General features: G+C 43.9%; 57 protein-coding genes and 6 pseudogenes (1 of these 63 running past the window's edge). 9 read left to right on the top strand and 54 right to left on the bottom strand.

Annotation, left to right across the window (positions count from 1 at the left end; genetic code table 11):
- Nucleotides 1-117 precede the first annotated feature (117 nt).
- The 15 genes and pseudogenes from M3650_RS29185 to M3650_RS29250 all read right to left on the bottom strand — a co-directional run bounded on the left by M3650_RS29185 (nt 118) and on the right by M3650_RS29250 (nt 12,600).
- Complete coding sequence (locus tag M3650_RS29185; RefSeq protein ID WP_251579734.1) at nt 118-309, bottom strand: hypothetical protein; 192 nt, start codon at nt 307-309, stop codon at nt 118-120.
- 334 nt (nt 310-643) lie between these two features.
- Nucleotides 644-829 carry a hypothetical protein gene (locus M3650_RS29190; RefSeq protein WP_019420537.1) on the bottom strand — a complete coding sequence of 62 codons (186 nt, stop codon included), beginning with the start codon at nt 827-829 and terminating at the stop codon, nt 644-646.
- 165 nt (nt 830-994) lie between these two features.
- Nucleotides 995-2,068 (bottom strand): YecA family protein, encoded by a 1,074-nt coding sequence (locus M3650_RS29195; protein WP_251579735.1) that lies wholly within the window; start codon nt 2,066-2,068, stop codon nt 995-997.
- Nucleotides 2,069-2,227: 159 nt separating this feature from the next.
- Entirely contained in the window at nt 2,228-2,482 is a 255-nt protein-coding gene (locus tag M3650_RS29200; protein WP_019420539.1) for a hypothetical protein, read from the bottom strand.
- Nucleotides 2,483-2,794: 312 nt separating this feature from the next.
- Nucleotides 2,795-3,653 (bottom strand): annotated as a pseudogene (locus M3650_RS29205) (IS3 family transposase).
- Nucleotides 3,654-3,714: 61 nt separating this feature from the next.
- Nucleotides 3,715-4,725 carry a recombinase family protein gene (locus M3650_RS29210; RefSeq protein ID WP_285848744.1) on the bottom strand — a complete coding sequence of 337 codons (1,011 nt, stop codon included), beginning with the start codon at nt 4,723-4,725 and terminating at the stop codon, nt 3,715-3,717.
- A gap of 6 nt (nt 4,726-4,731) precedes the next feature.
- Nucleotides 4,732-4,971: pseudogene (locus M3650_RS32135) on the bottom strand (recombinase family protein); the annotation flags it as partial.
- Nucleotides 4,972-5,363: 392 nt separating this feature from the next.
- The gene (locus M3650_RS29215; protein ID WP_019419096.1) at nt 5,364-6,083 is read right to left on the bottom strand and encodes a hypothetical protein; all 720 of its coding nucleotides are present in this window, start codon (nt 6,081-6,083) and stop codon (nt 5,364-5,366) included.
- Between the two features lie 407 nt (nt 6,084-6,490).
- Nucleotides 6,491-7,162, bottom strand: coding sequence for a hypothetical protein (locus tag M3650_RS29220; RefSeq protein WP_251579737.1), 672 nt, complete (start codon nt 7,160-7,162; stop codon nt 6,491-6,493).
- A gap of 231 nt (nt 7,163-7,393) precedes the next feature.
- A complete protein-coding gene (locus M3650_RS29225) occupies nt 7,394-8,050 on the bottom strand; it encodes a hypothetical protein (RefSeq protein ID WP_019419094.1) in 657 nt (218 codons plus the stop codon).
- A 331-nt stretch (nt 8,051-8,381) separates the two neighbouring features.
- The gene (locus M3650_RS29230) at nt 8,382-8,864 is read right to left on the bottom strand and encodes a hypothetical protein (RefSeq protein ID WP_251579738.1); all 483 of its coding nucleotides are present in this window, start codon (nt 8,862-8,864) and stop codon (nt 8,382-8,384) included.
- Nucleotides 8,865-9,348: 484 nt separating this feature from the next.
- Nucleotides 9,349-10,173, bottom strand: coding sequence for a hypothetical protein (locus tag M3650_RS29235; protein ID WP_251579739.1), 825 nt, complete (start codon nt 10,171-10,173; stop codon nt 9,349-9,351).
- Nucleotides 10,174-10,543: 370 nt separating this feature from the next.
- A complete protein-coding gene (locus M3650_RS29240) occupies nt 10,544-10,705 on the bottom strand; it encodes a DUF255 domain-containing protein (protein ID WP_251579741.1) in 162 nt (53 codons plus the stop codon).
- Nucleotides 10,706-10,859: 154 nt separating this feature from the next.
- The gene (locus M3650_RS29245) at nt 10,860-11,249 is read right to left on the bottom strand and encodes a TOPRIM nucleotidyl transferase/hydrolase domain-containing protein (RefSeq protein ID WP_251579743.1); all 390 of its coding nucleotides are present in this window, start codon (nt 11,247-11,249) and stop codon (nt 10,860-10,862) included.
- Nucleotides 11,250-11,772: 523 nt separating this feature from the next.
- Complete coding sequence (locus tag M3650_RS29250) at nt 11,773-12,600, bottom strand: serine hydrolase domain-containing protein (RefSeq protein ID WP_251579745.1); 828 nt, start codon at nt 12,598-12,600, stop codon at nt 11,773-11,775.
- A 726-nt stretch (nt 12,601-13,326) separates the two neighbouring features.
- Between M3650_RS29250 and M3650_RS29255 the strand changes: the two genes are divergently transcribed.
- Nucleotides 13,327-13,959: a LysE family translocator gene (locus M3650_RS29255; RefSeq protein ID WP_251579747.1), complete on the top strand. Its 633-nt coding sequence runs from the start codon at nt 13,327-13,329 to the stop codon at nt 13,957-13,959.
- Between the two features lie 319 nt (nt 13,960-14,278).
- Here the strand turns inward: M3650_RS29255 and dhaK are convergent, their stop codons facing one another.
- Together dhaK and M3650_RS29265 are read right to left on the bottom strand one after the other, a co-directional pair.
- On the bottom strand, nt 14,279-16,039 hold the full coding sequence (dhaK, locus tag M3650_RS29260) for a dihydroxyacetone kinase subunit DhaK (protein WP_251579749.1): 1,761 nt from the start codon (nt 16,037-16,039) through the stop codon (nt 14,279-14,281).
- A gap of 2 nt (nt 16,040-16,041) precedes the next feature.
- The gene (locus M3650_RS29265; RefSeq protein WP_251579750.1) at nt 16,042-17,172 is read right to left on the bottom strand and encodes a glycerol dehydrogenase; all 1,131 of its coding nucleotides are present in this window, start codon (nt 17,170-17,172) and stop codon (nt 16,042-16,044) included.
- Between the two features lie 198 nt (nt 17,173-17,370).
- On the opposite strand from M3650_RS29265, the gene M3650_RS29270 reads away from it, so the two are divergent.
- Nucleotides 17,371-18,387: a PocR ligand-binding domain-containing protein gene (locus M3650_RS29270; RefSeq protein WP_251579751.1), complete on the top strand. Its 1,017-nt coding sequence runs from the start codon at nt 17,371-17,373 to the stop codon at nt 18,385-18,387.
- Nucleotides 18,388-18,500: 113 nt separating this feature from the next.
- On the opposite strand, the gene M3650_RS29275 is transcribed toward M3650_RS29270, so the two are convergent.
- Nucleotides 18,501-20,318 (bottom strand): APC family permease, encoded by a 1,818-nt coding sequence (locus tag M3650_RS29275; RefSeq protein ID WP_251579752.1) that lies wholly within the window; start codon nt 20,316-20,318, stop codon nt 18,501-18,503.
- Nucleotides 20,319-20,639: 321 nt separating this feature from the next.
- Complete coding sequence (locus M3650_RS29280; protein WP_251579753.1) at nt 20,640-21,884, bottom strand: DUF445 domain-containing protein; 1,245 nt, start codon at nt 21,882-21,884, stop codon at nt 20,640-20,642.
- 249 nt (nt 21,885-22,133) lie between these two features.
- Here M3650_RS29280 and M3650_RS29285 point away from each other — a divergent pair, with 249 nt between their 5' ends.
- Complete coding sequence (locus M3650_RS29285; RefSeq protein WP_251579754.1) at nt 22,134-22,232, top strand: DUF1963 domain-containing protein; 99 nt, start codon at nt 22,134-22,136, stop codon at nt 22,230-22,232.
- A 105-nt stretch (nt 22,233-22,337) separates the two neighbouring features.
- A complete protein-coding gene (locus tag M3650_RS29290) occupies nt 22,338-23,252 on the top strand; it encodes a DUF4261 domain-containing protein (protein ID WP_251579814.1) in 915 nt (304 codons plus the stop codon).
- A gap of 422 nt (nt 23,253-23,674) precedes the next feature.
- Here the strand turns inward: M3650_RS29290 and M3650_RS29295 are convergent, their stop codons facing one another.
- The 7 genes from M3650_RS29295 to M3650_RS29325 form a co-directional block, all read right to left on the bottom strand.
- Nucleotides 23,675-24,283: a class I SAM-dependent methyltransferase gene (locus M3650_RS29295; protein WP_251579755.1), complete on the bottom strand. Its 609-nt coding sequence runs from the start codon at nt 24,281-24,283 to the stop codon at nt 23,675-23,677.
- Nucleotides 24,284-24,761: 478 nt separating this feature from the next.
- The gene (locus tag M3650_RS29300; RefSeq protein WP_251579756.1) at nt 24,762-25,058 is read right to left on the bottom strand and encodes a hypothetical protein; all 297 of its coding nucleotides are present in this window, start codon (nt 25,056-25,058) and stop codon (nt 24,762-24,764) included.
- A gap of 338 nt (nt 25,059-25,396) precedes the next feature.
- Nucleotides 25,397-26,995: an ABC transporter permease gene (locus M3650_RS29305; RefSeq protein WP_251579758.1), complete on the bottom strand. Its 1,599-nt coding sequence runs from the start codon at nt 26,993-26,995 to the stop codon at nt 25,397-25,399.
- Nucleotides 26,988-27,875 carry an ABC transporter ATP-binding protein gene (locus M3650_RS29310; RefSeq protein ID WP_251579760.1) on the bottom strand — a complete coding sequence of 296 codons (888 nt, stop codon included), beginning with the start codon at nt 27,873-27,875 and terminating at the stop codon, nt 26,988-26,990. Before M3650_RS29310 ends, M3650_RS29305 begins: the two co-directional genes overlap by 8 nt.
- Nucleotides 27,876-28,217: 342 nt before the next feature.
- Nucleotides 28,218-28,976 (bottom strand): hypothetical protein, encoded by a 759-nt coding sequence (locus tag M3650_RS29315; RefSeq protein WP_251579762.1) that lies wholly within the window; start codon nt 28,974-28,976, stop codon nt 28,218-28,220.
- Entirely contained in the window at nt 28,973-29,656 is a 684-nt protein-coding gene (locus tag M3650_RS29320; protein ID WP_251579764.1) for an ABC transporter ATP-binding protein, read from the bottom strand. The genes M3650_RS29315 and M3650_RS29320 overlap by 4 nt, the downstream gene beginning before the upstream one ends.
- On the bottom strand, nt 29,653-30,033 hold the full coding sequence (locus M3650_RS29325; protein WP_233697377.1) for a GntR family transcriptional regulator: 381 nt from the start codon (nt 30,031-30,033) through the stop codon (nt 29,653-29,655). Before M3650_RS29325 ends, M3650_RS29320 begins: the two co-directional genes overlap by 4 nt.
- Before the next feature lie 294 nt (nt 30,034-30,327).
- On the opposite strand from M3650_RS29325, the pseudogene M3650_RS29330 reads away from it, so the two are divergent.
- Nucleotides 30,328-30,585, top strand: a pseudogene (locus tag M3650_RS29330) (IS5/IS1182 family transposase); the annotation flags it as partial.
- A 198-nt stretch (nt 30,586-30,783) separates the two neighbouring features.
- On the opposite strand, the gene M3650_RS29335 reads toward M3650_RS29330, so the two are convergent.
- Together M3650_RS29335 and M3650_RS29340 are read right to left on the bottom strand one after the other, a co-directional pair.
- Nucleotides 30,784-31,443, bottom strand: coding sequence for a CAP domain-containing protein (locus tag M3650_RS29335; protein WP_251579766.1), 660 nt, complete (start codon nt 31,441-31,443; stop codon nt 30,784-30,786).
- 220 nt (nt 31,444-31,663) lie between these two features.
- Nucleotides 31,664-31,831 (bottom strand): annotated as a pseudogene (locus M3650_RS29340) (DUF255 domain-containing protein); the annotation flags it as partial.
- 320 nt (nt 31,832-32,151) lie between these two features.
- Between M3650_RS29340 and pdxR the strand changes: the two are divergent.
- Nucleotides 32,152-33,588, top strand: a complete 1,437-nt coding sequence (pdxR, locus tag M3650_RS29345) for a MocR-like pyridoxine biosynthesis transcription factor PdxR (protein WP_251579768.1) — start codon at nt 32,152-32,154, stop codon at nt 33,586-33,588.
- Nucleotides 33,589-33,669: 81 nt separating this feature from the next.
- Here the strand turns inward: pdxR and M3650_RS29350 are convergent, their stop codons facing one another.
- From M3650_RS29350 to M3650_RS29425, 16 genes and pseudogenes are all read right to left on the bottom strand, one after another.
- A complete protein-coding gene (locus M3650_RS29350; RefSeq protein ID WP_251579770.1) occupies nt 33,670-34,371 on the bottom strand; it encodes a cytochrome c biogenesis CcdA family protein in 702 nt (233 codons plus the stop codon).
- Between the two features lie 28 nt (nt 34,372-34,399).
- Complete coding sequence (resA, locus tag M3650_RS29355; RefSeq protein ID WP_251579816.1) at nt 34,400-34,933, bottom strand: thiol-disulfide oxidoreductase ResA; 534 nt, start codon at nt 34,931-34,933, stop codon at nt 34,400-34,402.
- A 38-nt stretch (nt 34,934-34,971) separates the two neighbouring features.
- Complete coding sequence (locus M3650_RS29360; RefSeq protein WP_251579772.1) at nt 34,972-35,547, bottom strand: SCO family protein; 576 nt, start codon at nt 35,545-35,547, stop codon at nt 34,972-34,974.
- An 18-nt stretch (nt 35,548-35,565) separates the two neighbouring features.
- Nucleotides 35,566-35,904: a c-type cytochrome gene (locus M3650_RS29365; protein ID WP_251579774.1), complete on the bottom strand. Its 339-nt coding sequence runs from the start codon at nt 35,902-35,904 to the stop codon at nt 35,566-35,568.
- A gap of 62 nt (nt 35,905-35,966) precedes the next feature.
- Nucleotides 35,967-36,848, bottom strand: a complete 882-nt coding sequence (gene cyoE / locus M3650_RS29370) for a heme o synthase (RefSeq protein ID WP_251579776.1) — start codon at nt 36,846-36,848, stop codon at nt 35,967-35,969.
- Nucleotides 36,845-37,174 carry a cytochrome o ubiquinol oxidase subunit IV gene (cyoD, locus tag M3650_RS29375; protein WP_251579778.1) on the bottom strand — a complete coding sequence of 110 codons (330 nt, stop codon included), beginning with the start codon at nt 37,172-37,174 and terminating at the stop codon, nt 36,845-36,847. Before cyoD ends, cyoE begins: the two co-directional genes overlap by 4 nt.
- A complete protein-coding gene (gene cyoC, locus M3650_RS29380) occupies nt 37,175-37,801 on the bottom strand; it encodes a cytochrome o ubiquinol oxidase subunit III (RefSeq protein WP_251579781.1) in 627 nt (208 codons plus the stop codon).
- Between the two features lie 7 nt (nt 37,802-37,808).
- Nucleotides 37,809-39,773, bottom strand: coding sequence for a cbb3-type cytochrome c oxidase subunit I (locus M3650_RS29385; protein WP_251579782.1), 1,965 nt, complete (start codon nt 39,771-39,773; stop codon nt 37,809-37,811).
- A gap of 36 nt (nt 39,774-39,809) precedes the next feature.
- A complete protein-coding gene (gene cyoA / locus M3650_RS29390) occupies nt 39,810-40,718 on the bottom strand; it encodes a ubiquinol oxidase subunit II (protein WP_251579784.1) in 909 nt (302 codons plus the stop codon).
- Between the two features lie 208 nt (nt 40,719-40,926).
- Nucleotides 40,927-41,847 (bottom strand): COX15/CtaA family protein, encoded by a 921-nt coding sequence (locus M3650_RS29395; RefSeq protein ID WP_251579786.1) that lies wholly within the window; start codon nt 41,845-41,847, stop codon nt 40,927-40,929.
- A 28-nt stretch (nt 41,848-41,875) separates the two neighbouring features.
- Nucleotides 41,876-42,958: a bifunctional 3-deoxy-7-phosphoheptulonate synthase/chorismate mutase gene (locus M3650_RS29400; protein ID WP_251579787.1), complete on the bottom strand. Its 1,083-nt coding sequence runs from the start codon at nt 42,956-42,958 to the stop codon at nt 41,876-41,878.
- Nucleotides 42,927-43,487 (bottom strand): annotated as a pseudogene (locus M3650_RS29405) (hypothetical protein); the annotation flags it as partial. The gene M3650_RS29400 and the pseudogene M3650_RS29405, both read right to left, overlap by 32 nt.
- Before the next feature lie 360 nt (nt 43,488-43,847).
- Entirely contained in the window at nt 43,848-44,807 is a 960-nt protein-coding gene (locus M3650_RS29410) for a carbon-nitrogen hydrolase family protein (protein ID WP_251579789.1), read from the bottom strand.
- Between the two features lie 478 nt (nt 44,808-45,285).
- Nucleotides 45,286-45,942: a GAP family protein gene (locus M3650_RS29415; RefSeq protein WP_251579791.1), complete on the bottom strand. Its 657-nt coding sequence runs from the start codon at nt 45,940-45,942 to the stop codon at nt 45,286-45,288.
- Nucleotides 45,943-45,950: 8 nt separating this feature from the next.
- Nucleotides 45,951-46,070, bottom strand: a pseudogene (locus M3650_RS29420) (MerR family transcriptional regulator); the annotation flags it as partial.
- A gap of 448 nt (nt 46,071-46,518) precedes the next feature.
- Nucleotides 46,519-46,662, bottom strand: a complete 144-nt coding sequence (locus M3650_RS29425) for a hypothetical protein (protein ID WP_019424603.1) — start codon at nt 46,660-46,662, stop codon at nt 46,519-46,521.
- Between the two features lie 371 nt (nt 46,663-47,033).
- Here M3650_RS29425 and M3650_RS29430 point away from each other — a divergent pair, with 371 nt between their 5' ends.
- Nucleotides 47,034-47,705 carry a DUF4097 family beta strand repeat-containing protein gene (locus M3650_RS29430; protein WP_251579793.1) on the top strand — a complete coding sequence of 224 codons (672 nt, stop codon included), beginning with the start codon at nt 47,034-47,036 and terminating at the stop codon, nt 47,703-47,705.
- Between the two features lie 213 nt (nt 47,706-47,918).
- On the opposite strand, the gene M3650_RS29435 is transcribed toward M3650_RS29430, so the two are convergent.
- From M3650_RS29435 to M3650_RS29480, 10 genes are all read right to left on the bottom strand, one after another.
- Nucleotides 47,919-49,361, bottom strand: a complete 1,443-nt coding sequence (locus M3650_RS29435) for an ABC transporter ATP-binding protein (protein WP_251579794.1) — start codon at nt 49,359-49,361, stop codon at nt 47,919-47,921.
- Between the two features lie 17 nt (nt 49,362-49,378).
- Entirely contained in the window at nt 49,379-50,068 is a 690-nt protein-coding gene (locus M3650_RS29440) for an energy-coupling factor transporter transmembrane component T family protein (RefSeq protein WP_251579795.1), read from the bottom strand.
- An 18-nt stretch (nt 50,069-50,086) separates the two neighbouring features.
- On the bottom strand, nt 50,087-50,716 hold the full coding sequence (locus M3650_RS29445; RefSeq protein ID WP_251579796.1) for an MptD family putative ECF transporter S component: 630 nt from the start codon (nt 50,714-50,716) through the stop codon (nt 50,087-50,089).
- 222 nt (nt 50,717-50,938) lie between these two features.
- Complete coding sequence (locus M3650_RS29450) at nt 50,939-51,943, bottom strand: helix-turn-helix domain-containing protein (protein WP_251579797.1); 1,005 nt, start codon at nt 51,941-51,943, stop codon at nt 50,939-50,941.
- A 293-nt stretch (nt 51,944-52,236) separates the two neighbouring features.
- Nucleotides 52,237-53,244, bottom strand: coding sequence for a hypothetical protein (locus M3650_RS29455; protein ID WP_251579798.1), 1,008 nt, complete (start codon nt 53,242-53,244; stop codon nt 52,237-52,239).
- Nucleotides 53,220-53,750: a DUF6138 family protein gene (locus tag M3650_RS29460; RefSeq protein ID WP_251579799.1), complete on the bottom strand. Its 531-nt coding sequence runs from the start codon at nt 53,748-53,750 to the stop codon at nt 53,220-53,222. Before M3650_RS29460 ends, M3650_RS29455 begins: the two co-directional genes overlap by 25 nt.
- Nucleotides 53,751-53,810: 60 nt before the next feature.
- Nucleotides 53,811-54,479 carry an ABC transporter substrate-binding protein gene (locus tag M3650_RS29465; protein ID WP_251579800.1) on the bottom strand — a complete coding sequence of 223 codons (669 nt, stop codon included), beginning with the start codon at nt 54,477-54,479 and terminating at the stop codon, nt 53,811-53,813.
- A gap of 420 nt (nt 54,480-54,899) precedes the next feature.
- Complete coding sequence (locus tag M3650_RS29470; protein ID WP_251579801.1) at nt 54,900-55,655, bottom strand: alpha/beta hydrolase; 756 nt, start codon at nt 55,653-55,655, stop codon at nt 54,900-54,902.
- 18 nt (nt 55,656-55,673) lie between these two features.
- Nucleotides 55,674-55,967, bottom strand: coding sequence for a hypothetical protein (locus M3650_RS29475; protein WP_251579803.1), 294 nt, complete (start codon nt 55,965-55,967; stop codon nt 55,674-55,676).
- Between the two features lie 321 nt (nt 55,968-56,288).
- On the bottom strand, nt 56,289-56,459 hold the full coding sequence (locus M3650_RS29480) for a hypothetical protein (protein WP_251579804.1): 171 nt from the start codon (nt 56,457-56,459) through the stop codon (nt 56,289-56,291).
- Between the two features lie 247 nt (nt 56,460-56,706).
- Here M3650_RS29480 and M3650_RS29485 point away from each other — a divergent pair, with 247 nt between their 5' ends.
- Entirely contained in the window at nt 56,707-57,135 is a 429-nt protein-coding gene (locus M3650_RS29485; RefSeq protein ID WP_206097006.1) for a VOC family protein, read from the top strand.
- Between the two features lie 206 nt (nt 57,136-57,341).
- On the top strand, nt 57,342-57,671 hold the beginning of the coding sequence (locus tag M3650_RS29490) for a helix-turn-helix domain-containing protein (protein ID WP_251579806.1). The gene runs 450 nt beyond the window's last position; the window shows 330 of its 780 coding nt (coding positions 1-330); it begins with the start codon at nt 57,342-57,344; its stop codon lies off the right edge, out of view.

Genomic DNA, 57,671 nt, shown 5'->3' on the forward strand with positions numbered 1-57,671 from the left:
TTCAAGCTTCGTTGCGTTTTCCATGTTCTTTTCCTGCCTATCTTCTTCTATTTCCTTCTTTATTCGACATGCAGGGTTGAAATTCCTTACCATAATCCTCTAATTCTTTTGTTCAACTTATATAGCTTTAATTAAATCTGTATCACTATTTTTTAATGAATTCATAATTTCAGTCAACGTTGTTTTTCCTTGTCCATTTCTTGAAAAAATAAGATTCACTTTTTTAAACTCTTTATTCCATCTACTATCATCAAACCTTAGATTTCTAAACACACCAATATTCTTCAGTTCGATAATCTTTTTAATCATATTTCGACCATCCTCTCATAACTAACAATCAAGCCTTTTAACCTAGAAAAAGCCATGACAAAAGGAGTCAAAATCATCGAGTAGGTGGCTATTACCATAATAGTATCCAATCCAATAGTACCATATATTTGAAACAGTTTCGACATAGTATTCAGAAAAACAAAAAAGGAACGGTAGGTATAGTTCCACGTTCCTTAAGATTAATTCCAATCATTTCCACATGTCTACACACTCTATATTAAAACCAAGGTCCAGTATGACCGAAACCTCGATTTTGTCCTTCAGCACCTTGTTTTTGAAATTAACACCATCCTTCGTGAAGGTTTTAAACCCCTTAAAGTCTTGGAAACAAAGGATTTCTAAGTTCTATTCGTTGCATTCCTACTACGGCCACCACATGTGATGTCTGGCAGCGACTGTGTTCGACTGCTAGCTTCAAATGACGCTGAGTGAGCGAGAGCAGGTGTTGCTCGATGGCGGGATTGATATCGAGTTGGTACAAGTGGATGGGCTTGGACATGGGGAACGCCTCCTTGGAAGTTTGTTATATAGTAGCTTCTTTTGTCGTTATTTGAAGTTATTCTTATCGTTTTAGTTGTGATTATTGGCATAAAAAAGGCATCTGCAGCGCTGGGCTGGGCTGCAGATACCTAATTATAAAGGTTAGCAATCCCTTTAATAGCTATCATAGCGAGAACAAGTCGAATGTAGGAGTTTCTAAGCGATTGTAAGAATGTCCACTGAGTTCAGATAGCTCTGCCATCCCCCATAAAAGCATGCCAAATTCATCTTTCTTTGACTGTTCCATCCTATCCCATGATTCAGGATTTAATGCGATGTTCTCGCTTATAATCGGCAGGGTATTATTTATATAATTCTGTCTCTGCTGTTGATCTAACGCTTCTAGTTGCTGGCGATATCCAAAAAAGAGTTCATCATTATCTTTGAGCCATGAAAAAATACAATAGGTCTTATTTTCTTCAGAAAAGACAATCACAAAAGTATGCTTAGCTAACGTCCTGACATCTAGTAAATTTTGCAATTTATTTCCTTGTAAATCAGTAGTTGGTGCTTCAAAACCTGAAGCTGCAAAATTGATTGGGAACGGCATTTCCCAAACTACACTGGATAGAATATTATACTGAGCAGTAAGAAGTGATTTATCGAACAGGCTCTTAACAGGTTGGAAATCATCAATAGACATAAGCATACCACCAAACGGATCTTCATCTCCTGAAATTCCAATCAACGAAGGCTTACGTCTAAACGCATTTTTTTGCATATTAACTACTTCCATTTTCTTATGGTATTCAACAGCGAAACAACGATAAGTGTACAAGAAGATATGTAATTCACTCCCATCGAAAAGACCATCTTCAATAGGGTCGAACACCTTATTATCATGATGACCACAAAAACCGGTGAACACAGTCGCTTCTTTGCGTCCCCATTTAGTCATAACTGCAAATGGATTGTCTGGCTTAGGGCATGGCATATAAACATGTCCATTACTAGAGAGTCGTTTTAGTATTTTGTTGTTTTGAATAGAATGAGCTCCAATTATTTTTTCGGAGCATGCTGGCCTATCTGGATGTAGGCATTGCTTAATCTTCGATTCTTTTCTAAGAGTCTTGAAACTGTTTAGAAAATTAACTGGATTTGAAAATTCCTCATCGTCATGTTTACCCAGACAACATTTTTTGTACTTGATTCCGCTTCCACATGGACAGTGGTCATTTCGACCTATCTTTTTATTCAATAACATCCCTCCTGCTACCATCACTTTAACTTGAACATTTCCATGTAAGACAAAAGCACAAACATTTCATTCCTTGGGTTTGTTTAAACAACCTATTTGAATAGATACGTGCATGATAAACAATCTCTCTAATTCAAGTACATGAATGATGTTATTGACTCACAGAGACAGAAGTGTTCCTGCTGTTGCGCTGATCGCTGTAGCCCACGTGGTCTCCAAAAAAGACGCTACCAGAAGCCTGAGATTCATCAGCATCTCCTCCTTAGGTTGAACAGCAACTACTTTACGACTGAAGTATAGAACTAGCGACATGACTCCAATTAGAAGCAAGTCCACAGAATCAACGAACAGTTGCGGGAACACTTCTGGCTGGAGACATGTTGTCTCTGTCAGCCAATAACATTCCTCAAACACCTTACAATATCCTCCAATTATTTTAACAGATTGCTCAATTAATTAATACCATTTTACTAGAAAAATAGTAAAGGAGACCTTACATCAGCTAAAGGTCTCCTCCATTATAATTCTATTCAGCTTTCAGAAATCTTGAGCAGTACTGTCACATCTCATTTCGTACCATCAATATTAGGCACTTCACATGTGTAGAGCAGTTAAAAAAATAACATAAATCTTCATTTATAACAAACCGTCAGCTCTACCCTATTCCCTTCCCGATTATACACAATGGACCTCTGTCAATAGATTGGACACATAAAACCGAGAGAATTACGCAGTTTCTAGGTACATACGTTCGTACTGATTGGGTGTGTAATACTCAATGGATGAATGGATTCTTTTACCATTATAAAAACACGAGATATATTCAAAAATAGATTTCTTTGCTTGACTTCTCGTTTTGAATTTCTCGAGATAAACCAGTTCTTTCTTTAGCACGCTATGAAAGGACTCAATACAGGCATTATCGTAGCAGTTTCCTTTACGACTCATGCTGCCGATCATCTGGTATTTCTTCAGTCGTTTCTGATAGTCTGCAGATGCATACTGACTGCCACGATCCGAGTGATGTAATACTCCTGGGGCTGGTCGCTGGCTGTTGTAAGCCCGATCCAGCGCAATGATGACGAGTTCTTTGGTCATTCGTTCATCCATGTGAAACCCCACGATTTTACGCGTATAGAGATCCATCACACTGGCAAGGTACAACCATCCCTCATCCGTCGGGATATAGGTGATATCGGTCAAATAGACCTTATTTGGTGCGCTAGTGGCGAACGTTTGATTGAGCACATCTTCGCGACGCGGATCTTGAAGCGATGATCATGGATAAAAGAATAGATCAGTGCCGGTCTTTTGCGAAGTAGTGCATCGCCTTTTTTAAGATTTCATTATCCTCTCGCAGTTCGCGGAGTTCTTTCTGCAGGTCACGTAAAGCTTTGTCTTCAGGCTTTAATTGTCCACTGCCAGGAAAGGCATTCGCTCCATCCTGTTTGAACTCAGCCAGCCAGCGATACAAGGTGTTCTCGTGAAGTCCCATTTCGCGGGCTACCTGCGCTACCGTTTTTCCTTCTTCTTGAATAAGTCGTACGGTTTGGAATTTGAATTCTTTATCATACTTTTTCGTCATGTCAGACACCTCGATTATGAATGCATTTATTGTCGCACTCTCGGTTTCCGGTGTCCAGTATTTAGTCTAGCATCACAATCCGCTCCACCAACTTCTTCAACGCTCGATTCTTCTCTTCACTTGTCACCGCAGCGCTCCACAACTCCCTAAACTCACCTATCCGCTCATATATCTGCTCCACAGTTGGATAATTCCCTTCATCTACTACAATCTTTCGCAAATCCTTCAACTCTTCCACCAGCTTCTGTATCTGCCTAGACCGGATAGCTTTACGCTCCAAAAATACTTGTTTCGTTATCATGTCCTCTTCATACGATTCATGCAGCTTGTCCAGCGCCCGCTTCTGCTTCTTCAAATCCTGCTCTTTGACCTCGATGATCGTCTGCGTATCACTATAACGACTTCCATGCAGTTCAATTTCCCGTAATATATCCGGGTCTACATGGATAATCCGATCATACAGAGCATTGAAAAAATCAGCATCCATTACCTTTCCGCGCTGCTCACATTTACTGCCATCTTTATACTGGTGATAGCACAATGCACTCCAGTGCTGCCCTTGCTTCTTATTCTCTCCCACCCGGAACCTCATCCGTGAACCGCATTTTTCACAATAAAGCAAGCCTGACAAAGGAAAAATATTACGTCTTGAATTGGGATTCAACATGCGATTCTTAAGCAGCCGCTCCATAATCGCTTCATGTTCTTCCGGCGTTTTCAGCTTTTCATGTGTTCCCATGACTTTAATCCGCTCTTCTTCGGGAACCGATTCCACCTGTCCACGTTTGGAACGGGTTTTACCATAAGTGATGTAACCCAAATGGATTTCGCTTGCCAGCAACCGTTGAACCGTAATATTTGACCAGCCCTTGTTCTTTCCATCCGGCTTAATGTTGTATGGCGTGGGTATCTTGTTATCCGTCAACCAAATGGCAATATGACCAAGGTTTGTTCCATTAAGATATTTCTCTACAATCGCTCGATAAATCGGACGCTTCGTTCCATCCACCAGTACCGACCTTGTATTCTTGTCATAATAGTACGGGAAGGGTGGCTTTCCGTTTGTCCACATACCTTTCTTGGCTCCAGCCTCTTTGCCCTGCTTCATTCTTCGTTTAATCGTTTTGTACTCTATTCGGGCAAAAATAGACATGAAATCAAAGGATACATCGTCATTGTCTATTTCCAGATCGTATATCTTGTTTGGCGTGATAATGACTGTTTCTGAGTTTAAGAATGTATCTTTAATGAGTGCCCAATCCTTATTTTCTCCACGCCCTAAACGGTCAATATCCATGACCACTACTCCATCATAGAGCTGGTCTTCAAATGCCGAAGTAACTTCTGCATTTCCTTACGGGACTCTATCTTTTCACCAGAGGCCACTTCTTCATATAACCTATAGGTCCAATTTCTATTCTCGACCAAGGCCAGAAGGGTATCCCTATGCTTCGAGAGAACGTCTTCAAACTCACCATCGTCCCGTGATTTTCTTAAATAGACAGCTACGTGCTTAATTGTTAGATGTTGAAGCGAATTGGGGATTTGTATTTAAGGTATAGTCGATTGGAGCAAGTGTAACCCAGCAATTATCACGGTAAAAAAAGCATTATCAAATTTTAAAAACTCCCGTACTTTTGGTTACGGGAGTTGAGTTGATTCCTAGCTGGTATTATAGCTGTATCGGTCTTATTATGATTGAATAGGTCTTTATTTAAAATATTTAATTAGAGCATCTTCTTTAGGATAGTAAATATAAAAATCTCCATCTCCTATCTTAGCAATATTTGAGTTTTCACTTAGTACATGTCTTTCATTATCCAGCATATATAGCAAATATAAACCTTGTAAAATATCATGAGGTGTTTGAATTCGCTCAAGTTTATACCTTTTTATTTCTGGTTTATTAAAGTACCTAAGAATTGACGGATAAAATGTTATCAAGATACAATGAAAAACGACAAGAGCCAAAAAGGCAATAAACCCATAGATGTAATTCTCTTCAACTCCATTTAAGATTTTTTTTCTGTTATAACATATTAAAATTAAAGGCATCAAAAATACTAATAAATAATTTGTAACTATAGAGATAGTTAGAAATCTACCTTTTACTTGCTTAAACCATGAACATACCCAATAAATTAAAATGATAATCAGAGTTATAAAAAACAAAATAATATCAACCATCATTATAACATCAATTAACATAGAATTTATTTCAGGTATAAACATTGGAAGTAGAAACATAATTACCAGCAGCGAAGACAACAATACAAGTTCAATAAATTTGTCCCACAGATTCACGTTTCTTGGCTCTATCACCATATCTACAATTGTTTTATTGGATGTTCTAACAAATAACCTAACCCAAACTATGATCGTCCCTACAATAGTAATTAATGCAGGCAGTTTTTCAATAATTTCTTGCACTTAGGAACTCCCTTTCTTTTTGTAAATATAATTCACTTATACTAATAAGTCGTATTAATTGATTATGTACTAATTAAAGATGTTACCATATAATGTAATTTATTTAGTAGTATTATACTACTAAATAAAACAATATGACGATTTCTAATCCTATACTCTCACACAAAAAAGCCACTCCAATACCATGAGCAGGAGCTTCTTAAATAATTGATTCAAACGAATATCCCATCTTTGTTTAAGCGTTGGCAACTAAATAGTTATTTAAGTCGAACTAATGTCTAGCTATCAACCTCCAAAGTCCCCAGACTTAGCCTCGAAGGGGTCTAATTGCCAATTGCTTCATCGAAAACTCTTCTGCAAACTAAGGAACTGCTAGCCACTCAGCTAGAGTACTATGTTATACGAATTTATACTGACTCCTTTGTTTCACTCTCACTATCAATTTTATCAATAAAATATCTCAAACAGAGGTATCCAATACCGACATATGTAAGAAATGGGGTAAGGGCTAATTTAAATGATGTTCCAAATAATCCTGCAGTTATACATCCAGAGCATAATAAATAAAAAGAAATTCTTGCTTTTGCTTGTTTTATCGTAATTTTATCTTTCGAAATATGAAACATAAAATAGAATATTGTAAACAATGACATAGATAAAAAAAGTAGATTATAAAATATTGCTTGCCAGTCAAAACTTACTCCGATTATGAATTGAGAGATTGTCATCAGGAGTCCATTAAGAGTCAAAGTAAGAAAAAATGTAAATATAGTTAGTCCATATAGATATGAGGAATGATTAAAGATGCTAAGAAAACTACTTACTTCATCATTACCTTTTCGAATGAATTTAGGCGGCTTAATCCAATATGATTTAAAAGTGGTTAAGAACAAAGCAAAGAACATGAAAGCCCCAAATATTCCTGCGAATTTTTCAATAAAGTACTTATTGTCACCAACTATTAAATAAATAACGATCATACTCCCAATTACTATGTAAAATAAGTCTCCTAATCTTGTTGAAGTAAACCTTCCTTTGTAAAAAAACCAATTGTGATAGTTAAATAATTTATCAAACAAATCACTAAAAAATCGTTTCAAATTCTTTCCCTCTCATTCAGTATAATTTCGAATAACGTTTCTGTATCTACGAACTCTACAAGGTTAAGTCGCTCCGTCACTTAACCTTGTAGATATTATTGTCTGCTAAAAATGCTGCTCTGAATCACCTCTGCAGACCGAGGATCCGTAAGGATCCGAAGCGTGGATATGATGTTAGCTGAAGTTAGTTGCATCTTGATATTCAATCCTTCAATTACCTTTCTTTCCATACATCAGGATGAAATAGTCTCCTTTAAGTTCATCACTAAGTTCTTTTGTAATTTTGTTGAAGGAAACATTTAATTTAATGACTTGTCCTTGTAAATCTGCTATCTCTTTAATAGTTTTAGTAATAAATAAGTCGTCAATTTCATTAATGAAGATTTCCATCACTCTAAGATTTCCATTTTTTGATTTTTTAAATTCTTTGAAGTGAAACGATTTTTCTGCGACAGCATTTCTAACTATATTTATTCTTGAATAAATTTTTTGATTGATGTATTCCCTATGTCTCTTATCGAATACAAGAAAACTAATATTGCCATAAGACGTATCTAATTCCATATAATTAAATTCGTTCATACTTAAAACAGCATTTATTGTATTAATCGCGTCATCATTCTTTTCATATTTGCTAAAATTATTTATTACCTCTATTACCGAAGAATAGAACGCTTCAAGAGTTTTCTTTTTCTCAATTCGATATGCGACAACAGATAAAAATAAAGTAAGAAGTCCACTAGAAAAAATACCTATCAAGACATTCAACCAAAAACCGTTTGATGTTGTAGAAACCCAAAGAGCTGCTGCAAATGAAAATACACTGATTATGAAAGTGAATTTTATGTTGTCTTTTTGTATCTGCATAAGATCCTCCACTCAACTTCTATTCTTCTAACTAATTTGAGCTAACGTCTCCGCACTCAAGACGTTCCTCAGCCTTAGATAGCTCTTAATCTTAGGCTGAGGAATGTGCTTTGCTTCTTCCCAAAACAGGCAAAGCGAACTTGAGTGCATTGTTATCGGATGGATGAGGCCCCCCAAGCTTGAGTAGGACTATACGTTGGAGTCTTAAAGTTCACCTATCTACATACCTATAATCTATTTGCATAACATGGATAATACGAGCTTGAATTATCATTTTTCAAAATACCCATTGCACTAATAATCTCACTGATAAATTGGAATTTATGCAGTTTCAAATACTATTTGTTTTTATTGGTAAATATACTTGAGACATTATTTTTATATCTGGTACTTCTGAATCCTCTACCTGAGTATCTAATATCGCTCTCATTAATGCCATACAAAATTTCATTCCAACTTCTTCAGATATTATATCCTTTAAGTAAATATTTGTATTATCATATTTTTCAGGAAAATTAATACAAAAATAGGTCATTTTTTTCTTTTTTTCTTCCCATATTCTATATTTCACCGTACCTTTACCATCAATTTTCCCTTCAATACCTTTAGTTAGAAATTTATCTATTTGTCCCACTTTACTCCACGTGGCTAAGTTTTTATTTATATAAACTTCATCCCATGTATCAAAAATAGGAAAATGTAATAATAAATTTCTTATAAAACTAAACAAATCATCCGCAATTATCCCTTCAAAATGAGGTCGTCCACCTTTTTTCATCCAATTAATATATTCTTTAATCGGCTCATAACTCAATAATTCTTTATATATCGAAAATGATTCTCTTAGTTTATAAAATCTTATTTTAGCATCCTTATTAATAAAATCATCATTTACAACTTCTTCATATAAATCATAGAATCTATTATAAAATAATGATAATACTTCTTTCTCTTTTTCGTTTGGTTTTAATTCTTCTATTTTAATCCCCCCACAAATTCCAGTTTAGCTGCATTTCACAGATATTATATGGCATATTCTTTTATTATAATTCTTTCAAAATCCGCTTAGAACGTGTTGGTCTTTGCCTTATCTTTCCGATAACGTTCCTGTATTCACGACCTCAGCGGACGCTGAGGTGTCCGGCGAATGCCGGACCCAGGACGAATGTCCGCAGCGTGAATATTATGTTATACGATGGAATCGTTCTTCTTGAATTCACCCACATTATTAGTTCTTTATTTAGTAGGTATTTAAGTAGATTTCACTTTTCAATTGCGCATGCCTATGATTCACCAAATTATCCTTGAGAAAAATATTCTATCAATGTCTTAATCATTTTCCCTACACTTACATTGTTCATGTACGAATCTACTACCGTAACTGTAGCAGAAGATGTTGCAAGTACACTATTGAATACATGAGCAATATTTAATTTGAGACTATTAGGTATACTGCTATCTTGTTTTGTATTCAAATGATCTATTAACTCATTCATAACCTCAACTATTTTTTCAGACTCTGATTCCAATATGTTAGGCATAATATCCCTTACGTCTTTTTTTGTTACTGTTTCAAACCTTCCTGCATTTAAAGCTATTGTTAAATCAAATGCATCATGATAATTAGTCCTTCTATGTACACTGAAATCGCCATCATATTTTTCAAAATCAACAGCCATGCTAAAGAGTGATCTTTCAGTTGTATGAACTAATATTGAAGCCTCCCTCGTAGTTGCATTGACGTAGAAATCAAATATTCCAGGGTTTCTATGGGGGAATCCTTCCATGTACACGTTAGGCTTTGGACCAAACTTTATTAACTTAGGTAGGTAACCCTCTGGTCCTGTAACACATATAAGAAAACCATCTGGTACTCCGTAATCATCAATAAATCTGATTTTATTCTCTGAGATTCTATAACAACTTGTTTCACGTCCTTTCGGCTTTTCTTGAATTGTTACTCTCTGATCAGTAATGATTATAGGAAACATTGGATTGTTCAGCTTCTTCGAGGGGCTCCTCATTGTTTCGTATGTCCAATTAATATATTGTCCCGTTGCAAAATGTACTTTAAAATCTGCATGCTCATTTACTTTTTGTACCAATAAAAAATTTTGATACATACTGCACCTCCCACAGGGTTTTTATATATAGACCTACAATAATTTCAGGATAAAACATTCTGAGAATGCTGGATCAATATTTTATGCATGTAAATCAATCTTCTTTATACTGCTTTTAATTGATTCTATCGTATAACGTAATATTCACGAAGTTCATAAATATAAGAAATACAATTGATTAAACGAACTCATCGTGTCTAAATAGCCTTTTTGAAACATGTTTTTATTATACTATTGAATGGAAGAATATGACGATCACTAATCCTATACTTTCAAACAAAAAGCCTCCGCCAATTCCTTCAGCAGAAGCTTCTAAAAATTGATTCACGCGAACATCTCATCAATGACATGTACATATGTATCATCAACGTCAGCTGTACCCAATAGATAAGAAAATAGGCTTATTTTCTCGTCTCGCTTTGTTAAAAGCTTCCTCGCTCCACGCGTACCAGTTAACTGGATTATGGGTGTGCTGGAGCAGGTAAGGCGATTTCTCAGCGATTAATCTATTGGGTATGTGATTCGTTGTCATCGGGCATTACCTCTTTTCGTTGTGGGATTAGGGAAAAGGAATGCTTGCTTTGAGGTGTTTTACCCAATTAGGTGGAGAAACCAATTGATGAGGATTGAGCCAGCTCCCTACAACAGGTTATCGTAATATATTCAATAACTTTTGGAACTCCTCTTCAATAATTATAAAATTGTTCACATTTAGAAAGATAAATACCATATTCTTCACGAATCATATCAGGTTTAATTATATTGGCATTATAAAGTTCTCTCTTTGCACTCACTGTGCTGTTATCAATTCTAGATGTCGGTAGTATCTTTTCACCAATGTATCTATTACAACGTGAAAAGCCAAGTACACTAAACTTGCCGCCACTTGATCCACGAAGATCATTGTCAGTTTTTATGACACATGATATGCCTAGTTTTTCTAGAATACTAAAGTAATTATTAAAACCAATTCCACCTACCATCAATACATAAATCCCTTCAGCTTCATATAAATGGTTTATTACTTGTTTATTGCATAATAAACGTGCCGAACATTGCATCGTAAAAATGCTCAAGTAGAAAGCAAAAAGAGACACTTGCCAGCATCCCCTATTCCTCCTATCGTTAGGTTTGCGAGAACATAGCGAAGGAGATTGTTTCTACACCGAATCCACTTCAAATACTTCAGTCCGGAGCAAGGCCGTAGCGTGAATCCGGTATTAGGCGATGCCGCAGTGAGACACTTTCTAACTTCTTGGATCTTAGATTTTGTAGTTATACTTTATTAAATAATTTGAAATGACTTGCTTGTTTTCATGCCACCATAAAATCGGCACTTCTCCAACTTTATTAAAGCTTCCCTAAAACAAAAAGAAAACCCATGTCTGTTGGACATGAGTTTTCGATAATGAGCTTAACAGCCCACCTCTGCTATTTTGGTTACCAATCTGGCGGACTTTTGGTAGAACAATCTCATGACCTAATCGCTGCCAGTGATGCGCTCTCCCGCATTGGTTAGTTACACTGCCAAGATATTTTTCCTATTCCATAAACTAGACCCCTTAACTATGAGCATACTTTGCTAATTTACGCAGAACGTTAAAAAATATATAGTTCATGCTTTTGGATTGATAAGCGGTTTGATTGAAACTCCCCATTATATATACATCCATGTTGGGGAAGTAAAGCATGGAGGCGCCACTCGCGCCAAGATGCCCCCACCCGATATATTTTCGAGTGAAAGGAAGAAAATGAATCCTCATCACCCCATAGCCATAATCCATTCCTATCCACATTTTGTTCCATTGGTGCATGATGTCCAAGGTTTCTTTTTGAATAATCTGAAGGGGTAAATATGTAGTCATGAAGCACTTCATGAAAAGGCTTTGATGTAATCGTTTCAATGATGAGTCCTAAGAGATTGTACCCTGTATCCGTATAATGAACCCTTTTCCCGGGAGGAAAGCGGGGTTGTAAGTGCTCTTTAGACCAATATATGGTTTCTTGCGGTGTCCAAAAACGAGAGGGGTTTTCAAGTATTTCTTCCATTAACGCTTTACCCTGCCTAGGATTATCCTCAAAATAATCGGGTATACCTGATGTATTGCTTAACAAATGTTTGATCTGTATGTCGTATGTATACTCTTTTCCTTTAAATAGGTGAAGATCTTTAAGGATATCTGGAGGCAAGTAATTGGCGATAGGATCATCAAATTTGACAAGTCCTTTTTCTACTAATATAGCGAGTAATACAGAAGTAAAGGTCTTGCCCACGCTAGCCGTATGATAAGGCTGCTTAGGATTGGCGGTGAATCCGTCTGTTTCCCCCGCAGCCATAGGCCAGTGGATATCCAGCTTATCCGAATGTACTAACAAATAAACATTATGAAGCTTTAGATTAGAAGCAACTTTTCTTTCCAGTTTCATTTTTAATCTCTCTTCTTACAGCTTCTTTGTTCATTCAGTTCCCCCTCTTCGTTTCCGATTGACAGCCATCAGCCATCGCCTCACTTCGCGAAACTAAACAAATTATCAAGCAGGAGCTCATGGGCTTGGGGAGGGATCATTCCAACCGTAGTAGTGATTAGCTTCGTCGTTTTGTTTAACATCTACGATTTATCTTTTCAATTACTTGGATATTGCGCCATTTTCATTTTACCTAATATTGAATCTCAGCATATGGAGTAAAGGAAGGGTGCCCTACCAAAAGAAACAACAACCACCCCACTCATCTAATCAACGATACGGAGAACGTGCATAGCAAATTAAACATTCAGGAAGCTAAGATCACACGATCTTGGCTTCTTCATTTCTCTTACACGTATTAGCATTTGTGCCTACTTTATTGACATATGCTGAACTTTCCAATCTATATCAAGCTCATCTGTATGAGTTGGCTTCCTAACATACGCTTTAAACCTTTTTTTCACAAGCTTCAAACGCTATAAAGTTTCATTGCCCTTGCCTTAACGATACCTGATTAGCTCTATCCTCATAATCTGTTTACTTGACAGGGGTAAATTCAGAGTTCCGGCTTATCCTGAATAGTAATCGTTTATCGATATAATAAATCCAAACAAATATTGAATTTTAATGCTGAAGTGTGTATATTAATGAAGATATGGAGACATCAAATTTGAAAGAAGTGATTTTTTGAATCTATTTTTCACATATCTTCTCGCGGGTCTTGCAATTGCAATGCCTGTAGGAGCAATGACAGTTGAAATGACGAAACAAGGTCTGAAAAAGGGTTTTATGCATGGTTGGGCTGTAGGATTAGGTGGAATGACAATCGATTTATTATTAATTATTGCATTATATATGGGATTGGCTTCTGTACTTGCTATATCTTACATTCAAATACCAATGTGGCTTATTGGCGCATGTTTCTTAGCATTTTTAGGCTATGATTCCATAAAAAACTCAGATCAAGATATTACGTTAGCTGGTGATAAACCAAACGGATCATTTCTTAGCTCGTATCGTAATGGCTTACTTGTAGCTGTTTCACCAGGAAATCTCGTGTTTTGGATTTCCGTTTTTGGAGCTGTACTTTCTGATTCTTATGATACGACACAACCGACAAAATTTTTAATCGTCGGGGCGGGTATTTTAACTGGTATCCTAGTCCATGATGTTGGTCTACTTGCAATTGTTGCGGTAACAAGAAAAGTAATGAGTCAAACAATGATCAAATGGGTATCCATAATCGCTGGATTTATTTTAATAGGTTTTGCGGGATACTTCTTATATCAGTTTATAATAACAATAAAAGGAATACTATAGTTGTCATTTTAAGTTGATAGCTATGTGATGAATTAATAATACCCTCAGCTTCCTGTTCTGCCTTCACGGCAATATTTAGACTGCAAAGGTTATGCTGAATGCTAATCTGAGTAATAATCATAGTCCATTCTACAACTTTACTGGAAACTCCTTTTTGATAGGACTTAAGATCATTTGGATTTTACACGCTGCCTTATAAAGAAACCGAAGCGCTGTTTTACTTGCGCTCCGGTTTCATATACTTCAAATGTTATTTACTAACAGGCTGCATCTAGGAAGCCCGAGAAACCGACTCCCCGCTCTAAGCGATGTTATCCATTTATTCTAACACCTGAGCTAACTCCGTGAAAATAACACCTAATGCATAGGCGCCGGCGTCCGGATAACCCAGACTTCGTTCTCCAACCGTTCCCGCTCTTCCCATTCTGGCAACGATTGACTCTGTATGCTTCGCTCCTTGAACTGCTGCTTCTGCAGCTTTGGCTGATGCAGTCTTGATATCGTCGCCCTCTATTGCACATTGCTCCCATGCATCGGCGAATGGTGCCAGCGCGTCAATCAAGGTTTTATCTCCAACTACGGCTCCTCTTCCGAAAGAACGTTCGCCCGTATCCTGGATGCCTTTGACAACGGCCTTCATCATACCCGCAAATTCGGCGACAGTTAATTCAGTACTGTCTCCCGCATATTTGCTGGCCGCTCGATATGCCGATCCCCAGATCGGTCCGGAAGCGCCGCCGCAATGCTCCATAATGATGAGCGAACATGCATTTAGAAACTCGCCAATACTTCCGGTGTGGTGTTCCATAATCTCATGCCATTCTCTCTTTAACTGCTTAAAGCCCTTTGCGACACTCATGCCAAAGTCGCCGTCGCCTGCATGCGAGTCCAGTTCGCAGAAAGGAACTTCATTTTCAATAATAATCTCACTCATCTTGTCCGTCAGATAGATCAGATTGTGTAACGAGAAGGTATTCCGTTCGATCTTGGCATATTGCTGATCTGTCTCACATCGATAGGATACGGCTTGATTCTCTGGCGACTCCACTGGTGCTTCTTCAATACGCAGCGGGCTGAACGGCCCTGTCACTTGAAGCGCTGGCGTATCGCAACTAGCTTCCAGATAATGTTTTAATTGTTCATCTAATCTGATCATGGACACAGAAGCGCCTGCCATGTCTATACTTGTCATGTAGTTGCCGACAAATACTTTAAAGATGGGCACGTTATGGTTGCGGATTTCCCGAACAACCGCGTTGGCCAGCAAATACAATTCTTGCAGCGGCGATCCGCCGAACCCGTTAACTAACACCGCGATTTCAGTCTGCGAGCTGCCGTTTATTTTCATATCACGGAACAGATCCGTAACCATCTTCTTCGCCAGCTCATTGGAGGATACATTCTGTTCTCTACGAATGCCAGGTTCGCCGTGAATGCCTACGCCATATTCGATTTCATTATCTTTTAGCTCAAATGTCGGCGTTCCTTTGGCCGGAACGGTGCACGAGGTAAGGGCAAAGCCAATGCTTCTCGTGTTATCTATCGCTTTTTGGGCAATTTCCTTCACTTCAGCTAACTCTTTTCCCTCTTCAGCGGCTGCGCCGGCGATCTTATGAACAAGTACAGTCCCTGCAACGCCTCTTCTGCCAACCGTGTACAGGCTGTCTTCCACCGCAATGTCGTCGTCCACTTTGACATAATCGACAACTATTCCGTCTTCCCCAGCCAGATGTGCTGCATTTTTGAAATTCATTATGTCGCCGCTGTAATTTTTAATAATGAGCAGCGTGCCCTTTTTACTGGCGGAAGCTTTGATCGCTTGGTAAATTTGAATCTGGGATGGGGATGCAAATACGTCTCCGCAGACCGCCACATCCAGCATCCCTTGGCCGACAAATCCGGCATGAGCGGGCTCATGGCCGCTTCCTCCGCCGCTTATCAAAGTTACCTTGTCTTGATTCATATCTCTTTTCTTAATGATCTTATATTTGCTGTTAAACTCCAGCTCAGGATGTGCAAGCACCATGCCGTTGCACATTTCTCTGACCAGTGTCTCCGGCTTATTGATGATCTTTTTCACGTTTACTCACCCTTTTGTTTATATTGCCGTCCGATGTGGTCCGCTACTCGAATCGCAGCCACTACCATCTCTTCATTAACCGGGAAAGGCATGGAATGAATCGATTCTTCTGGTATGCAAGCTTTTTGGGCCACATTCCGCAATTCGTCGTTCGTCACACTCGTTACGCCGATATCGGCCAGACACACCGGAAGGCCTACGCTCACGCAGAACTGCAACACTTCATTGATTTCTGCTGTGCTTGCATTTTCCAGAACCAATTGCACCAATGTCGTAAAGGCCACTTTCTCGCCATGATAATACGAATGGGTGCCTTCCAGAGAAGTCAAGCCATTGTGAATAGCATGCGCAGCTGCCAGACCGCCGCTTTCAAAGCCTAGGCCAGACAACAGGATATTTGTTTCAATAATATTTTCAAGCGCTGGCGTAACCAAGTTCGCATCACAGGATGTTTTCGCTTTAGCTCCGTCCTCCAGCAACGTCTCATAGCACAGCTTGGCAAGAGCAAGAGCCGCTTTTGTCCCTTTAGCTGGACTTACGCCCCCATGAGCGCCGCATGGCAACCCTGCATTCACATTGGAATAAGAGTTTGCGGTTGCTCTCGCTTCAAAGTAGGTGGACAGTGCATCCCCCATCCCCGCAACCAGGAAGCGCGTAGGCGCATTGGCAATAACAGTTGTATCAATCATTACAACACTTGGGCTTTGTTTGAAGTAAGCGTAGTCGTCAAACTCGCCCTCCGGCGAGTAAAGAACCGCGGAATGGCTTGTCGGTGCATCCGTCGCAGCAATGGTCGGTACGATGATGAGCGCGTCGCCCTCTGCTACGCATTTCGCGGTATCGATAGCTTTCCCCCCGCCTAGTCCAATGGTGCAAGAACAGTTATGTTCAATCGCAAGCTGCTGCAATCGCTTTACTTCTTGACGAGAGCACTCTCCACTGAAACCGCTCTCAACTATTGTAACACCGTATTTTTCCATTGTATGTTCGAGCTTCTGCTTCACACGTTGCACATCATCGGCATGGGCGATCAGAAGAGCCGACTCTCCGAATGTTTTGATGAAATAACCCAGGTTGAATAGTTCATCTTCACCTTGTACATATTTTGATGGACTTATAAACGCTTTTCTCATGTGCGTAATCCTCCTCTGTGTTATTGTATCTCCATTATAGTGGCGACTCCGTACAAGATCATTGAACTATTCCTGCAAAATAAAGCGCTATCTCATCGTATTATCTTATCCTAAACCGCGAAAATGGTATTATCTTGTCTTTCTATCCGATTATTATGCTATAATGATGCGAAGCGGACAAAAGGAGAATGGGTCATCGTGAACTCACGTTTTAATTTGGAAAGCATCATTGATATGGAAAAATGGCAGAAGCTGCAGGACTCACTCTCTTTGGTTACCAAAATGGCCGTTATAACAACTGACTATAAAGGTGTGCCTGTTACGAAGCACAGTCACTGTCAAAGCTTCTGTCAGGCGATTCGCAAAGACGAGGCACTGTCTCAATACTGCCAGAAGTGCGACGCAAGGGGCGGTCTGGAGGCTGTTCGGTTGAACAAGCCTTATATCTATCTATGCCATTACAATATTGTCGATATCGCCATCCCGATTATTGTTCATAATCAGTATATGGGGGCCATCATGGCAGGACAGGTCAAGCTGCGTGACAATCCGATGGAGCTTGAGCAAATCGTCACTCGTCCCTCCAATGCCGATGCCAATAAAAAGTTCCTAGGTCTGGAACAAGAATATACTTTGCTCCCGGTCTTGTCTTATGACGAAGTAACGACAATCTCGGAAATGCTGTATCATTTGTGCAATTATATCGTGGAAGAAGCGATCAATAAAAATGCAACTATAGATATGTACCGGCAAGCGTTAACAAGCAATAAGCCTGTTATCGATTCTCTTGCCGAGCATTCGTACCGCAGCATTCAATCGATAAAGAACGAATTGGAAAATACACTGATCGATAGTCAAATCAGTAAAATGTCCAATCAGTCAAAGATATCTGCCAACGCCATTCTTCAACCAGCATTCGATTATATCTACACTCATAAAAGCGAGAACGTGAAATTAGCGGACATGGCCGCGCTTTGCCATGTGAGCCCCAGTTACTTCAGCCGCATTTTTACGAAGGAGACCGGAGAAAACTTTTCTGTGTTCATTCCGCGGTTGAAAATGGAATGGGCCAAACAAATTTTAGAGACGACCGACCTGTCTATCTCTCAAATTAGCAACGAATTGGGATTTAGCGAACCTAGCTATTTTATTAAGACGTTCAAGAAATTCGAACGCATAACTCCTGCCCGTTATCGGCAAATTTATCAGCGCTAGCCATACGCGAAGAGCCGTCTGCCAAAGTTTAAATCCACGGCGGTTCTTTGTTTTTTATAATTTCAGCGTTGCTTCTTTAGCAACTTGTCCGAATGTCCTTCATGCCTCCCTCATTATTGCTGAAAATGATATGGGACGGTCGTAATCACGACATCCTTGCGATTGATGAAGTAGGCACGCAGCATAATACTCGTCTGATTATGCAAGATGTTCTCCCACCAATGGCGCGGTATGAACTGAGGAATCAAGATCGTAACATGATCGTTCTCCGATTGCTTCCATTCGACGGTATCCACGAACTTCACTAACGGACGAATCACACTGCGATAGCTGGAACGATGTACAATTAATCGGACTCCAGGATCCCATTCCGCCCACTTCTTCTCCATCAGCTTGATATCCTCATCATTGAAGCCCACATAGACGGCAACCACATGATCCGTCATCGACTTGGCATAACTAAGGGAATGCATGACGACTCGCGTTATGCCGGCCACCGGGACAATGATAGTATTCCCTTTAGCCTTCGGCTTCTCGGTATGAATATCAATGCGAAGCTCATCTGCCGTAATGAGATAATGCTTATGAATCTTATGAAAGATGTACATCACGGTTGGCAGGAAGATAAAGACCATCCACACCTGACTGAACTTTGTAATCAGGAAGATCATTGTGATCATGAGCGTAGTTAGCATACCCACGGTATTCACCGCGAATTTCCATGACCAGCCCGGAGGCTTCAGCTTCATCCATCTTATCATCATCCCAAGCTGGGACAGCGTAAATGGGATAAATACCCCAATCGCATAAAGCGGAATTAGGCTTGATGTATCCCCACCGAAGATCAGGACAAGCAAAGCAGAAAGCACACCCAGAATAATAATGCCATTCGAAAATCCCAATCGATCCCCTCGAACCAAGAACATGCGGGGCATGAATTTGTCCTTCGCCAACATATAGGCTAGCAGCGGAAAGGCGGCGTACGCCGTATTCGCAGCCAAAAACAGGATCAACGCCGTTACCCCTTGGATAAGGTAATAGACCATTCCTCGTCCAAACACAGACCCCGCGATCTGTGAAACGACCGTTTCTTTGCCGTTGGGAACGACTCCATACCAATAGGCTAAGAGGCTTATCCCAAGGAACATAACGCCGAGAATCCCGCCCATCATCGCAAGCGTAGCTGCAGCATTTTTCTCCGATGGCTCCCTGAAGTTCGGAACCGCATTCGACATGGCCTCTACCCCTGTCAACGCCGAACAGCCTGAGCTAAAGGCCTTCAGCAGCAGGAATAGGCTAATATTCGTCGAGGCTGCTTCCATATCCGGTGCAGCAGCCACTGCCCCACCCGTCATGTACTTGACCACACCCAACAGGATCAGGATAAAGATCGCAATCACAAATAAATAAATCGGGATCGCAAGCACCGATGCCGATTCCGTAATCCCTCTTAGATTCATGATGGTCAGAAACGTAATCATCAAGATTGCAATCAAGACCTTGTCATTATGAAGCGCAGGAAAAGCAGAGGTAATCGCATCTGTTCCTGCCGATGAGCTTACTGCCACGGTCAGGATGTAGTCAATGAGGAGCGAACCGCCCGCAAGCAGTCCCGTTGATACTCCGAGATTATTTTTAGCAACAATATAAGCGCCTCCTCCTGTAGGATAGGCAAATATCGTCTGACGATAAGATGAGACCAGAATCAATAATAAGGCAAGCACGGCAATCGAGATCGGAATGGAGTACCAAAAGGCCACTGTCCCTACGGCAAGCAGAACAATCAGAATTTGCTCGGTACCGTAAGCGACAGACGATAAAGCATCAGAGGATAATATCGCCAACGCCTTTAATCTGCCAAGCTTCTCTCCTTCAAGCTCTGTACTCTTCATTGGTTTTCCGATCAATAACCGTTTTACTTTACTAGCCATATCGATTGCTGCCTCACTTTACTCATACTAAGTTTACTTACATATTAGTCGAGGTTCAGAAATGTATGTTACTCCTGTCACAAGTGTTCTGGTAAAAACAAAGGATACGTCCATAATGTCCATACAGGCTTGCTTTTTCACCAAATAAGCGTAACCATCGCATGTGCACGAATAAAGATGTTCAGTTGGTCTTATTATCTTGATATCGCCTTGATTTATGCACTTTTGTTCACGATTTGCACGATACATCAAAAATGGGGGACTGGTTCTGCAACCTATAGAACAAAAGAGCCTGCCGCTATCGACAGACTCCATCTTGATTTAAAGAAACAGTTGAATTGCCGCTAGAAGCAGTCCGATGACAAATCCGCACAAGGCGCCATTGACGCGAATCCACTGCAAATCCTTGCCGATCTTGCCTTCGAGCATCTCAATTAGCGCTTCATCGTCCATTTGATTTATATTTTCTGTTATCAGCTGACCGATACGATAATGGTTCTTCTCAACGACAGCGACAACAGCTTGACTGACTCGATTCTCGATCTCATAGATCCATTCCGGATTCGCCTTCACCTGTCGAACGGCAGCACGGTAAACTTGGAGAACGATTCGGCCCCCCGTGTCGCGTTCACGGGCTAAGGCATGAAGCGCCATCGTTCGGATCTCTTCCAAACGTTCCTTAATCATCTCGTCAAAACGTTCACGCTGGATATGCTCGAGCAGCCAGGTCTTGAGTCGCCCCACCTTCTCTTCATGCATAGCAAGCTGGAAGACCTGCACACGAATCTCATGAATAATCATTGTGCGGTATTCATTATCGTCATCCTTCAAGTCTTGCAGGGATGAAGTAATCATGCCTTGCAGCAATTGACCAAGCTTATCCTCGTCCATGAAGCCTGCGAAGGCTTGAAATGCAAAGCCCTTCAGTCCGCCAAGCTTCACATCCGCCAGCTTCTCATTCGCCACTCTGCCAAGCATGCGCTTCGTCTCTAGACGCCGAGCCCACGACTCCGCCTCTTCGAGCACGTAGTCGAGCGCTTTCTCCTCATACCCCTCCTTGATGAGATAGGTGGCAAGCTGGTCAAATGCTTGATGAAGCTCTATTTCCCGTACATAAGAAGCTAACCCTGACTTAACGACGGGAGCAAGCTTCTCTACAGGAAGCCTTTCAACAAGATGTATCGCACGATCAAGCACTTGTCTGCGAGCCTTCTTCTTTTGCACCGCCTGAGTAGCTAACGCAGTCACCCGCTCCACAAGATTCCATCCGCGAAGCTTCTTCTCAATGCTCTCTTTGTTCAAGAGCTCCGTCTCTATAGCAGATACGAGAGATTGAACAATCCGATCTTTATTCTTTAAGAGCAATGAGGTATGGGGAATGGGAATCCCCATCGGATGTCGAAAGAGCGCCGTAACTGCGAACCAGTCAGCGATCCCGCCCACAAGACCTGCTTCGAAGCCGCCCTGCAGAAGCAGTATCCATAAATAATCAGGCAGCATGAGTGTGACCACGAAGCCTGCAGCCATCACAATTAGGGATATTCCCGCTATATATTTGGAATTCATGATATCCTCCCTCCCTTGTTCAAGGGGCAAATTGAAGTAAACACAGAAGTTCAAGATGCAATACCTTAATTGGTATTATTCCCAGATGGCTAAGAATTTCCTGAGGAAGTACGCATCGCTCATTAGGATTTACTTCAAGTTGTTTGATTTGTGCTTCAGTATATCGCATACTCAATCTCCGTTCCATAGTGTTCATCTCTAGAAGCGCCTGCTAGGATACTATATAATAGATCCATCGATATAACGCCTATGACTTTTTTAGTGCAACTCAATCTGAAAGATTTGGCGAAGCATGACGATTCGTCGCTGCTTCCGACTAGCGGCATGCTATTTTTTTTGTGGGGATAGATGAGCCTGCTTATCAAATTGAACATCGCGTATTCTATCTGAATGAAGGAAAGACGGCATGTGGCCGACTATAATAATGAATTCACGAAGGAGACAAGACCAAATATGAAGGATGTACGTGAGGAAGAGAGAGACTTTGGGTTTGCGCGGGTCTATGCGGTTGAACTAAAATACAAGCGGCAGCCAGAGCTGGATCGAAATTTTCTCTATGAGAAAGTGGAGCGTTACACCGGTAAAATAGAACAGCCAGAACAACAGGAAACGGATGCCGCAGGGCTAGCTGTTTGGGAAGCGGACGAAGTTGATAAGGATAACATGATTCATTTCTTTCATTTAAACTACATGGTTCAATATGCGGAAGGAGAAATGCCTGCCCAGACCAGCTTGATGAACATGGACAATCGTCCGGCTTCGGACTACGAAACGGCTATTCAGCAATCCTGGCATTGGCAGGAAGCCGCTCAGACTCTACACGAATGCAACTATTCGCTGCTTCTGGCAGACATGATGGCATCAGGACTTGACCCCAAATCAAGATTACAGCTGTTCACTGGCGTACTCCAAGCGCTTCTGGAAGCGGCTCCTTGTGATGCGATTTACTTTCGGGAGAGCGACAAGCTTGTAGAGCCTAAAGCGTATTTGGCTGCGATTGAAGAGGGTGCCCTGTTATATGGTGCGATGAATATGCGATTCTATAATGTTGAAGGGACTGGAAGCGGACGGGCAGAGGGCTTGATGGATTCAATAGGACTCGCTGCACTGGGTATTCCTGATGTTCAGTGTCATTATTATGATCTTGATCCTGATGAGGTTGCCGGACATTTAGCGAATATCGGATACTATTTGTTTAATCAAGGAGACGTAATCAATGACGGGGAAACGATTGGATTCACCGAAGACATGCGTTGGCGTTGCGAGCATCAATACGCACTAGCCGCCCCGCATCGCGTCGTTATCGACATCGATCCGGGAGAACCTTACTACGCTGGAAGACAGGGATACATACAGGAAGAAAATTAATATTGCTGACTAAGAACTAAAGATTGTCCAGTGGAAACGGCAAGAAAATGTTACTAGAGTGAAATAGTGAGAAACCGTGATGCAGCTAGATAACGGCTGCGTTCTATTTTGTCCCAAGCGTTGACCTGCTTTAGCGTGTAGTTACCATTCAAATCCAACAAGTCTCCTCTTGCAAGAATCGAAATCTCTTGTCCATCAATCGTCACACTTCCTTCTTATGCTATCACGACAAGTTGATAACACTTGAAATGTACAAAGAGCCGTCTTCCAAAGTCCTTATTGAACTTAGAGACGGCTCTTCTTTATCTATCTTGCAACCCTATAAAATTTGTTCTAAAAGTCCGCTGTTGCTTACGAAGTCATGCAAGAAGCAACTCGAATCTTGCCCCTTTTCAGTCCTAGACCTTTTCTGGTTCAGACACCTATACATTCTTTTTCTTTAAAAGATGGATGTACCATTTCAGTCCGGCGTTGTGATTAAATACGCTCACCTTGTCCAGTACGTCGAATAGTCCGCATTGCTCCATCTCTTCGATCTTATTTTCAATAATAGTGTAGGCAGCATCTTGGGTGTTTTTATGAGAATACAAGGAAGACACGATAACGCCGTTAGGAGTCAAGTAATTGGAATAGTCAAGAAGTTTGCTTGGTGTGTTGGGCACATAATGCAGCGATTCGTTAAAAACGATAACATCATATTGCTTCCCAGGCACATATTGATTAATGTCCCCGCAGTGGAAAATGTTTTTTGACGTTTTAGCCGATGCCATTTTGATCGCTTCCTGTGAAAGGTCTACGCCCGCATATCCTTCTTTCTCGCTGTCCAGAAGCATATCGTACAATATTCCGGTACCGCACCCCATATCCAGAATGCCCTCTTCTGCAATAAACTTTCTTATGTAACCGTACACAACTGAGTATCTGGCGTATTCCGTAATATCCGATAAATAATCCCATACGTTGGATTTGTACTCTTCATCCCATTGCTGCTGATTACTCTCAATATAATCTTGTATTTTCGTATTTTCCATTTTTGAATCCTCCCACTCTAGTAGATGTGAACTTACTACTTGTCAACGATGAACAAGATACAGCATAACAGCCAAAGAAAAGCAGCAACAAATCATAAAAAGGATAGAATTGTAATAACGAAAAGCAATGGAGGCGTAAGGTGAAGCAATAGCAACATGATGTGGTAGTTGGAAAGTAGGTACAGAAGTGAAGTAATCTTTCTCTGAAAGATCTATTTCCTATAGTAGTGTTACAGTTATATTTTGTCAATGAAACAACTTACTGAAATCACCAAAATGCCCCCTGGTTATTTATACGAGAGGCATCCTTCCCTATCAGCCGCATTGTGGCGATTACGTGCTCTTCAATTGTTTCAATAGCGACTCCACATCATGGACCGGTGTCTGGCAAGCATAATCTGTGCATATGTAAGTATGCAGCAGGTTCGATCTTATAATCCAGCTTATAGACGATCGCCGTATCCGGCGCGTACGCCTGTTAAACGGCGGCAATGATTTGCTTGGTCAATGCATGCTCAGGATCTCCCTCAATTACGACTTTCCGCTGACCTCGAACCGCTTGCAGCCATGCGAGAAGGGTCATCGCATATCCCGTCGGATAACGCTTTACTGTACCATCGTCCATGGCGAAGGAGAACGCCTTCTCCCTGACTCCTTCGGGAAACTGGGAATGCTCGCGGTTGATACGAAGAAGCGTTGCATTCGGGTACTGGTGCTTGATGCTTTCCATTGGCCAGCGAATGACGCTGGGCGTGTTGAATCCGACACAGCTCAATGAAGCACAGCTTGAGGTCTGCCGTCTGCGATCGATCCCTCGTGGAAAATGCGTGAATAAGCGGCCCGGTCCTCAGGTTCAAAAGATAATGCGGTCAAAACGGCCCGAATTACGCCGCAGCCAAGCGTCCACCGCTTGTATGAACATTTCCGGCGGCTTCCCTCTTCGTATAACCGAATACCCGGTTGATATCCCGCAGAATGCAACCGAGCGGATGGAGTTGAGCTCTGCCGCCAGTGATAAACAGGAGGTGTACCTTCTGTTACCTAAATCGACATACTCTTATTACTGCGAAGATAAAGTCTCGGTGTGCACTACTGGTTAAATGCTTGTTCCCGTTAACGCTGAAGCTGGTTTCGTCTTCCTACTACAGCAGCCACGAGCAGAATGAGAGTTACGACCAAATAGATAAGCGGCATGCCCTTCCCAGCCGATGAATCCATGCTGCCCATAAAATCGAAGACCTGCAGCTGGTTCATAACACCCACAAACATGATCACCAGGAAAACTACTTCAAAGGTTTTATTTGTCCGCGTCCATATACCTAAAGCAAGCGCAAGCGTAGGAATGAACATGCTTCCTACGAACCAGGCAAAAAGACCACCCATATCGCCTTCAAGGAGAAGCTGAATACCAAAGCCGATTCCCGTACCGAGCGCGATGATAAAGCCCGCAAACCAGGTTGCCGGAATCTGACGCTCAAGTGGACACATACTGGAGAACACAATATCCCGTGTATTGTTGCGCAGCTCGCGAACGCCCATAGAAGACCAGATTAGAATCGGCCATACCCAAGTGAGTGGTCCGAGCATACTTCTTACTATATCAAGCGGCAGCAGCAGATCTCCTGCTATGAAGAGGAAGGCAACCAGATACCACCACCACTTCTGTCCTTTCAGCATCAGCCACAGCTCATACCGCAGCAGGTTGAAGAAGCTGAACTGAAGCGATATGCCTGATAGGGCCTTGGCCGTCAAGCCGCCGCTTGATTCCCAGCCCTCATTTTTGTCACCCTTCCTTTTCCTACTGAACAGACTGAAGAGTTCGAAGGAATCCTTCGCCATCACCTTATCAAACCCTCTGAAAACCAAGGCCGCCAGCAGCACTGCAGCAATGGCGATTACGACCCAGGCTAGACGACCCGCTATAACCTCCGATGACCAGTCGACACCGCTCCAGACAAAGGTTTCCAGAGGCCGGTCAAGCTCGATGATGCCGTCTGCCCGCTCCACGAGCCCTGTAACATTCTTCTGTTCACGGAACGTATCGATCATGCTGTCATAGAACACTTCCAGTCCCATAGGACTGCTGAGAGCCAGATTGCCCATCTGCACGGTTACCCCATAATTCAGGAAGACCTGGGACCACAGGAAGAAGTAAACAATAATGCCAACTCCGCCGCTCAACACGCGTGTTGCCTCGAACAGCACAGCCAGTGCCGCTACAAGCGCCATCAAAGGCAAAGCAACGAGAAGAAACGGAAGCAGAAGGTCCAGCAGTCTGATCGTCGTATCCTCATTGCGAATCAACTGTATGGCGATCGACGCAAGAAAAGCGATAAACACGATAATTGTTAGCACAATAAAGTTACTCACAAACTTACCGAACAGATAGCCGAATTTGCTGATCGGTGTTGTGGCAATAATTTGCCCCACACGGGTCATCCGGTCGCGGTCAATAGCATTCTTCACAAGCGCAAAGCCGATTAGGCTCAAAATCGTGACCGTCGACATGACCACGGTGGCGCCAATCCAGGCGGAATTGTAGATGCCCCGGTGCTCATTAATCATGACCACGCCGTACTTGGCATTTGTGAACGGAACGAAGAAATAAGCCGCAAGAATAGTCAGAACAATCGTTACAAGAAACCCGTAGCTGCGTGCCCGTTCGTAGAAGTCCGCCCGGACGATATGATAGAGGGATCGAAAGCTAGTCATTCCGGCTTCCTCCCCGGCTGTCAGAAATGCAGTACAGATAAGCGTCCTCTATAGCCGGTGTAATTAGTCTTGCATCTGGTGCAGGCTTGGTATCTGATACGATTCTCACCTGAATGCCCTTGCCGCTGCGGATTGTGCCGCTGATAATCCACTGCATACGCAGCGCCTGGACATCCTGTTCTGAGACGATAACCTCCCACACCTTGCCCTCCACCGTCTGCAGGAGCGTATCCGGATCAGAGTGATGCATCAGCTTCCCTTTCGATATGATCGCAATACTGCCGGCCGTCGCTTCCACATCAGAGACGATATGCGTAGAGAAAATAATGATCCGCTCGCCCGACAAGTCGGACAGCAGGTTGCGGAAGCGGACACGTTCAATCGGATCCAATCCGACCGTCGGCTCATCGACAATGAGAATTTGCGGGTCATTGAGAAGTGCCTGGGCAATCCCGACGCGTTGTCTCATCCCGCCGGAGAAGCCCCCGATCGGCCGTTTACGGGCATGCGTCAGATTGACGAGCTGCAGAAGCTCATCGATCCGCTTCTTCGCTGTCCGCTTGCTTATGCCTTTGATTGCCGCAATATATTCCAGAAATTCCACCGCGTTGAGATTTGGATAGACACCGAAATCCTGAGGCAGATAGCCGAGCACCCTGCGGATTTCGTTGGGCTTCTTGGAGATATCAATACCGTTCCAATGAACCGCCCCATTGGTAGCGTCCGTGATGGTGGATATAATCCGCATCAGCGTCGATTTTCCTGCTCCGTTCTCCCCAAGCAGCCCAAGCACGCCAGGCTCCAACCTCAGGTTAAAGTCCTTGAGTGCCCAGAAGTTACCCTTGTACTGCTTGCTCACCTGATTGATTGCCAGCTCCATCTTACTATCATTCTCCTCTCCAATGTAACGGCTCCGGGGAACCGCTTGAAGCTTCAAGAAGCATCTATGCCTGCAAATGTTTCGTGTTTCCTCTGTATGTTCGTGTAATGGTCCGTTTATGACGGGTTTTGGGTGCTTGTGTACAATCAATGGTGTGGTCGATTTTGGTGTGCTGCTTCCTTGCGGGTAATGATAGCATGTGCATGTGCGGGACTGATTTGGAAGTGTTGTTGGGTCGGTGTTGGAAGTAACGGCCGCTCATGTACAAGCTGCCGGTGTTTTGTCAGTGGTGTATCGTACAGGTTTAGGTTTAACCGGATGAAAGGCATGTGGGAGTCCAGGTCAGTTCGTGACCTGGACTCTTCCCTTCAGCAGCCAGCTGTTCGTAGCCAAAAGCGCCAGGGTGAGCACAAGCAGGAAGAGCAGACCGCCAAGCGAGTAGGTGGCATACTCCGCTGCCAGACTGTCATTCGCCAGACTGATACCAATCGGCAGCCGGAACGGCAGCCATTCGAACCATCCGCCGAGCATGGAGCCGACACTGGCTGCCAGAACGGAGCACAAAACTACAAATGCCGGTACGGATCCATAACGCACGGCCTTGCCGGCAAGGAACAGAAAGCCGAGGCCGAAGCTGAACATAACAGCGTATAACAGCATGATGGCATCCATCCGGTACGTCTCCGCCAGCAGCGGCTTCATTTTCTGTGAGATGCCGGTGAGTTTGCCGATAACATGAACCTCGTAAGTATAGATGCCGAGCATAGCAGCAGAGGATGCCGCCATGATGAGCACCGTTTGCGCCGCCGCTACGGTCAGCTTCGACAGCAGGACCGGATAACCGGAATACGATGAATTAATCCAGTAATAAACCGAGTGGGTTTTCCATTCCGCCTGCAACGATTGAAGGTATAGAACAGGCAGCAGGAAGGCGCTCAAATACGTGACAAATATAGCAAGGACGGTTGCAAGCCCGGGCTCAACCCCGTGTGCCAGCAGGAAGCAGCCCAGCTGCAGAAACATCAGCATCGAGAAGGAGAGCACGAAGGCGAATCGGGATTGGCGCATATCTTTGGATAATAGAAACCGGTAAGCTTTCACAACAGCGCCTCCCTCATGACATCCAGTACACTCATGCCTCTTGATTCGCGGAGGTCCTCCACAATTTCCGAAACGAGCATCCTTCCATCCTGCATGAACAGCAGATGATCTAGGTACAGCTCAATCTCCGCCACCTCATGGGTCGATACAATAATCGATTGCTTCTCCAACTCCGTATGCTCCGCCATCATTTCAAGCAGATGCTCCCTGGTGATCGGGTCAAGGCCCGAAAGCGGCTTATCCATGATGAGCAGCGGCGCTGAACGGCTCAGCGTCAAGATCACCTGCAGCCTTGCGCGGTTACCCTTCGACAGATACCTAACTTCTTTATCCGCGTCCAAATTAAAACGTCGGGTTAGCGCTTCCGCCTTAGCAGTCTGAAAGTCCGTATACAGCTGGGCAGCCAACTGCAGTGACTGCTGGACGGTAAAGAACGGATACAGCCACTCGCGTTCAGGCGAGAAGGCCACCTGTTCTCTCGTTTGTCGGCCGATCGGTTCCCCGTTCATGAAGATGCGCCCTTGCGCTGGACGGACCAGACCGGCTATCAGATGGAGTATGGTTGATTTGCCGCTCCCGTTCGCCCCGATCAGACCGATAATGCTGGCATGCGGCACAGAGAAACTCAAATCGTGGAGCACCTTCTTATAACGGACTTGCTCAAATGTAACTAAGCTCAAGATTTGGTATCCCCCTTTGCCTGCATGCTGCTGTTGATCATGCTCATAATATCGTGCGGAGTGTGGCCGAGCTGCCTCATGCTCTCGAGGAAGAGGAAAATCTGATTGCGGGTGAGCTCCTGCCGGAGACGCTCCAGCAGCTCGATATCCGCTGTCACGAATGTCCCCTGGCCTCTTCTCGTCTCCACTACGCCACGCCTTTCCATCTCCATATAGGAACGTTGAATGGTATTCGGATTAACGCCTACTTCAACTGCCGTATCCCTTACCGACGGCAGCTTGTCGCCAGGCCCGAGCTCCCCCCTGCATATACGCTGGAAGAATATATCCATGATCTGGGTGTATATCGGCTGTGAATGCTGAAACGAATGTGTCATGGATATCTCCCTTCTCCATCGTATGGTTGACTTAGTGTTCTAGGTACATAGTACACTGCTACAAGAGGAAAAGCAAGGGAGATTTCCCTTTCTTTTCAAACAATTAACGACTCTCTTCTACCTGGCCCCATACTTCCTTGAGTGTGAAGCGGAACACCCCGTCGAGCTACCGGTCCTGCACTGCCTGCCCCGAAGGAAGCTGGCTGCGGCCTGTTTAAAATGTATAATCTGTTCCTCTATGAATTGGTGGATAAGCGGCAGCTTCGGTTCATCGTCCATCTTATCGCCTGCCTTACGGAAAAAGACAATCTGGCGTACAGCGCCCAAAACGAGATTGAATTAGTGGCGCAATTAAACCCTTTAATTACGCACGGTAACCGAAAGAAAGAAGATGAGTTTGAATTCAATAAAGATGCGGGGGTATACGTCTGCAAGGCGGGGCATTTGGCGACTCGCCGGGCGCTACAGGGTAAGAAAGGCCGAGGGAAGAACCAGGTGGACACCTATTATTTTGACGTGGAGAAGTGCAAACGGTGCCCGCTCCGGGAAGGCTGAAAATGCTCACCTCCAGTGGGACAGTAAGCAAAAAATACGATTTTCATTCAGATTTCACGAATGAAAATCGTATTTTTTGATGTGTTCACTTTCGGTTACGTACAAAAGCCGTGTTTTTCAGTGGCCTCGTCTGTTGACACGAATTTTTTATTATCAGCTTTGATGATTATGGTGATGTTTTTGTTGCTTTTCGCACTAGCCAATAAATTCTTGAACCCACTCGCTGTTATAGTAAGCTATTCCGATTTGGGTGAAGCTACTATTCAGGATGTTGGCACGATGGCCTGGACTGTTCATCCATTGGTTCATCACTTCCGCCGGGCTCGTCTGGCCTTTGGCGATGTTTTCCCCTGCTGAGCTATATGTGATCCCGAATGCCTTCATCATATCAAACGGGGATCCATAAGTCGGAGACTGATGATCAAAATAATTGTTGTTGTACATATCCTGCGCCTTGGCCATGGCCATTTTCGAGAGACTGCTATTTAAACTAAGGGGGTTCAAGCCTGCGTTCGTTCGTTCTTGATTCACCAGATCCAACACTTGCTGCACAGATTGGGATGGATTGGCGGACTGTTGCGGATTTACGGTCTGATCCGCTGAGCTTTCTGCCGGTGCATTGTTGCGTGTGAACCCACCCAGCCAATCCGAAGCGTCATTGGATGCTTGTTTAGGCGTAATCGATGATTTCCCTGCACCCGCTGTGGAAGTGGAAGATGCTTGAGTTAAGGTTGACGTTGAAACAGCATTACGAGCATGAGTTTCAACCTTCGTTTGTTTAGGAGTCATTTGCTTGTTTGTCGAATGATTGCTCATACAAGCTGTAACGAGTAATAGTGCTGCTATTACGATCAATGGTTTTATAACAACCCCTCCTGAACATTCAAAGTAGTGACGTTATCGAATAAAGTTTTTGTAAAGTTCCTTTGATTTATTCATACCTAATTCAAAAACATTTTGTCGCTTACATTCACAAGTTTAGCCAAGGGCAAAAAGATATCCTCATTAACTTTGCTTATACAGGTATCTCCTTAGTCCACCCACAATTAAATTGATTCACGCGAACATCCCATCAATGGCATGTGCTGTAGCCGATGGAAAGAAAAATAGGTTTATTTTCTCTTTTCGCTTTGTCAAACGCTTCTTCGCTCCACGCATGCCAGTTGACTGGATTATAAGCATGCTGGAGCAGATAAGGCGACTTCTCGGTGATTAATCTATTGGGTTTTTGATTCGTTGTCATAGGGCATCACCTCTTGTCGGTGTTGGATTTAGGGAAATTGAAGCTTAATGATATTTTACCCAAATGAGAGATAAAATCTTATTTACCTAGAAAGAGGTAACCACAGTTTGTCACACAAACATCACACCTCAGAACTTTCGAACCGGAGAGGAACCATCCAATTGGAAACACAATCACCATCCATGTTCAACAGATTGAGATACATTCGTCATTTTTAGGATGACAGGAGCGGCTCTTTTTTAGAAGCCAAATGTTATGATAAAAAGATTCCTGTGATAATAATCCATCTAATAAAAATACTAGGCAAGGAGGTGACAATGATGTGGAAGCCTGACCGTAGCAGCAACGAGCCTCTATATCAACAAATTGCCGATGACATCGAACGGAGAATTTCATACGGTGAGTTTCCGCCAGGCAGTCTGCTGCCTTCCGAACGAAAATTAGCCGATCAATTGGAAGTGAATCGAAGCACGGTTGTCCTTGCTTATGCGGAGCTTCGTGCGCTTGGGATTATCGAAAGCCGTACAGGAAGTGGAACTCGGGTAAGCAAGTATAAATGGGGAGCAACACCGAAACATACCCCTAACTGGCATCGATATGTGGAAGGCGGGAGTTTCTTGCCTAACCTGACTTTTTTGCGCCGTATCCGGGAAGCTCTTCAAAAAGACAAATCTTTGATTGATTTTGCTAGCGGCGAACTTGGGGCGGACATCTCTCCTGTGAAAGAAATAAATACGCTTATCGACGAAAACCACTATACGGAATATCTTGGATATGACGATCCTCAAGGATTTGTTCCACTCCGAGAAGCGCTCGTCTCGTATTTAAGTCAATATCGGGGCATTCAAGCCACAGAGTCGTCGATCCTCATCACATCCGGCTCCCAGCAATCCTTATATTTAATTACCCAGTGTTTGCTGACCCCCGGAGATGCGGTTGCAATTGAAGATCCGTCGTATTGCTACTCGCTGCCCATGTTTCAATCGGCAGGTCTTCGATTATTTCGTCTTCCCGTCGACCAGCAAGGAGTCCGGCCCGAGGATGTTCGCACTCTTTATAAAAAACATCGTATCAAGATGGTGTTCATAAATCCGAATTATCAGAATCCAACAGGCGCTCTCCTCGATGCTGAACGCCGCATTGAACTGCTTAATGTTGCGAGCGAACTGGGGCTGCCGATTGTAGAGGATGATCCCTTTAGCCTCACTTCTTATGATGGAATGCCGCCGCTGCCGCTCAAATCCATTGATCCTATCGGCTCGGTCCTCTATATTGGCTCTTTCTCCAAAATCGCAGCATCCGGGCTGCGTGTAGGGTGGATGGTCGCTCCTCATTCCGTTGTCGAGCGGCTAGCCGATGCCAGACAACAGATGGATTTCGGACTTAGCGTTGTTCCTCAAAAGGTTGCCGCGCAGTTCTTTAAGTCTCCATATATCCAGCCTCATTTGGACCGATTGCGAATGCATCTGCTCTATAAACGGGATTTGTTGATAGAAGCGCTTCGGAATGAACTGCCGGGCCTGGTCAGCTTCTCGATTCCACAGGGTGGCTTGCACCTGTGGTGTAAGATTATACCCGAGGTGAATGATAATAAGTTGTTGGAAGAAGCTATCCGAAATGGAGTAATCTTTGTGCCCGGCAGCGTCTATGGTTCGGATTCCGGTTATGTGCGCTTCACTTTTGCAAGGCCTATGGCTGATGAAATTGTTCCGGGTGTTTCCAAATTTGCCGCATCTCTTCGGAGCGTTCTTGCTTAATCCAATTAAAAAGGTGAATGAAAGCTTTGTATAGTATCATACAAGTCTTTTCACTCACCTTTTTATTGTCTGTCTATTCAGTCACAGAAAACTCGAAAACCACGTATTCATCATGCTCACTTTATCGAAGTAGAGCAGCATGCCCACAATGACAAGAAGTACGCCGCCAATTTTCATAAGCATACCGGAATACTTCAGTATCCCCTTTATTTTCCCAATAAAATAGGCCATGACGATAAAAGGAATCCCAAACCCTAATGAATAGGCAGTCACGTTAACAAAGGTTTGAACCGGGTTCGGGTTAATGATATTCGAGTACATAATCGCTCCGAATATGGGACCTATACAAGGGGTCCAACCAGCAGCAAAAATAATACCAACGAGCACAGAACCTAGTGATTTGTTCATCTTCGCTTTTATAAAAGGGAAACGAAACTCCCTCATCATCATTTGGGGCTGAAATATTCCAATCAGGAATAAACCCATGACAGAAATAAATACGCCGCCAAGCATTCGAATCAGATCGCGATAATTTTCAAATAAATGGCCCATAAAACTCGCTGAAAAGCCTAGAATATAGTATACGAGTGAGAAACCAAACAGGAACAAAACAGAATTAAGAAACAATATTTTATGAATCTTGGAAGAGTCCCTCGTCTGCAATTGACTTACTGACATCCCTGTAATATAAGAAAGAAAAGACGGGTATAACGGCAACGTGCACGGCGAGACAAATGCCAGTACTCCCCCGCCAAATGCGATAGACCATGTTAAAGTATCCATTCCGACAGTTCTCCAGTCATATCATACGTTATTTACGTCCAGGCTTAGGTTGAATCCGTTCCATTACATTCATAATAAAATTGGAACTGTCCAACTCCCCTGAGATCTTCTCCACGATGTGACCTTTGTCGTCAACCAGAAAAGTTGCTGGCAAACCACCAATTTTATAGCGTTTCTTCACATCGCTTTGTTGATCAAGCAGTATGGGGAATTTCAAGTCATAACGATCTGCAAATTGGCTTACTTTTTCCTTGGCTTCTCCCATATTGACAGTAAGGATCTCAACACCTGGCAATCTCTGATAGGTTTCGTTCAGAAGCGGCATTTCATTGACGCATGGGTCGCACCAGGATGCCCAGAAGTTCAGAAGAACACCTGTCCCAAGGTAGTCGGATAATTGCACCGTTTTCCCTTGCAAATTAGTTAATGTAAAATTCGGCGCTTTCTTGCCTATCTCAACATCTTCACGATTTCCCGCCAGCGTTTGCATGATCGCATAGCCAACAGCAATCAGGATAAGGATAAGCACAATCGCTCGCGTCCATGAGGAACGTGCAATCATCTCCAATTCTATCAACTCCTCCCCGCCAAATTCCCTCCCTATTGTTGCAATGCTTCAACATCTTTCATAATTTTATCGTAAGGCGTATCCGTCATCCCATCGTACTTGGCAACAACTGTCCCTGAAGGGTCGACCAAAAAAAACGAAGTACCGTGAATAACCTGATCGGAGGACGTATCCTTCGCAACAGCAGTTTTAAACGAATTGACAATGAATGTTTTGATCTCGTTAAACTCATAACCGGTTAACGCATGCCAATTTGAGAAATCAGCGTCAAATTTACTAAGGTAATTTTTTAATGCCTCAGGATCATCCCGCTCTGGATCTACAGAGAAAGAGATCAATACTGCCTCAACACCCGCTGATTTTAATCGTTTTTGCAATTCAGACATGTTGGCTGTCATCGTCGGACACACCGTTATACAATGTGTAAAAACAAAGTCCGCGATCCACACCTTGCCTTTCAAATCAGACAAAGACACCGGATTCCCATCTTGATTGATGGACTCAAAAGGCGCAACCTGGTAATTAAGCTGATTCGGCTTGCCGCTGCCACATGCGGATGCAATGATAATCATCAAACCAATTAAGACGTATATGACTGCCTTTTTCACCGAAAATCCCCCCTGCACCTACTTATTTTTCGAGAGCCATTGCGATAAAGCTTGAATTTCCTCGGCACTTAACATCTTTTTGAAGGCCGGCATGCCTCTTGCGCCATCATGTATAATCTCGATCAGTTGCTGCTCCGTCAATTTGGAGCCAATCTCCTGCAAACCCGGGCCTACTTTTCCGCTTAGATCAGCAGCATGGCAGGATAAACATTGTTTTTTATATAATGCCAGTGCGTTTGCGTCTCCCGGAGCAGTCATTCCTTCATTTGTTGCTTGATTGTCAGTTCCTTCGCTACACGCAGTTATAACAAGCACAATCATAACAATAAGAAAAAAGGTAAGGTTTGCCTTCAACACGACCCACTCCCACTCCTAAAATAACGGATAAATGTCTTCATTCGTCATCCAAGTGAACAGCCTTAGATTGGACGACCGGCAGTATCCAGAATCATGATGAAAAAGATTACCATCAAGTAATTCACCGAAATCAGGAAATTCGTTTTGGCCCACTTTTCGTTATCCAGTGCAGCAGCACCTATTAACGTATGCCATACCCAAACGATACCTGCCAGCAAAGAGACCGTAAGGAATATTATGCCTGCATACCCATAGGTGTAAATCAACACAACAGTCGGAAGAAGCAAGACTACATAGGGGATCATTTGCAGCTTCGTCCGGCGTACCCCTTTACGAACCGGCAAAAGCGGAAATCCCGCAGCCTGATACTCGTCTACTCGCCGGATGGCAAGCGACCAGAAATGAGCGGGCTGCCACAGAAATAATAACGCGAACAGAAGCAGAGCGCCTGCATCTGCCTCATTGGTAAACGCACAGTAACCAATTACCGGAGGCATTGCGCCAGAGACGCCTCCAATCGATGTACTCCAGGTCGAGGTTCGCTTTAACCACATCGTATACAAGACGATATAGACAAACATACCGAGCAATCCGAGCCAGCCGCACAGCGCGTTTACTTTCCAAAACAGGACGATTTCTCCCGCTATTCCAAGCGCCAGGGCGTACAACAGCACGCCCCTATTTTTCAATCGGCCTGTCGCCAGCGGCCTATCTTTCGTTCGGCTCATCTTCTGATCCAGCTTCCAGTCCCAGATGTTGTTCATTACGCACGAGGATGCCATCGTTAAAGCGGTGCCTAGAAGCATCCAAAACAAGAAGCTCCAATCCACCATCCATTTGGAAGCCAGCCAATACCCGCCAAACGCGGCAACGAGATTTAGTTGAAGGATTCGGGGCTTTGTCAGTTGAATCCAAGTCAATACACTTGCGGATGACCTGCTCATGTTGCCACCATATTGAATAACATGATCCACATGGAGCCGATTACGATAACCAGCAAAATGATCAAGCCCAGAATCAACGTCACCAAATTATAACGAGGCCTTTTTTCCTCCCGCAGATGCATGAAATAGATCAGTTGAACGACGAACTGCAACACTGCTGCCGTCATCAGAACGATGGTGTTCGTCATCCCCTCGGCCCATCCGTACAAGACGGCCGTAATCGGAATGATCGTCAATACGATGGAGAATAGGAATCCGATCGTATACGATTTTAAGGAGCCCTGAGTCTCGGAGTCATGCGGATGTGTCATGTCATGCTGCGTCATCTATCTCACCCCCATCAAATAGACAATCGTAAACACAAAAATCCAAACCACATCAAGGAAATGCCAAAACAGGCTGATCACATTCACTTTGCGCTTCGTTGCCGGCGTAATGCCGTGCTTGGCCAGCTGAATAATCAAAGCAATCATCCAGACCAATCCTATGGATACATGGAGCCCATGAGTCCCGACCAAGGTAAAGAAAGCGGATAAAAATGCGCTCGTGCTTATGGTGGCTCCCTCATGCACCAGATGGATAAATTCATTGACTTCCAGCACAATGAAGGTCGCACCGAGCAATGCCGTGACACCGAGCCATCCCATTAGGGCTTGGCGATTGCCTTTATGCATGGCCAGCACGGCGAGACCGCTCGTATAGCTGCTGGTTAGCAAAATGAAAGTGCTTGCAATAATGCCGCCCATCTGGAACAGTTCTTCAGGCCCAGGCCCACCGTTTCTGTTGCCTTGCAGGACAATATAGGCAGCAAACAAAGTGCCGAAAATTATCACATCCGTCATCAGGTAGATCCAAAATCCGAATGTGCGCATTTCTTCCATATCCGGATGGTCGTGATGATCCGAACGCGATACGTGTTGATTGGCATGTCCGGAATCGTTTAATTGAGCCATTCGTTTGTTACCCCCTTATCGCAGCTTCTGTGCGTTTAATGTCCTCAACAGGGATATAGTAATCGGTATCATAGTTGAAGGAATGAACAAGCATGCACACCGCCACCCCAACTAAACCGGATATCGTTAACCAGAGCCAGTCAAATACAAAACCAAATCCAGCCGCAAACCAGAACATCGACATCACAAAAGGAATTCCTGAATTTTTGGGCATGTGAATCGGTTCCAGCTTCGCTGGAGCCAGCGAAAGCGGCTCACGCTCTCTGCGCTGCTTCTCTTCCCACCATTCATCCTGAGAAGATACCTGTGGCAGCGTTGCAAAATTATAGTACGGCGCAGGAGAAGGAATCGACCATTCCAAGGTGCGTCCGTTCCATGGATCGCCCGTTTCATCTTTTTGAAGATGCTTGACGCTATACACGATTTGCCATACTTGAAACAAGAAGGCTATTCCCATCAGAGCTGCCCCGATGGTGGATACCAAGTTCATTTCCCACCATCCCTTATCCCATCCGTACGTGACTAGCCGCCGCGTCATCCCCATTAATCCGAGCACATATTGCGGCATAAAGCATGCGTAAAATCCAATATTCCAGAACCAGAACGCCCATTTCCCTATCCGTTCATTCAGCTTGAAGCCGAACAATTTGGGCCACCAATAATACAATCCGGCGAAATAACCGAACACCACACCGCCAATGATCGTATTATGAAAATGCGCGACCAGAAAATAACTATTATGGAATTGAAAATCAGCTGGCGCAACCGACAGCAGCACCCCGGTCATCCCGCCGACGAGAAAGCAAACAATGAAGCCGAGCGTCCACAACATGGGAGTCTCGAAGGTGATTTTTCCCCGGAACATCGTAAACAGCCAATTGAACACTTTAACGCCTGTCGGGATGGCAATCAGCATCGTCGTTAGCGCAAAAAATGCATTGACATCCGCGCCAGAGCCCATCGTAAAGAAATGATGCGCCCATACGAGAAACGATAAAATACTGATAATCATCATGGCATACACCATCGATTTATACCCAAACAACTTTTTCTTCGCAAAAGTGGATACAATCTCCGAGTAAATGCCGAAGGCAGGCAGAACGATGATATACACTTCTGGGTGCCCCCACATCCAGATCAGATTGATATACATCATTGGGTTACCGCCGCCGTCCAAGGTGAAAAAATGCGCGCCCAAATAGCGGTCCAGAAACAGCAGCGCCAATGTTGCCGTCAAGATGGGAAAAGAAAATATAATCGCGATACAGCTCGATAAAACCGACCACGGGAACATCGGCATTTTCATTAGCTTCATGCCGGGAGCACGCATTTTCAGAATCGTCACGATGAAGTTGATACCGGTCATCAGGCTGCCGATCCCCGATATCTGTATCCCCCATATATAGAAATCCTGTCCGACACCCGGATTGAACATTCGTTCCGAATAAGGCGGATAAGCAAGCCACCCCGAATCTGGCGATCCTCCGATGACAAAGGACAAGTTAAATAGCATCGCGCCAAAAAAGAACAGCCAGAAGCTTAGCGCATTCAGAAAAGGGTAGGCGACATCACGCGCACCGATTTGCAGCGGAACAACCACGTTAAACAACCCGAACATAAACGGCATCGCCATAAACAGAATCATAATCACGCCATGCGTGGTAAAAATCTGATTGTAATGATCGGGCGCCAAGAGGTTCAGCTCCGGCATGGCCAGCTGAGCCCGCATTAAGAGCGCATCCACTCCGCCGCGGAACAGCATAAGGAAAGCGGAAAGGATGTACATGATGCCGATTTTTTTATGATCGACGGTCGTTAACCATTCACGCCATAACCAGCCCCACTTTTTAAAATAGGTGAGTCCAAATACAATGCCAATGATGGTTAAAACAATGCTGATATCCGCACCGTAAATTAACGGATCTCCCGTCACAAAAAATTCCGAAGCAAAGCTTTTTACGTTCTCCCACATGGATCGCTCTCTCCTTACATTTCGATTCGAAACCAGCTACTCTTGGATCTTGATTTTTTGAATGTCCTCCCAGGACAAACCATGATTGTGCGAGGAAGCATACTTGGTAACCGTCATATAGAACAACCCTTCCGGAAACGCGGAGTACGTCTTAACGTCCGATGCGGCAGGCTCAGCCAGCTGTTGGTAGCCTTCCAACGTTAATGCCGGTGACGATGCTTTGACCTCGCTCACCCATTGGTCAAACTCCTCCTGTGAAGTGGATTTCACATCAAAATACATCTTTGCAAACTCTTTTCCGGTGAAATTCGCTCCTGATCCCCAATATTCTCCACGCTCATCTGCTTGCAAATAAAGAGTCATCGCCATCCCGGACATTGCGTACATCTGACCGCCGAGCTGCGGAATCCAGAAGGAATTCATCGGAGAATCGGCTGTAATCTCAAATCGGATCGGCACACCCTCCGGGAAATTGACAGCATTCACCGTTGCGATTCCTTGCTCGGGATATTGGAATAACCACTTCCAGTCCAGCGAAGTCACTTGGATGGTCAACGGTTTTTTATCCGACTCGAGAGGTTTGGACGGCTCCAGGGCATACGTTCCCTTTATGGTAATCAGGCCTAACACGGTTATAATAATGATTGGAATCCCCCACCAGATGACTTCCAACTTGGTGCTATGCTCCCAATCCGGTGCGTATTTCGCTTTTCTGCCTGTCCTATCCCGGTACCGCCACACAATGATCACGGTAAGAATCAGGACAGGCACGATAACAAGGGAAGTCAAGATCGTTGAAATAATCATTAAATCCCGCTGTTGTTCGGCAATCGGCCCTTTGGGATCAAGCACGATCATGCTTTCTGTGCACCCGGTAGTCATCAAGAGCAGCAGCACCAGCATGGATAAGGATGCGAACCAGCGGAGTGCATTGGGTCTCTTCATCTTTTCATCTCCCATCGAATGGTGTGACTTTCATCACACCTCACTTTATAAGGGAACGATAATGGTGTCACCATCCACTAACAAAGTCAAAAAACCGACCATGTTCAACAAAATGAAACAAATAAATTCACAGCAAATCCTCCAAAAGTGAATTCGCCTTCCCCCTTCCATAAAAAAGAGCTCTTCATATGTAATGAAGAGCTCAACATTATTGCATTCGATGCTTCCATGAGCGGATGGCTGTATCCGTCAGCACGCAGAACAGCACCGTTGCCAGAACATTATGGAGAAGACTTGCAAATAGATATATATTTTCGTTGTTAATCGTTGCAGTGAGCAATCCACCGCTGCCAATCTGTCCGATAACTAAAACGAGAGCATAGACGGTACCCGTCCTCAACTCGAATGACTGATCCTTGGATTTGCAGCGACGAACAATCAGATAAAATGCAGCAATAAGAATAAGCAGGACGGCAGCGGCAGCCCGATGCGCGAAGACAATCCCCGAAGCCCCAGACATGTAAGGGATAAGCTGACCATTGCATAGCGGCCAGCCCATACAACCGCCATCCGTACCCGTATGACGGATGTAAGCCCCTAAATAAATAACACCATAACAGTAGAACCATATCCCCCATGCGATGGGATAAATAACTTTCGGGATTTGACTGGAAGAAGCATGTTCCGCCTCATTTTTCATCCGACAATTCCATACGACCAGCAGCAAAGTGCTGGCAACCGCAAGCAGTGATATTCCGAAGTGAAGCGCCATCACGGCCGGTTGCTGCGGCCATTTCACAGCTGCAGCTCCCATCAATGCCTGAACGATCGTAAACAGCAGCGTTCCGCCGGCATACCACAAGGCTTCTTGATGATGCCTAAGGTAGCGCCATGTATATAGAAACGTCACTAGAACAACTATCCCCACGATCCCAGTAACCATACGGTGCGAATACTCGATCAGGGACTCAAGTGTGTAGGCCGGAACAAACTCCCCGTTGCACAAGGGCCAGTCATCTCCGCAACCGCGCCCGGAACCGGTCTTGGTAACCAAGGCTCCTGCAAGCATAACAAGAAACATACCGATGAATGAAGTCCATGCCAACAAGCGGTAACGGAATGATAACAAAAGAAATGACCTCTTCTCTTTTTCTGTTTTATCCTAACCCATGGAGCAATCCTGACTGTCTGACTTCCGTGTAGAAACGATTGAATTCTTCAAAATTCATCTGCTGTGCGGCGTCGGATAATGCTGTTGAAGGATCCGGATGCACTTCAACCATTACGCCGTCTGCCCCCGCGGCCAGGGCCGCCTTGGCGCAAGGGGCCATAATATCCTTGCGACCGGTTGAATGAGTGACGTCGACAAACACCGGGAGATGGCTTTCCTGTTTCAGAATCGGCACGGCAGAAATATCGAGCGTGTTGCGGGTCGCTTTCTCATAAGTTCGAATGCCTCGCTCAATCAGCATAACTTGTGTGTTGCCTCGCGAAACAATATATTCTGCAGCATGGAGGAATTCGTCAATCGTGCTTGCCAAACCACGTTTTAATAGGACTGGTGTACGCACATCTCCTGCCGCTTTAAGCAACTCAAAGTTTTGCATATTTCTTGCGCCGATTTGGATAATGTCGATATAATTGCAGGCCAATTCGATATGGGAAGGATCCACAATTTCACTTATCGTTTTCAATCCAAACTCGCTTCCGACTTCTTTCAGTATCTTCAGGCCTTCTACCCCCAAACCTTGGAAATCGTAAGGGGATGTCCTTGGCTTGAATGCCCCCCCTCGCATCACTGTAATGCCTGCTTCTTTTAGAGCAGCGGCTGCCTGACGAACCTGCCCATAGCTTTCAACCGAGCAGGGACCTGCAATTATGATGGGCGTTCCGCCTCCGACCGTAATATTGCCCAAAGTAATGGTCGTATTTTCCTTCTGATTTTTACGGCTTACCAGCAAATGCTTTTTGTGCTCCTCTTGTTGAAGATTCAATGAAGCCTGAAAAATCTGTTTGAACAAATGTCGGATGGTTTTATCATCAAAAGGTCCTGTATTGTTAGCGATTAACACGTCAAGCATGTTCTTTTCCTGAACCGGATCGAACTTTGGAACGCCTTGCTTATTTTTCACATGTCCAATTTCCTGAGAAATGCGTGCCCGTTCCGACAGCAGCTCCAGAAGTTGAACATTAATCGTATCCAAGTCCTTACGTAATTGATTTAAATTCCTTTGTGTCATAGCTGTTCTCTCCTCTTTTATGATAAGTTTGCTTTTCCGTCCGCTTCAGCTCAACCTTTTTATACATCAACACGGAAGCAAACATAAACAAACATGTGACCAATGTACCTAGCGGCAGCTTCATTACAATATCATCAGGGAAAATAAACGGGAGCAGTGGAAAGGCGTATATCGCCGGGATACGGATACCAACAAGCAGTGATAGAACAAGCATCAAGAGCATATCCAACAGCGTTACCAATATCCATGAATCAATAGTAAAATACAATAGCGTTCCGACAGCCGCAGATATCGTCAACACAAGCCCTTGCTTAAAAGCCATCTTTCCGCTGTACATTGGCTTTTGAAGTGACTCATACGCAACAACGAGAATAGGCGGGATAACTGCGAGATGCAGGTAGCCGGCACCCCAACATAAACCAATCCAGACGAAAGTCAGCACTAAAAATACGAGCATGTACTTGTAATGTATCTTCACTTTCTTTTCAAGCCCTTTATTCAATCCAAATGCGAGAACCCCAAGCGTCAATCGTTATTTTTTAACATCACCGCAGCCGTAATCATGCCGACAATAAATGTAATGGCAATCATATATGAAATAATCGTTACTTTATTGGAATGAGCAGAATCCATGTTCATTTGCTCCCTTTGTTCATTTTATTTCCTGTAGCACTCCATCGTACCGAATACGTTTAATTACATTAACAGATTAGGTTAAAAAGTAACCCTCCAATTTAATATTCTTTTAACAATCCAAAGAGTCAGGGAAAAAGGTCGGCAACATAAAGGGAAACCAAAAAACACGACCCCAAGGTCGTGTCTGGCTAGGGGGTAACCCTTCGGCATCACCAAAGCGAAGGATCCGCGGCTTTACGTCACTGCCTCTCTGTCAGTTTTGCATGCCTGCAGTTCGTACGACTTCTTGCTTTTTATCGTTAACGATCAATTGAAATACATCCGGGCGGCTGTAATGACCTGCAACATCAAAATCATAACGGCTTTGTGTGACCTGGGAAAGATCCAGTGTTGCAACTAGAATTCCTTCCTGGTTATAGAGCGGCTCAACAACATATTCGCCAAGCGGTCCTACAATGGCGCTTCCCCCTCTGCTCAGAATATCGGCGTCTTCCTTGATGTCCTCATAGCAAGCCAAATCAGCAGGATAAGAAGCTTTGGTCGCAAACTGATTGCACGAAATGGCAAAGCTGCGGCCTTCACAGGCGATATGCCGAATAGTCGCTTGCCACGTATCACGGGAATCTGCCGTAGGAGCAAGGTAAATGTCAATGCCCTGCGCATACATGGCCATACGTGCAAGCGGCATGTAATTTTCCCAACATATCAAACCGCCGATTCTTCCAAAAGGGGTATCGATGACCGTAAGCGTACTGCCGTCCCCTTGTCCCCATAAGAGACGTTCGGAACCAGTCGGAACAAGCTTGCGGTGTTTGCCCAAAAGATTACCATCCGGCCCGATGTACACCATGGAATTATATAACGTTCCGGTGCTAAATTGCTGGTCCCGCTCCACAACACCGATGACCAGATAAACCCCTAACTCCTTCGCCAATTCACCAAAAGTCTCGGTTTCGGGCCCCGGGATGTCGATGGCGCTTGCCCAATAGCGTTCCCAGTCTCTCCTTCCGTCGGCATTACGGCTTCCAACGCGTGTACCGAAGCTTAGGCCTCGCGGGTAACCCGGCACAAACGCCTCTGGAAAAACAATCAAATTGGCCTCTTGTCCAGCCGCCTCTCTCGTCATGTTATCAATCTTGTCCATGGCGGTTTGCTTATCGAACAAGATGGGCGCGGACTGAACGGCGGCTACCTTAATATAACGATTTTTCATTCCACCCTCCCTCGCACTCCTCACTGAATTCCGATTTGAGTACTATGATAAAAGAAACCAGATTAAAATAAACCATCCATTCTGATTTTTTTTGTACCAACCGCTTCACAGGTCGAAGCGGTTGGTTCTAATGCGTATCTAATTGGGTGGTTACAGCGCTAATCTGGATTGCGACTAGTTTACGCAAGTTTACGAGCTTTTTCAGGCGGGGAAAATGAAGAGATACGCCAAGGTGTTTAATTTCTTGACGTACCGATATTCACTAGATTCAGTGGTCCATTCGTAAATTAATTTTACATTTAAGAGAGCAACCTATATGTGTATCCTTGTCCATGCGAGTCTCCTATAATTAGGGATTGGACAGGGTTACCTGCTCCCCTAATTATGGAGATTTTTTTATGGAAATAACGTCTTCATTTTATCATTTATAATATAGAACCAAGTCGGAGTGAACTTTTATGCAACGTTATTGAAAATGTTACAAATTATCTATACTGTTAAGCAGCAGAATTAGTCCGGCAATACACATAATCCAAGAAAGTGCGGATCCAGTGCTTTTGGCGATTTTCACCCGGAGCTTCTCCAATGGATTCTGCATCAAACGGCCGAATACGAGATGCAGTCCAATCAACACTAATGGTGGAAGAACCATGATGAAATTATACGCGGCCAGTATGGGAACCCATTGAACCGTTGTCAACTGGGCAGTGGTCATAAGCCCAATCGCCGCAAAGTAAGGAAGCGCCGTCGCTACCTCAATTAATGAGGTAGTGAATCCGAGTCCAATCATCGCGCCGATGCTTTTGGATTTGGGACGACGAGGTTCAGACACCTTCTTAGTAGGGACATAAAAGCTGCCTATAAACAGGGCTCCCCCGACAATGGCCATGATCCAGCTTACCACCTGATTCTGAAAGATGCCGGATACGGATTCAAAAACGGCATCTAAACCCAGCATAAGCGAAGCACCAACAACGAAGTAAAATCCTGCCACCGTCATCAAGTAAACGAGTAAACGTGGAACAAGCCGCTCCTTCACTGTGAGAAGGATATACACGGTCACTCCCAGCGTGGCTGGACTAAGCGTGTCTAACAGGGACAACGCCCCAACGGAGAGAAGCATCTCTGTGGTCAAGGTCCCTCCTCCTGTTCAATTGGGTATAGACCCATTCGCTCGGATTGAACCGGCGATTTTCTGATCTCCCACAGCTTCTCAATAAAGGTGTCTTCATCACTGAATTTTTCCAGACGCTCTTCAAACATTTGATTGCGAAACGTCTGCTTTAACGTCGGGTTTATAGAAATTTCTTTAATGGAAATCGACTCAAACACCTGCTTTCTATTTTATAAATCTTATTGTAAAAGATTACGCAGCGTCACTTTCAAGCTTTTTTCGTGAACTTATAGATCTTAAGGGTTTAATAGAGGTATAAATCATTCAGTTTCCCGAATGCGACTTGAGATAGGGATTAGCTAGCAATCATCCCCTAATAGGGCTAGTGAGAAAGTCGAAGAACCATCATCTTCTAGTTAGATCACGGTTTCTCGACTTGTTTCATTTATGTTTTAGATTCAATTTAACTTTTTCACTGCCTCATAGAGAATCCGTCACTCCTCCCTTCTCATCCTGGCGGCCGGATGAAGACAGAACAATGCGATCAGCTTATTTGTTTGGGCGAATTGAAAGCCATCTATGCCTGATGAGGCGATACTAATCCTCTTTTTTAAATAAACTTTTAATCAAATACCCTATTCCCAAGCCGATTAGGACACCTGGGAATACATGGTTAAGTATTAATCCTATACCAGCACCTATGATTACACATGCGTAAATAATTATATCTCCTTGTTTCATTTTAACTCCCCCTTGTGTGCAGTTAAATAAAATGATCTGATCACCATAACCATAGTCGGCAGCAAAAAACACGTCACTATGACGATGGTTTGATCGTATATTTTTCATCATACAAGATGACGCTACGTCACTTTCAAGCGTTTTTTAAGAAATAATAGTCACCTCAAGTTTTACCGAAAAACATCTTTTGAGAGTGATGTCTGAACGACTTAGTCACCTAAGTATGACTTATCCTAATGATTAGACCAAATATGCAAACCATTGATTCGGTCTATTATGACAATGCATAACAATCATGATGATTAAACACTTGAAAGCGACGTTACGTCATCTTATATAATGCTATTTAGCAAACGTAAGGAGTGGTAAAAGTGAAAAAACGATTCATTATGCTTCTTGTCCTCGTCATGTTTTTTTTAAGCGCGTGCGGGCACGCCAACGATGACGGAACCGAAGATTTTCAGAGCGTTTCCCTGAAGGATATAGATATCCTTCAGGTCGATCATGGTAGTGTTAAATTGAATGTGGAATCAGCGGATATTGACTCGCTGGAAGCGTCCCTGCTCTTGTACGACAATGGGCCAGGGATTGTCATGGATAAGAGTAAGCGGAAAATTAAAATTCGATTAAAAAACGATGTCAGTCGCCTATTAAAAATTGGACAGATGCCCCAGCTCCAAGTGCGCATTCCGTCTGATTATATGGGGCAAGTGGTCGTTGACGGTTCTTCCGGTAGTGTTACGGCAAGAGAGTTAGAAACCCACAGCCTGCAAATTACCGGCAAGAGCGGCAACATCTCTCTCGACTTCGCGAAATTCCACAGCGACATTCGCGTTTCAGTCACAAGCGGCAATGTAAAGGTATCGTTAAATGAAGTCAATCCGGATGTCAGTTGGATCTTGCAATCGGGCAGCGGGAGGCGATCGATCACCATACCTCTGGAGGACCATCGACAGAACAATAGAAAAACGGAAGGTCAATCGGGCAGTGGGTCATATGAGGTGCATCTCAAAACCAGTTCGGGAAATATATCAGTCCAATAAGACTGTTGTCCTCAACCGCTAGCTACATACATCAGCCAGCAGGTATCATTGGCTTCGCGAACTTGTTCGCAACGACGTCGACAAGGCGCCCAAATCCAACGATTTCAGAAAAGACTCGGCGACCGCTCTCTGATTGAATATCGAGTAGCGATCGCCGCTTAGTGTATATTTCTTTTTTCACTGTCTACTTGAAGGGGGTATGACCATTTCATTTTATGGTCCAATCGTTCTCACTCTTTCCTGTTCGTTTCTCATTTCCACCATATGGTCGCAGGCAAGCTCCATCAGAATCCTGTCGTGCGTAATGATGACAACGGTTTTTCCTGCCCGCGCAAGCTTTTTTGCCCATGCGGCAACTTTAAGCACACCATCACCGTCGAGCCCGCTGGTCGGTTCGTCCAGCACGATCAGTTCCGCGTCCGAGCAGTAAGCCGCAGCCATGGTGACCCGCTGCTTCTCTCCCCCGGACAAGGACGCGGGATGCCTGTCCCGAAGCGCTCTTAGATCAAAGGTGTCCATCGCTTCATAGGCCCTCAAGCGGAGCTCATCATTCAGACGCCTGCCCAGTACAATTTCATTCCCCACGCTATCGGCATAGAGCTGGTAGTCCGCATCCTGCATCACCAAATAACTCAAGCTGCGTCTTGCTGCTGCTGAGCGTTTCTTCCCTCCGTAATAGACTTCTCCGCGTTGCTGTCGCATAAGACCGCAAAGCACTTTGCCCAGCGTCGTTTTTCCAACGCCATTCTCTCCGGTCAGTGCGGTAACGCTGCCCGTCCTCAGGGTAATATCCAGCCCTTTCATGGGCTTGCACGTTTTTCGATAAGCATAAGACAACGATTTCCCTTCCCAAACATAACGAGATGCATCGTTGTTCGTATCCTCATGGATGTTTACCTGAGTCATATCTGGATGGCGCAGTCCATACGGCTTCACGTCCTCATAGCGAAGTGCCGCAAATTCATCCTTTGTCCAAATTCTTTCGATTGTTCCTTTTTCGATTAACACGTAACGGTCAACCACATCTAAAAATGCGTGCAGCCTGTGCTCGCTAATGATCAGCGTCGTACCAGACTGCTTAAGCGGTAAGAGGATCTGCACCAGATCGGAAGTTGCTTTCTCATCCAGGTTGGCGCTCGGTTCGTCCAGTATCAATAGCTTCGGAGACAATATCGTTGCCGCGGCAATGGCTGCCTTTTGCTTTTGACCGCTTGAGAGGCTATCCAAGGGACGATCCAGCAAATGCGGAATCTTCATGCGAGTTGCTGCAGCTTGAACGAGATTTCGGATTTCGGTAGACTCTATTCCCAAATTTTCTCCCGAGAAAGCCAACTCATCGCCCACAAGAGACATAAAGAATTGGCTTCGCGGATCCTGAAATACGGAACCCGTGAGCCTTGTCTTCTCTTCCGGGAGAACAGAAGCTATGGGCTTGCCTGACACATGCACAGTGCCTGTCAGTCTACCTGGATAGAATTGGGGTGCAAGACCATTAATCATGCGCAGAATCGTGCTCTTCCCACAGCCGGATCGTCCGCAAAGCACGACACATTCGCCTTCTTCAATCGATAGATGAAGGTCGGTTACACCCTCCGTCTCACTGCGACCCTCAACGTCGCTTTCGTATGTAAAGCCAGCTGCTATAAGCTCAATCATCATGTCCTCCTAAAATGCTACATAACTACGTATATTCCTGTCGCTAGAATAAAAAACATCAATATCGCGAGACCATCCACCGTTCTGAATCCAACCGGATGCGCACTGCTCCGAGTGACGGTACATTCGATGCCCCGAAGTACAGCCGACGCGGCCAACTCGGAAGACAGCTTTAGACAGCGCACAACAAGCGGCATCAAAAAGCATTCATAGGCTAACGCTGGTTGTCGCAGCACACTGTACCAATGCTGAAAAATTCCCCGTGCACGCATGCCATTCCGAATCGAAACCATTTCCTGCATAATGACTGGAAAGAAGCGAATCAGGATACAGATGGTAATAATCAGGTTCTTCGGCAAACGCATGCGTTCAAATGCACACATCATAACGCTTGGTGAAGAGGCCATAAGTGCGGAAGCAATCATCATCAATGGAATCATTGTGCTAAAGGTATAAAAAATAATAACGAAGGTTCCAAACGCAGTACCGCCTAACGCCATGACAGCCGCTTTGAAGCAAACGAACAGAAGCCCATATTGAAATGCTTTTTTAAACAAGCCGAGAACCACTAAATAAAGCATACCCAATAGCATGATAGCAATGGATTGAGCATGAGAAGCCGCAATAAGTGCCAGAATGCTCATAAGAAGCAGAATAAGCAAATGCGTGCGCGGATCCAGCCTTACCTTCTTGATGCGAAAGTTCAATCTATTACCCTCCTGCCGCTAGATCAGCTTTGCTTTCTTGATGTGCCTGTTCAGGAATTTATCCCCTATTAAACAACCAAGTACCGACCCTGCCAAGGTGACGAATACCATCACAGCTACCATGCTGGGAGTTTCGTAGTAATAGAACATCGTATTCATAGCCTCCTGCGTATAGCTGGCAGAATAGATTTCGATCATTTTCTGCTTGAAGAAGATTAGGGGAAGTACGGCGCATAGCGCAAAGCCTGCAAAAAAGATGCTGTATCCAACTGCATTGCGCTTCCAATTGCGGTAACTGTCCTTGCCGATCATGGCAAGCTCACCGATGATGCCAAAACCGAGCAAAAAAAGCATATTGATCAGTCCCATCGCCAAAAAAAACAACACGGAGATTGTCGCGCAAGCAAATAACACACCGCGTCTGGAAATTTTCCCTGCCATAACTATATAGAGGGGGCCGCATAACAAAGCCATTATGCCTGGTCCTGCGAGATAGGCAACCGCTGGTGTAAACAGCATAGAAGCGCCCATCGATACAGTCGTCATAATGATCATAATTACAATGTTAAAAATCACGCAGGTGACAACATCTTTAATCCCCCACCGATTTTGTTGTGTACCTATGTTTTGAACACTTAACTCTTGCATACCTGTTAGTCTCCTCTCGATTTTGCAATAGATCATATTTTTTTGCTGTATTGATTCACTCTCGGTTTATTGAGAATGATTCTCTATAGGATAGTATGCGGGATACCTTTCAGAATCCGTTAACACTTTACGGAACAAAATAAATAGAAAACGGATTATTTTTGCATAAAAAAACTGCCAGCACTTGCTGACAGCAGCGTTAAATCTGTTTATTCAAAATGTTTACTTTGCGACATGACGTAAATATTCTCCCGGGTTAATCCCGAATTTCTTACGAAAAGATAATGTAAAAAAGCTCAAATTTCCATAGCCGACCAAAAACGCGGCATCACTGACCGAAACTCCTTTTTCTTCAAAAAGAAGGCGTGCTGTTTCCAATCGTTGATCAATCACGTACGCATGCACCGATTTTCCATACATCTCCTTAAATCCTTTTTTCAGCTTGCATTCATTCAAGCTAACCATCTTGGAAAGATCGTTCAAGGTTAGCGAAGCAGCAATATTTTGATCCAAGATTTCCTTGGTTTTGCGAATGCTGCTCATATCTTGTTTGGAAAGATTCACGGAACGGTAAGTTATCCCATTTTGCCAAACGACCTCTCCCACATATGTAGCGATCAGTTCAAGTATTTTACCTTCCATATAGACGCTTCTCAGTGATTTTTCGTACGGGCAATTCCGGATCTGCTGAAGTATCACCTTGACCGCCGGTGTCATTGGATATTTCCCAAAAATCTCATACCTGTTTTCTTTAACGGCATGATTATGTTCTTTATAAATGTTTTGCAGGATCGTATGAAATGCAACAGGATGAACTTTCACACCCATAAATCGGTATATTTTTTCAGGCTCTACGATAGATTTTTCCTTGCCTTTTGCGTTGTTGATCAAAAAGCACTCGTTCGTTTCAAAATCAAATCGGTTTTTCATTCCTTGTACATTCCAATTCCAATGAGCCCCCTCTCCCAAACAAAAAAACAGATCCACAGAGGCAGTGCTTGAAACCGATTCAACATCTATCTTCTGATGAAACATCATCTCAAAGTCCGTTATTTGAATTCTGTCGTTAGAAGAGAGCACTCTGGCGTATCCTTTACCGAGCTCTTCGGAAATCGCATATTCGCATTTTCCGGATTCTCCTTCACGTCTAAAACCTTCACGAATCGAGGATCTCTCAATTACGAATGGTTCGATCTCATCTGTGTGTTGCAATTTAGCCTCAGACATATGTCGCACGCCACTTCCTTTACCTTTATGAACGCTATGCTGCTCTTATTTTATATGATAATGATTATCATTGTCTATTAGTTGCCTTGCTTTTCAGGAATGATCTAACAAAAAAAAAGCCGGATCGCATATTCAATCCGCGCTCCGGCTTGCATCAACACTTCTATTTATTACACTCACTAGCGTCCTCAAACTCCAAACCGTCCTTTATTTCAGCCGCTTGCCGCCTACCCCCGCTTCCTCCAGAATCTTCTTCAGCCGTTTGATTCGCTCATCCAACAGTTTGAATGAAGCTATCTCTGCTCGAGCTTTTTTCGATGTTTGGTTAGCCGCTGAGCCAGATGGTCATTCCCCATTAATTTTGATGCCTTTATCGTTTTATCATAGAGAATCAATCCCATATTTTCTACCGATTTGGAAATACCATTTTCAGCGAACGCCCATATCTTTGTAGAAACAGGATGGTCTCTGCCATAGAAGATTATCAAATCGGCACAAATCTCCATAATTTCTCTGCCTAGCCCATCGCAATACCATGACTTGTCCTTTATCGTCCGGGGAATGATCTTTTGAAGCGTGTTCCAAGCGGCCAACTGCTCACCTGCTTCAATTTCGTTACGGCACAGATCAGAAGTGCTCATACAATATTCTCTGACGTCTCCGTCTTCATACAGAGCTTCGAGCTTTCTCAGCACCGCAATTTCGCCTTGGAGATTGCCGCGATATTGTTCCCAATATCTTAACTGGGTCAAATTTTCCTTGCTCCATTCGGTTTGCTCCGCGATCCATAACTCGATGAACCGATGTTCATATTCCTTCTCGGCCAGTTCATTCGCCAGCCTGATACAGTCATCTAAAGTCAATTCGTCCAGCTTAAACAATCGATTATCATCGATATACTCCAAATCAACGCTATAAAAGGTATCAAAATTCGCTTCCTTAGCCTGTATAAATAACGCCTCGTCTTCTTCACGCCCATATGTTTTCAGCAGAAACAAAGCTAGATGCAGCGCGTCGCCGGCACCTTGAAAAGAGTTCGTCTCCCGGTCTATGATCTCCTGAATAAGCAAATGGCGAATAAGCAGCTCAAATTCCGGTTCGCTGCGCTGCTCACTCCAAGAAATTGCAAGCAGCACACGGAATCTGTTCGTATAGTTGGCATCGCTTGTACCCCATTCTTCATCATACTGCTCCAGATAATCCACTCCAGAATAATCCGCATCCGGTTCGAATAAATGCGACAACGTTACAAAGTAGGGCGCTATCATTTGCCGGATCATATCTTTATAATTGGCATCCATGATTCCTCTTCCTTTACTGGCTGGAATTTGTCATTAAATTTTTTAGTGCGTTCATAAAGCATACCTAATTGTTCTGCATTAGAGGGCGCACCCCCTCTTCTTGCTAATTTCACTATGTAGATCCAATTTTTAGCAGCCGGGTTAGCCAGTTGCAGCCGATAAAAGCCTTGATAGCAATTGCTGCTTCTCTCCTTTTGCTGTGGCGGCGACAGCTCGAAGCTTATCCACTCCACCCCACAAAATATAGACTTAATCTGCTCCCTGACTTGTTCCTCGGACAGAAGCTCGGCAGACTCTCCCTGTCTGTTCTTCACTTTTGGCGACATAAAATCAAGTTCAGAATCCGTAACACTGATTTTACCCTTGGCATACTCCAGTTGGGCATAATCGTGAATCCCGACTTGAAGCGAGGTACGCTTCGCAATTCCTTCAACATCCTTGTCACCGATATAATCAAACCATTCGTTAATGGACGCTTTCATTTCATCTAAAATTGTATCCGTCATGGTCTCCACGTTATTTGCCGACTCCCATCATTGTTTATCCTGCTGTTTCTCGCTAATTTTTTAAATCTTAGCATATAATTCAGGATGAATAAATGCCGCCACATCCTCATACAGATCGGCAAGTTGAAGACCGCCATTTATTGCACTTGTATATTCAGCTACCATCACATTCCCGGTTTTTATGGCACTGACATTTTGAAGTCTTTCGTTTGAAATGAGTTTGGTTCTCGTCGCTTCGCTATCGGGTTCCTGAAATTCCGTAATAATAATTTTCTCTGGATTAGCGGCAATGATTGCCTCGATTGACAACTCCATATATCCATCCTTCGACAATTTCATATACTCCCCTCCGGCACCTTCGATCATTTCATCAATCATGCACCATGAAGGCGGATAGTAATAATAGGTATCACGTGCACCACCGATAAACAGTACTTTCGGAATTTCTTCAACCGGTCCAGCGATCTTCTTCACCTGATCGAATCTAGCTTCCTGCTCTTTCAAATAAGCATCAGTCTTGTCTTCCACATTAAAAGTCGATCCAAAATTTTTGATTTCCTTAAAATATTCCTCCATACTACGCCCGACTGTAAAGTTAACAGCAGAGACTACCGGAATTCCACGGTCATTCCAAAAAGAAATGTCCCCCAGTAAATCTTCTTTAAATGCAGAGGAAATAGAGTAAATAAGATCGGGCTGCAAGCAAGCACAGATTCTTTGGTCGGCCACGATTCTGTAATAAGAGGCAATTGTGCAATTTGATCTGCATATTTGGAGAAGGATTGATCCGGATATCCTATGCCAACGACTTTTTCCTTTTGCCCAAATTCAATCATAGTTCAGCTACAGCTGAGCCGACTACTACAACCCTTACCCCGCTTCTTTTCATCAAGAACACTCAGCAGGAGGTCATCTGGGAAATGAAAATACCGTTGGCTTGGCTTTCTAGATAGGAGGGCCCCCGTTTAGCAGTAATAAGGCCTTCTCGCCCCTTTCTTTCCATGGATCGAATGAACAAAAAAGATGCCTTAGGGCGGCATCTTCTTGTTATGATATTTCCAATGAAACAGCAGCGTCCGCTTGCATTGGCTAAAGTTGATTAGAGATAATTATCTCGGTCACTCTTAATCCTTCAACCTTTCAGAACATTCACTCACCGTTGAACAACCATTGCAACGCTTCCGGCACATAACGCACCCCTCGTTCAAATGAATGATAATCACTCTCGTAAATATCCTGACGCGCCGTGTGCTCCGTAGTAAAGCCGTGCTGCAGCATATAGTCGTAGACAGTCTTGGTGTTCGGCACCATCCACTGCTGACCATTAGTCCTTCCGCTTCCTTCGGCGTGTCCGACGTTCATATACAAGCGTTGTCCCGTATCTTGAATCGGAAACTGCTGCAACCATTCCACAATGCCCGGGAACCAGAAAGACCCGGAGAAGCTGCCGATTCTGCCAAATACATCAGGATACAGCATCCCCGTGTAGAAAGAGATGAGCCCGCCCAGCGAAAATCCCATAATGCCCGTATGTTTGTGATCCGTCAGCGTACGATATTTGCTGTCTATATAAGGCTTCAGCTCATTAGCGAGATAAGCAGCATAAGTAGAGGCACGACCGCCAAACATACGATCTGGCTCAAATGCATTAGGCGAAACAAACGGCGTATATTCGTCATTGCGATTAAACGACGCGACTCCGACAAATATGATGCCCGGCAGCTCCTGCTTGGCTGTTAATTCCCTAACCGCTTGCAGGGCGCTGCTATCCTTCGGATCAATTAAATTTCCGCTATCTTGCAAATAAACAACTGGGTAGCGCTGCTCACTCTCGTCATATCCCTCAGGTAAATAAATGAACAACTGACGCTCCTGGAATGTATCCTGCACTATCAATGACTGCACGCCGAATCCTCCTCATTTTCAATCATGTACATGTTCTTGGCCAGCATTCTGACTCCATAAGTCAGAATGCGGATCAACTGATTCGTGGTATGCCCAATAACTAGCGGTCCTTGCGTGCTGAAAGATACATCCAGCGGAAAGACATGGTATCTTTTTTACCGCCTTCAAAGACTTCCATACCTTACTCTTATTCAGCTCCGTCACATGGGCATCGAAGTCTTCCACATGATCAACTATATAAATATAATCTGGCTCAAGCATTGTCACGCCTTCCAACGATACAATATCCCCTTCACGGATGCGCGATTCCATAGGATAATAAGATCATTCAGAATCATCGTTACAGCCTCTCCTCATGGGTAAACGATTAGATGATTGTTAGCAAGCGAATGCTAGCACACCTGTACTAATTATAATTGATAAAGATTCTCCCCTGCACTTCCGTACCTTTCAACCCGTACGCCCTGCAAACAAAGAAGCCGCCAATTCCACTGTTACAGCGGGTTGACAGCTTCATTTGGATGAGTTGATCTTCACGCAAGCTGTCCACAATAAAGTCAAGCTGCTTATCTAACGAATATATGTCATTATAATAGGATAGGCCAAAGCTACTCTCGATTAGCCGCCCTTCCTTCACAGCCGGAATGCTATTCCAGAGGGATCCGACAAGTCCTCCATTCCTTCGCCCTTGCCGCCATGCAAAATATGAAATCGATTGGCCTGATACTTCATTGTTATATGTCGAATATCCAGCATTTTAATGGATGCCTGATTCCATAGTACAAGCTGTTCACTTAATCCCATATGTGTCCGTTCAACTCCATGGCAATCATTGGCGACCCGTTCACCGATTGTATCATCTATCCATTATATTGATAACGGTTCTCATTATCAACAGTCAAGCTGCCACCTGTCCGTTTCCCTACCTAGAATCCAAGCGAGGACTGGTTATCTGTTATTTTGGGATTAGCTATGTATATTTGCTCATGTATTGTTACATGATACAATATGAAAAAAGACTGATTAAAATTTAAATGAAGGAGCGAAACGAATGTCTGTTGATGTTTATCTTAATTTCAATGGGAACTGCCGCGAAGCTGTAGAGTATTACGCCCAAGTTTTTGGAACGGAACAACCGCAAATCATGACCTTTGGCGAGACACCGCCAGACCCTAATTTCACACTTCCGGAGGAAGCGAAAAATTTAGTCATGCACACACGGCTTAACATTCAAGGCAGCAATGTAATGTTTTCCGATGTTTTTCCCGGCATGCCTTTTATTGCGGGTAACAACATAAGCCTTGCGATTGTCAGCAAGAACCTGGAAGAAATTCAATCGTATTTTCATCAATTGAAAGAAGGCGGCAAGGTCGGCATGGACCTCCAAGAAACGTTCTGGAGCAAATGCTACGGCAGCGTAACGGACAAGTTCGGGATTGAATGGCAATTTAACTATGACAGTGGAGAAACGGGAATGTAATGGATTGCCAATCATTCTGTAAATACAAAGGATATGGACCTTTTTTTTGCGCAGACAAGCCAAGGTTCTGTATCCTTTTTTTCTTCCCTTACACTATCCTCCTTTATTATGGACATTAGAAACTTGCTTTCCCTCCCTGCTGTTTGTATAATTCGGGTCAATGCACCCTACTGCCAGACAGCAATGTAAGGAGGTCACTCGCTTCGATGATTCAATCACCCCACGATCTTATTCTGTTTTCAAGCAGGGATCATATCTCGTTTATTACAAACAAAGTAGACACTGGCTATCACATCCATAATTATATCCAGATTACGATAGGTCTAGAGAACGACTTTCACATCACAATTGAAGAAGAGCCCCTTCGGGTGGAAGGGATCATTCTCGATTCCAATACACACCATAAGTTACACGGCCGCCAGGAATGGCAATGTTACATATTAGTCAATCCTGAATCTGTCTTTGGTGAATTACTGAAGCGAACATATCTGCAGGACAGCCGTTATTATGTATTGGCAACTCATCAAGCCGATTCA

The organism is Paenibacillus sp. MER TA 81-3, from assembly GCF_023713585.1.
Taxonomy (GTDB): domain Bacteria; phylum Bacillota; class Bacilli; order Paenibacillales; family Paenibacillaceae; genus Paenibacillus_B; species Paenibacillus_B profundus.

Excerpts from the sequence above, each read along its gene's own strand:
- M3650_RS29240 (WP_251579741.1), bottom strand. The coding sequence starts at position 10,705 with ATGACAACGAATCACATACCCAATAGATTAATCGCTGAGAAATCGCCT.
- resA (WP_251579816.1), bottom strand. The coding sequence starts at position 34,933 with ATGATTGCACGTTCCTCATGGACGCGAGCGATTGTGCTTATCCTTATC.
- M3650_RS29235 (WP_251579739.1), bottom strand. The coding sequence starts at position 10,173 with ATGTATCAAAATTTTTTATTGGTACAAAAAGTAAATGAGCATGCAGAT.
- M3650_RS29475 (WP_251579803.1), bottom strand. The coding sequence starts at position 55,967 with ATGGAATCGCGCATCCGTGAAGGGGATATTGTATCGTTGGAAGGCGTG.
- cyoC (WP_251579781.1), bottom strand. The coding sequence starts at position 37,801 with ATGGCTCAATTAAACGATTCCGGACATGCCAATCAACACGTATCGCGT.
- M3650_RS29285 (WP_251579754.1), top strand. The coding sequence starts at position 22,134 with ATGACTTTTTTAGTGCAACTCAATCTGAAAGATTTGGCGAAGCATGAC.
- M3650_RS29305 (WP_251579758.1), bottom strand. The coding sequence starts at position 26,995 with ATGACTAGCTTTCGATCCCTCTATCATATCGTCCGGGCGGACTTCTAC.
- M3650_RS29280 (WP_251579753.1), bottom strand. The coding sequence starts at position 21,884 with ATGAATTCCAAATATATAGCGGGAATATCCCTAATTGTGATGGCTGCA.
- M3650_RS29460 (WP_251579799.1), bottom strand. The coding sequence starts at position 53,750 with ATGACGGATACAATTTTAGATGAAATGAAAGCGTCCATTAACGAATGG.
- M3650_RS29435 (WP_251579794.1), bottom strand. The coding sequence starts at position 49,361 with ATGATTGAGCTTATAGCAGCTGGCTTTACATACGAAAGCGACGTTGAG.
- cyoD (WP_251579778.1), bottom strand. The coding sequence starts at position 37,174 with ATGACGCAGCATGACATGACACATCCGCATGACTCCGAGACTCAGGGC.
- M3650_RS29310 (WP_251579760.1), bottom strand. The coding sequence starts at position 27,875 with ATGGAGCTGGCAATCAATCAGGTGAGCAAGCAGTACAAGGGTAACTTC.
- M3650_RS29225 (WP_019419094.1), bottom strand. The coding sequence starts at position 8,050 with ATGCAGATACAAAAAGACAACATAAAATTCACTTTCATAATCAGTGTA.
- M3650_RS29210 (WP_285848744.1), bottom strand. The coding sequence starts at position 4,725 with ATGTGGACAAACGGAAAGCCACCCTTCCCGTACTATTATGACAAGAAT.
- M3650_RS29425 (WP_019424603.1), bottom strand. The coding sequence starts at position 46,662 with ATGAAACAAGGAGATATAATTATTTACGCATGTGTAATCATAGGTGCT.
- M3650_RS29325 (WP_233697377.1), bottom strand. The coding sequence starts at position 30,033 with ATGACACATTCGTTTCAGCATTCACAGCCGATATACACCCAGATCATG.
- cyoA (WP_251579784.1), bottom strand. The coding sequence starts at position 40,718 with ATGAAGAGACCCAATGCACTCCGCTGGTTCGCATCCTTATCCATGCTG.
- M3650_RS29250 (WP_251579745.1), bottom strand. The coding sequence starts at position 12,600 with ATGAAACTGGAAAGAAAAGTTGCTTCTAATCTAAAGCTTCATAATGTT.
- M3650_RS29485 (WP_206097006.1), top strand. The coding sequence starts at position 56,707 with ATGTCTGTTGATGTTTATCTTAATTTCAATGGGAACTGCCGCGAAGCT.
- M3650_RS29350 (WP_251579770.1), bottom strand. The coding sequence starts at position 34,371 with ATGGATACTTTAACATGGTCTATCGCATTTGGCGGGGGAGTACTGGCA.
- M3650_RS29410 (WP_251579789.1), bottom strand. The coding sequence starts at position 44,807 with ATGAAAAATCGTTATATTAAGGTAGCCGCCGTTCAGTCCGCGCCCATC.
- M3650_RS29275 (WP_251579752.1), bottom strand. The coding sequence starts at position 20,318 with ATGGCTAGTAAAGTAAAACGGTTATTGATCGGAAAACCAATGAAGAGT.
- M3650_RS29385 (WP_251579782.1), bottom strand. The coding sequence starts at position 39,773 with ATGTGGGAGAACGTAAAAAGCTTTGCTTCGGAATTTTTTGTGACGGGA.
- M3650_RS29185 (WP_251579734.1), bottom strand. The coding sequence starts at position 309 with ATGATTAAAAAGATTATCGAACTGAAGAATATTGGTGTGTTTAGAAAT.
- M3650_RS29480 (WP_251579804.1), bottom strand. The coding sequence starts at position 56,459 with ATGGGATTAAGTGAACAGCTTGTACTATGGAATCAGGCATCCATTAAA.
- M3650_RS29265 (WP_251579750.1), bottom strand. The coding sequence starts at position 17,172 with ATGAGAAAAGCGTTTATAAGTCCATCAAAATATGTACAAGGTGAAGAT.
- cyoE (WP_251579776.1), bottom strand. The coding sequence starts at position 36,848 with ATGAGCAGGTCATCCGCAAGTGTATTGACTTGGATTCAACTGACAAAG.
- M3650_RS29450 (WP_251579797.1), bottom strand. The coding sequence starts at position 51,943 with ATGTCTGAGGCTAAATTGCAACACACAGATGAGATCGAACCATTCGTA.
- M3650_RS29455 (WP_251579798.1), bottom strand. The coding sequence starts at position 53,244 with ATGGATGCCAATTATAAAGATATGATCCGGCAAATGATAGCGCCCTAC.
- M3650_RS29445 (WP_251579796.1), bottom strand. The coding sequence starts at position 50,716 with ATGCAAGAGTTAAGTGTTCAAAACATAGGTACACAACAAAATCGGTGG.
- pdxR (WP_251579768.1), top strand. The coding sequence starts at position 32,152 with ATGTGGAAGCCTGACCGTAGCAGCAACGAGCCTCTATATCAACAAATT.
- M3650_RS29290 (WP_251579814.1), top strand. The coding sequence starts at position 22,338 with ATGAAGGATGTACGTGAGGAAGAGAGAGACTTTGGGTTTGCGCGGGTC.
- M3650_RS29400 (WP_251579787.1), bottom strand. The coding sequence starts at position 42,958 with ATGACACAAAGGAATTTAAATCAATTACGTAAGGACTTGGATACGATT.
- M3650_RS29190 (WP_019420537.1), bottom strand. The coding sequence starts at position 829 with ATGTCCAAGCCCATCCACTTGTACCAACTCGATATCAATCCCGCCATC.
- M3650_RS29295 (WP_251579755.1), bottom strand. The coding sequence starts at position 24,283 with ATGGAAAATACGAAAATACAAGATTATATTGAGAGTAATCAGCAGCAA.